Source organism: Solimonas fluminis (assembly GCF_002930645.1).
Lineage (GTDB): Bacteria > Pseudomonadota > Gammaproteobacteria > Nevskiales > Nevskiaceae > Solimonas_A > Solimonas_A fluminis.
Genome location: NZ_PSNW01000017.1, coordinates 1 through 55,854 on the forward strand (window position 1 = coordinate 1; position 55,854 = coordinate 55,854).

At 69.3% G+C, this 55,854-nt stretch carries 50 protein-coding genes and 1 tRNA gene (1 of these 51 only partly in view); 22 read left to right on the forward strand and 29 right to left on the reverse strand.

Features of this window, described 5'->3' with window-relative positions:
• The first annotated feature begins 209 nt into the window (after positions 1–209).
• Positions 210–284 (forward strand) — tRNA-Thr (locus tag C3942_RS20615).
• A gap of 47 nt (positions 285–331) precedes the next feature.
• On the opposite strand, the gene C3942_RS20620 is transcribed toward C3942_RS20615, so the two are convergent.
• Genes C3942_RS20620 through C3942_RS20635 form a run of 4 tightly spaced genes read right to left on the reverse strand, consistent with a single transcriptional unit; the run spans position 332 to position 4,434 of the window.
• A complete protein-coding gene (locus C3942_RS20620; protein WP_243393694.1) occupies positions 332–1,051 on the reverse strand; it encodes a type III pantothenate kinase in 720 nt (239 codons plus the stop codon).
• The gene (gene birA / locus C3942_RS20625; RefSeq protein WP_104232260.1) at positions 1,048–2,007 is read right to left on the reverse strand and encodes a bifunctional biotin--[acetyl-CoA-carboxylase] ligase/biotin operon repressor BirA; all 960 of its coding nucleotides are present in this window, start codon (positions 2,005–2,007) and stop codon (positions 1,048–1,050) included. Before birA ends, C3942_RS20620 begins: the two co-directional genes overlap by 4 nt.
• Positions 1,992–2,645 carry a glycerol-3-phosphate 1-O-acyltransferase PlsY gene (plsY, locus tag C3942_RS20630; RefSeq protein WP_104232261.1) on the reverse strand — a complete coding sequence of 218 codons (654 nt, stop codon included), beginning with the start codon at positions 2,643–2,645 and terminating at the stop codon, positions 1,992–1,994. Before plsY ends, birA begins: the two co-directional genes overlap by 16 nt.
• 10 nt (positions 2,646–2,655) lie before the next feature.
• Positions 2,656–4,434, reverse strand: a complete 1,779-nt coding sequence (locus C3942_RS20635; RefSeq protein ID WP_104232262.1) for a M61 family metallopeptidase — start codon at positions 4,432–4,434, stop codon at positions 2,656–2,658.
• Positions 4,435–4,454: 20 nt separating this feature from the next.
• Here C3942_RS20635 and C3942_RS20640 point away from each other — a divergent pair, with 20 nt between their 5' ends.
• Positions 4,455–6,062 carry an Aq_1262 family (lipo)protein gene (locus tag C3942_RS20640; RefSeq protein ID WP_104232263.1) on the forward strand — a complete coding sequence of 536 codons (1,608 nt, stop codon included), beginning with the start codon at positions 4,455–4,457 and terminating at the stop codon, positions 6,060–6,062.
• 164 nt (positions 6,063–6,226) lie between these two features.
• Here the strand turns inward: C3942_RS20640 and C3942_RS20645 are convergent, their stop codons facing one another.
• Positions 6,227–7,876: a CehA/McbA family metallohydrolase gene (locus C3942_RS20645; protein WP_104232264.1), complete on the reverse strand. Its 1,650-nt coding sequence runs from the start codon at positions 7,874–7,876 to the stop codon at positions 6,227–6,229.
• Between the two features lie 72 nt (positions 7,877–7,948).
• On the opposite strand from C3942_RS20645, the gene C3942_RS20650 reads away from it, so the two are divergent.
• Entirely contained in the window at positions 7,949–9,223 is a 1,275-nt protein-coding gene (locus C3942_RS20650; protein ID WP_104232265.1) for a serine hydrolase domain-containing protein, read from the forward strand.
• A 227-nt stretch (positions 9,224–9,450) separates the two neighbouring features.
• Here the strand turns inward: C3942_RS20650 and C3942_RS20655 are convergent, their stop codons facing one another.
• Positions 9,451–9,873, reverse strand: coding sequence for an SWIB/MDM2 domain-containing protein (locus C3942_RS20655; RefSeq protein WP_104232266.1), 423 nt, complete (start codon positions 9,871–9,873; stop codon positions 9,451–9,453).
• Between the two features lie 310 nt (positions 9,874–10,183).
• Here C3942_RS20655 and C3942_RS20660 point away from each other — a divergent pair, with 310 nt between their 5' ends.
• Positions 10,184–10,882: a hemerythrin domain-containing protein gene (locus C3942_RS20660; protein WP_104232267.1), complete on the forward strand. Its 699-nt coding sequence runs from the start codon at positions 10,184–10,186 to the stop codon at positions 10,880–10,882.
• 29 nt (positions 10,883–10,911) lie between these two features.
• On the opposite strand, the gene C3942_RS20665 is transcribed toward C3942_RS20660, so the two are convergent.
• Entirely contained in the window at positions 10,912–12,225 is a 1,314-nt protein-coding gene (locus tag C3942_RS20665) for a GAF domain-containing protein (RefSeq protein ID WP_104232268.1), read from the reverse strand.
• A complete protein-coding gene (locus tag C3942_RS22165) occupies positions 12,225–12,710 on the reverse strand; it encodes a hypothetical protein (RefSeq protein WP_133164383.1) in 486 nt (161 codons plus the stop codon). The genes C3942_RS20665 and C3942_RS22165 overlap by 1 nt, the downstream gene beginning before the upstream one ends.
• A 186-nt stretch (positions 12,711–12,896) precedes the next feature.
• Between C3942_RS22165 and C3942_RS20680 the strand changes: the two genes are divergently transcribed.
• From C3942_RS20680 to C3942_RS20710, 7 genes are all read left to right on the forward strand, one after another.
• Positions 12,897–13,316, forward strand: coding sequence for a hypothetical protein (locus C3942_RS20680; protein WP_104232271.1), 420 nt, complete (start codon positions 12,897–12,899; stop codon positions 13,314–13,316).
• A 115-nt stretch (positions 13,317–13,431) separates the two neighbouring features.
• Positions 13,432–14,478, forward strand: coding sequence for an AraC family transcriptional regulator (locus C3942_RS20685; RefSeq protein ID WP_104232272.1), 1,047 nt, complete (start codon positions 13,432–13,434; stop codon positions 14,476–14,478).
• A gap of 93 nt (positions 14,479–14,571) precedes the next feature.
• The gene (locus C3942_RS20690; protein ID WP_104232273.1) at positions 14,572–15,060 is read left to right on the forward strand and encodes a DUF2505 domain-containing protein; all 489 of its coding nucleotides are present in this window, start codon (positions 14,572–14,574) and stop codon (positions 15,058–15,060) included.
• 301 nt (positions 15,061–15,361) lie between these two features.
• Positions 15,362–16,033: a TetR/AcrR family transcriptional regulator gene (locus tag C3942_RS20695; RefSeq protein ID WP_104232274.1), complete on the forward strand. Its 672-nt coding sequence runs from the start codon at positions 15,362–15,364 to the stop codon at positions 16,031–16,033.
• Between the two features lie 240 nt (positions 16,034–16,273).
• Complete coding sequence (locus tag C3942_RS20700; protein ID WP_104232275.1) at positions 16,274–17,395, forward strand: ferredoxin reductase; 1,122 nt, start codon at positions 16,274–16,276, stop codon at positions 17,393–17,395.
• Between the two features lie 26 nt (positions 17,396–17,421).
• A complete protein-coding gene (locus C3942_RS20705) occupies positions 17,422–18,546 on the forward strand; it encodes a fatty acid desaturase family protein (protein WP_104232276.1) in 1,125 nt (374 codons plus the stop codon).
• A gap of 2 nt (positions 18,547–18,548) precedes the next feature.
• Entirely contained in the window at positions 18,549–18,734 is a 186-nt protein-coding gene (locus C3942_RS20710; protein WP_104232277.1) for a hypothetical protein, read from the forward strand.
• A 144-nt stretch (positions 18,735–18,878) separates the two neighbouring features.
• On the opposite strand, the gene C3942_RS20715 is transcribed toward C3942_RS20710, so the two are convergent.
• From C3942_RS20715 to C3942_RS20735, 5 genes are all read right to left on the reverse strand, one after another.
• The gene (locus tag C3942_RS20715) at positions 18,879–20,342 is read right to left on the reverse strand and encodes a TolC family protein (RefSeq protein ID WP_104232278.1); all 1,464 of its coding nucleotides are present in this window, start codon (positions 20,340–20,342) and stop codon (positions 18,879–18,881) included.
• Positions 20,335–22,476, reverse strand: coding sequence for a peptidase domain-containing ABC transporter (locus tag C3942_RS20720; protein ID WP_104232279.1), 2,142 nt, complete (start codon positions 22,474–22,476; stop codon positions 20,335–20,337). The genes C3942_RS20715 and C3942_RS20720 overlap by 8 nt, the downstream gene beginning before the upstream one ends.
• Entirely contained in the window at positions 22,476–23,531 is a 1,056-nt protein-coding gene (locus C3942_RS20725; RefSeq protein WP_104232280.1) for an HlyD family secretion protein, read from the reverse strand. The genes C3942_RS20720 and C3942_RS20725 overlap by 1 nt, the downstream gene beginning before the upstream one ends.
• Positions 23,532–23,712: 181 nt before the next feature.
• Positions 23,713–23,898, reverse strand: coding sequence for a hypothetical protein (locus C3942_RS20730; protein WP_104232281.1), 186 nt, complete (start codon positions 23,896–23,898; stop codon positions 23,713–23,715).
• 261 nt (positions 23,899–24,159) lie between these two features.
• Positions 24,160–25,107, reverse strand: coding sequence for a helix-turn-helix transcriptional regulator (locus tag C3942_RS20735; RefSeq protein WP_366516647.1), 948 nt, complete (start codon positions 25,105–25,107; stop codon positions 24,160–24,162).
• A 269-nt stretch (positions 25,108–25,376) separates the two neighbouring features.
• Between C3942_RS20735 and C3942_RS20740 the strand changes: the two genes are divergently transcribed.
• The gene (locus C3942_RS20740; RefSeq protein WP_104232282.1) at positions 25,377–26,009 is read left to right on the forward strand and encodes a glutathione S-transferase family protein; all 633 of its coding nucleotides are present in this window, start codon (positions 25,377–25,379) and stop codon (positions 26,007–26,009) included.
• Between the two features lie 76 nt (positions 26,010–26,085).
• Positions 26,086–26,493: a GFA family protein gene (locus C3942_RS20745; protein ID WP_104232283.1), complete on the forward strand. Its 408-nt coding sequence runs from the start codon at positions 26,086–26,088 to the stop codon at positions 26,491–26,493.
• A 59-nt stretch (positions 26,494–26,552) separates the two neighbouring features.
• On the opposite strand, the gene C3942_RS20750 is transcribed toward C3942_RS20745, so the two are convergent.
• Positions 26,553–27,191, reverse strand: coding sequence for a hypothetical protein (locus tag C3942_RS20750; RefSeq protein ID WP_104232284.1), 639 nt, complete (start codon positions 27,189–27,191; stop codon positions 26,553–26,555).
• A 154-nt stretch (positions 27,192–27,345) separates the two neighbouring features.
• Here C3942_RS20750 and C3942_RS20755 point away from each other — a divergent pair, with 154 nt between their 5' ends.
• The 5 genes from C3942_RS20755 to C3942_RS20775 all read left to right on the forward strand — a co-directional run bounded on the left by C3942_RS20755 (position 27,346) and on the right by C3942_RS20775 (position 33,203).
• Positions 27,346–29,739, forward strand: coding sequence for a hypothetical protein (locus C3942_RS20755; RefSeq protein WP_133164384.1), 2,394 nt, complete (start codon positions 27,346–27,348; stop codon positions 29,737–29,739).
• Positions 29,740–30,089: 350 nt separating this feature from the next.
• On the forward strand, positions 30,090–30,833 hold the full coding sequence (locus C3942_RS20760) for an SDR family NAD(P)-dependent oxidoreductase (protein WP_104232286.1): 744 nt from the start codon (positions 30,090–30,092) through the stop codon (positions 30,831–30,833).
• Positions 30,834–30,861: 28 nt separating this feature from the next.
• Positions 30,862–32,028 carry an FAS1-like dehydratase domain-containing protein gene (locus C3942_RS20765; RefSeq protein WP_104232287.1) on the forward strand — a complete coding sequence of 389 codons (1,167 nt, stop codon included), beginning with the start codon at positions 30,862–30,864 and terminating at the stop codon, positions 32,026–32,028.
• A gap of 354 nt (positions 32,029–32,382) precedes the next feature.
• Entirely contained in the window at positions 32,383–32,757 is a 375-nt protein-coding gene (locus C3942_RS20770; RefSeq protein WP_104232288.1) for a hypothetical protein, read from the forward strand.
• Positions 32,754–33,203 (forward strand): hypothetical protein, encoded by a 450-nt coding sequence (locus tag C3942_RS20775; protein WP_104232289.1) that lies wholly within the window; start codon positions 32,754–32,756, stop codon positions 33,201–33,203. The genes C3942_RS20770 and C3942_RS20775 overlap by 4 nt, the downstream gene beginning before the upstream one ends.
• On the opposite strand, the gene C3942_RS20780 is transcribed toward C3942_RS20775, so the two are convergent.
• From C3942_RS20780 to C3942_RS20810, 7 genes are all read right to left on the reverse strand, one after another.
• The gene (locus C3942_RS20780) at positions 33,186–33,425 is read right to left on the reverse strand and encodes a hypothetical protein (RefSeq protein WP_104232290.1); all 240 of its coding nucleotides are present in this window, start codon (positions 33,423–33,425) and stop codon (positions 33,186–33,188) included. The genes C3942_RS20775 and C3942_RS20780 overlap by 18 nt on opposite strands.
• A gap of 134 nt (positions 33,426–33,559) precedes the next feature.
• Positions 33,560–33,820 carry a DNA-directed RNA polymerase subunit omega gene (gene rpoZ, locus C3942_RS20785; RefSeq protein WP_104232291.1) on the reverse strand — a complete coding sequence of 87 codons (261 nt, stop codon included), beginning with the start codon at positions 33,818–33,820 and terminating at the stop codon, positions 33,560–33,562.
• Between the two features lie 109 nt (positions 33,821–33,929).
• Complete coding sequence (locus tag C3942_RS20790) at positions 33,930–34,373, reverse strand: hypothetical protein (RefSeq protein WP_133164385.1); 444 nt, start codon at positions 34,371–34,373, stop codon at positions 33,930–33,932.
• A gap of 208 nt (positions 34,374–34,581) precedes the next feature.
• Positions 34,582–34,794: a cold-shock protein gene (locus tag C3942_RS20795; protein WP_104232293.1), complete on the reverse strand. Its 213-nt coding sequence runs from the start codon at positions 34,792–34,794 to the stop codon at positions 34,582–34,584.
• 504 nt (positions 34,795–35,298) lie between these two features.
• Positions 35,299–36,771 (reverse strand): efflux transporter outer membrane subunit, encoded by a 1,473-nt coding sequence (locus C3942_RS20800; RefSeq protein WP_243393696.1) that lies wholly within the window; start codon positions 36,769–36,771, stop codon positions 35,299–35,301.
• Complete coding sequence (locus tag C3942_RS20805; RefSeq protein ID WP_104232294.1) at positions 36,768–39,968, reverse strand: efflux RND transporter permease subunit; 3,201 nt, start codon at positions 39,966–39,968, stop codon at positions 36,768–36,770. Before C3942_RS20805 ends, C3942_RS20800 begins: the two co-directional genes overlap by 4 nt.
• The gene (locus tag C3942_RS20810) at positions 39,965–41,569 is read right to left on the reverse strand and encodes an efflux RND transporter periplasmic adaptor subunit (protein WP_165797563.1); all 1,605 of its coding nucleotides are present in this window, start codon (positions 41,567–41,569) and stop codon (positions 39,965–39,967) included. Before C3942_RS20810 ends, C3942_RS20805 begins: the two co-directional genes overlap by 4 nt.
• A 181-nt stretch (positions 41,570–41,750) precedes the next feature.
• Between C3942_RS20810 and C3942_RS20815 the strand changes: the two genes are divergently transcribed.
• The 3 genes from C3942_RS20815 to C3942_RS20825 all read left to right on the forward strand — a co-directional run bounded on the left by C3942_RS20815 (position 41,751) and on the right by C3942_RS20825 (position 43,355).
• Entirely contained in the window at positions 41,751–42,368 is a 618-nt protein-coding gene (locus C3942_RS20815; protein WP_104232296.1) for a TetR/AcrR family transcriptional regulator, read from the forward strand.
• A 217-nt stretch (positions 42,369–42,585) separates the two neighbouring features.
• Positions 42,586–42,861 (forward strand): type II toxin-antitoxin system TacA family antitoxin, encoded by a 276-nt coding sequence (locus tag C3942_RS20820; protein ID WP_104232297.1) that lies wholly within the window; start codon positions 42,586–42,588, stop codon positions 42,859–42,861.
• Complete coding sequence (locus C3942_RS20825) at positions 42,858–43,355, forward strand: GNAT family N-acetyltransferase (RefSeq protein WP_243393697.1); 498 nt, start codon at positions 42,858–42,860, stop codon at positions 43,353–43,355. Before C3942_RS20820 ends, C3942_RS20825 begins: the two co-directional genes overlap by 4 nt.
• Positions 43,356–43,670: 315 nt before the next feature.
• Here C3942_RS20825 and C3942_RS20830 read toward each other — a convergent pair whose 3' ends face one another.
• The 4 genes from C3942_RS20830 to C3942_RS20845 form a co-directional block, all read right to left on the reverse strand.
• Positions 43,671–45,680, reverse strand: coding sequence for a DUF2075 domain-containing protein (locus C3942_RS20830; RefSeq protein ID WP_104232299.1), 2,010 nt, complete (start codon positions 45,678–45,680; stop codon positions 43,671–43,673).
• 692 nt (positions 45,681–46,372) lie between these two features.
• The gene (locus C3942_RS20835) at positions 46,373–47,104 is read right to left on the reverse strand and encodes a nucleotidyl transferase AbiEii/AbiGii toxin family protein (RefSeq protein ID WP_104232300.1); all 732 of its coding nucleotides are present in this window, start codon (positions 47,102–47,104) and stop codon (positions 46,373–46,375) included.
• Entirely contained in the window at positions 47,088–47,564 is a 477-nt protein-coding gene (locus C3942_RS20840; protein ID WP_133164387.1) for a LexA family transcriptional regulator, read from the reverse strand. The genes C3942_RS20835 and C3942_RS20840 overlap by 17 nt, the downstream gene beginning before the upstream one ends.
• Positions 47,565–47,713: 149 nt before the next feature.
• Complete coding sequence (locus C3942_RS20845; protein ID WP_104232302.1) at positions 47,714–49,558, reverse strand: asparagine synthase-related protein; 1,845 nt, start codon at positions 49,556–49,558, stop codon at positions 47,714–47,716.
• Between C3942_RS20845 and C3942_RS20850 the strand changes: the two genes are divergently transcribed.
• Positions 49,557–49,940 (forward strand): lasso peptide biosynthesis B2 protein, encoded by a 384-nt coding sequence (locus C3942_RS20850; protein ID WP_104232303.1) that lies wholly within the window; start codon positions 49,557–49,559, stop codon positions 49,938–49,940. The two genes, C3942_RS20845 and C3942_RS20850, sit on opposite strands and share 2 nt — an antisense overlap.
• A 204-nt stretch (positions 49,941–50,144) precedes the next feature.
• Here the strand turns inward: C3942_RS20850 and C3942_RS20855 are convergent, their stop codons facing one another.
• The 4 genes from C3942_RS20855 to C3942_RS20870 all read right to left on the reverse strand — a co-directional run.
• Positions 50,145–50,432 (reverse strand): PqqD family peptide modification chaperone, encoded by a 288-nt coding sequence (locus tag C3942_RS20855; RefSeq protein WP_104232304.1) that lies wholly within the window; start codon positions 50,430–50,432, stop codon positions 50,145–50,147.
• A 42-nt stretch (positions 50,433–50,474) separates the two neighbouring features.
• Positions 50,475–52,340, reverse strand: a complete 1,866-nt coding sequence (locus tag C3942_RS20860; protein ID WP_104232305.1) for an ABC transporter ATP-binding protein — start codon at positions 52,338–52,340, stop codon at positions 50,475–50,477.
• 472 nt (positions 52,341–52,812) lie between these two features.
• Entirely contained in the window at positions 52,813–53,436 is a 624-nt protein-coding gene (locus C3942_RS20865) for an RNA polymerase sigma factor (protein WP_104232306.1), read from the reverse strand.
• Between the two features lie 396 nt (positions 53,437–53,832).
• On the reverse strand, positions 53,833–55,854 hold the 3' portion of the coding sequence (locus tag C3942_RS20870) for a malate synthase G (RefSeq protein ID WP_104232307.1). It continues 162 nt past the right edge of the window; the window shows 2,022 of its 2,184 coding nt (coding positions 163–2,184); its start codon lies beyond the right edge, outside the window — the gene reads right to left on this strand; its stop codon occupies positions 53,833–53,835.

The following is a 55,854-nucleotide window of genomic DNA, read 5'->3' on the forward strand; positions in this document are numbered from 1 at the left end:
CACGGAAGTGAAACGACACAGCGCCGATGATAGTGTGGCAATAGCCATGTGAGAGTAGGACACTGCCAGGCTCTTAAAGAAGGACAAACCCCCGTAGCGAGAGCTGCGGGGGTTTTTTCTTGCCCGTTGCATAGCGCGCGGGAGAGGCTTGGGCTCCGGCTACGCCAGGTTTGCGGGGGCGCAGAAGACTGCCTACACTGCCCGACCCTGCCGGGTTAGCACAGCGGTAGTGCAGCGGTTTTGTAAACCGTTGGTCGGGGGTTCAAATCCCTCACTCGGCACCATTTCCAACAAAAAGCCCGCGAATCCGCGGGCTTTCTTGTTTTTCGGCTCAGGATTCGAGTTTTGCCCAGGCCAGCAGGCCTTCCAGCACCAGCTGCGGCCGCGCCGACCAGTCCGGCAGCCAGGGCTGCAGCAGGGGGCCGTCGCCGCCGCTGAGGACCTGGCGCGGCGCGGGATGGCGGCGGGCGGCATGCTCCAGTGCCCCCAGGCAGGCCAGGAAGGCGCCCTGGCGCACGCAGGCCTCGGTGTCCTGGCCCAGGCCGTCGCTGTACTGCTCGCCGAGCGGGCCGGCGCCGAAGCGCGTGGCGCCCAGCACGGCCTGCAGGTGCGCGGACAGGCCGGCGGCGATGAAGCCGCCCAGGTGCCGGCCCGAGGCATCCACCGCGTCATAGGTCAGCGCGGTGCCGGCGCCGGCGACGCCGAAGGCCTCGCGGGTTTCGCTCCACAGCGCCAGCATCATCAGCCAGCGGTCCACGCCGAGGCGTTGCGGCTGGGCATAGGCCAGTGTCAGGCCGTTGCATTCGCCCTGCGTCCGCGCGAACGAGGGAACGATGCCATGGCGCTCGCGCAGCGCCGATTCGATCTGCCGCTCGTGCGCCGCGCCGGTGACGTTGGCCACGGCGATGCGCTCCGGGCGCTCCTCGGGCAGTTGCAGCAGCGCGGCGGCGGGATCGCCGTCGTGGGCGATCGCGGTCACCGCCTCGATGCCGGAACTGCCGGCCAGCGCGGCCTTGATGCGGCTGTTGCCGATGTCGAGCAGCAGGATCATGCGAGCCGCAGGCTGATCTCGCCCGAATGCAGTGTCTGGTACTGGCCCAGGGCCTCCACGATCAGTGCGCCCTGCGCGTCCACGCCGCGGCCGATGCCTTCGTATTCGCGCTCGCCCTGCAGCACGCGCACCGGGCGGCCGTTGGCGAGATCCAGCGCCGCCCATTCCGCGGCGAAGGCGCCGAAGCCCTGGGCCTCGAAGCGCGCGATGCCCTCGGCCAGGCGCTGCAGCAGCGCGGCCGCCAGCCCGTTGCGCGAGGGCGGGGCGGCGGTGAGCTCGGCCAGCGGGATCCAGGGCTGGGCGATGCCTTCGGCCTGCTGCAGGCTCATGGACACGTTGATGCCGATGCCGATCACCACGCGGCAGTTGCCGCCGGCCTCGCCGCGATGTTCGATCAGGATGCCGCCGAGCTTGCGGCCGCGGGCATACAGGTCGTTGGGCCACTTCAGTCCGATGTCCGCGGCGCCCTGCGCCTGCAGGGCCTGCGCGCAGATCACGCCCACCGCCAGCGGCAGCGCGCTGAGCGTGGCCGGCCAGCTCGGGAAGGACCAGGCCAGCGAGAGATAGAGGTTGGCGGCGAAGGGGGAGCGCCACTCGCGCCCGCGCCGGCCGCGGCCGGCGGTCTGGTACTCCGCCAGCAGGGCCTGCGGGTCACGCGCCGGGTCGCTCTCGAGCAGGCGCGTGTTGGTGGAATCGGTCGCGGTGAGGACCTCGAAGGCCAGCTTTGCTCCGATGCGTTCCGGCCGCAGCCGTTCCAGCGGCTGCGGCAGCCGGTAGCCCAGGCCCTGGCGCGCTTCCACGTCCAGGCCCCAGTCGCGCAGCTTCTCGATGCGCTTGGCCAGCGCGGCGCGCGAGATGCCCTCGGCGGCGGCAAGGTCCTCGCCGGAATGCCACTCGCCGTCGGCCAGGGCGTCGACGAGCTTGAGGCGCTCGGCCTCGATCAGCGGCTGAGCCATCGGTGCAGGAGCCTCGCCTTCTCGAATCGGTTTTCCTGGCCGCGGGCCAGGTTGATCAGGTTGCGGCGGTGCTTCCATACCACCAGCAGCACCATCGCGCCGGTGAAGGCGCCGGCCGCGGAAAACAGGCCGCGGGCGTCGATGCAGGCGATGTAGAACAGCGCCAGCACCGCGGCGCTGACCGAGGCCAGCGCGACGTAGCCCGACAGGATGGTCACGGCGATGAAGCCGCCCAGCAGCCAGGGCAGCGCCGCCGGCAGCAGGGTGGCGAAGACGCCGGCCAGCGTCGCCACGCCCTTGCCGCCCTGGAAGCGGTACCAGGCGGGGTAGCAGTGGCCCAGGGCCACGCCTACGCCGCAGGCATAGGCCTGCCAGTCCGGCGGCCAGGGCTGGGCCTCCGCCAGCGGCCAGGGCAGCCTGGGGATCAGCAGCACCGCGAGCACGCCCTTGAGCACGTCGATCAGCAGCACGGCCAGCGCAAAGCCCTTGCCCTGCGTGCGCAGTGCGTTGGTGGCCCCGACGTTGCCGCTGCCGTGCTGGCGCAGGTCCACGCCGCCGCGCAGCTTGCCGACGATCTGCCCGCCCATGACGGTGCCGGCGAGGTAGGCGAGCAGGAACTTGGCGAGCGCTTCGATCATGTGGGGTCTCTTACAGGCCCAGCCAGGCCTGGCGGCGCGCCAGCACCTCGCCCTCGGCCGCGATCAGGGTCAGCGTCCAGGTGTCCGACGGCGGCGCGATCGGCGCCAGGCGGGTTTCCAGCAGCTCGTCGCCGCGGAAGTAGTGCAGGCTGGCATCCTGCCCCGGCGGCAGCGCCGCCAGCAGCGCGCCCCAGTTGCCGGGCGCCACGCGCAGGCCGTCGAGGGCGACGAGCTGGTCGTTGACCGACAGGCCCGCCAGCGCGGCCGGGCTGCCGGCCTGGATGTAGGCGATGCGGGTTTCGCCGCCGCGCAGCTTGAGGCCGGCCCAGGCGGGCGGCGCCTCGCCGCTGACGCGGCCGCCGGCGTCGGCATCGGACACCGCCGCGCGCTGCTTCGACTCCACGCCGAAGGCCGCCAGCAGTTCGGCCAGCGGCAGCTCCTCGGTGGATCGCAGCAGCTCGTCGAAGAACTCGCGCAGGTCCAGCCCCGACAGCTCCTGTGCCACCCGCTCCAGGCCGCCCTCCGGCACGCCGATGCCCGGCGCGCCGTAGCGCCGCCACAGCGTGCGCAGCACATCGTCCAGCGTGACCTGCGAATGCAGGCGCAGCTGCAGGTCCAGGCACAGCGACGCCAGGCCGCCCTTGATGTAGTAGCTCACGCCGGCATTGGGCGTGTTCTCGTCCGGCTGGTAGTACTTGATCCAGGTCTCGTAGCTGGAGTCCGCCAGCGTCTGCACCAGGCGCCCCGGCGTGCGCTGCAGGCGCGTGGCGTTCTCCGCCACCAGGTCCAGGTAGGCGGCGGCGTCGAGCACGCCGGCGCGCAGCAGGAACAGGTCATCGTAGTACGAGGTCAGGCCCTCGTAGTGCCAGAGGTCGCGGCTGTAGGCCTCGGCGGCGAGATCGGATTCCAGGAAGCGCGCGGCGGTGATGCGCTTGACGTTCCAGAGGTGGAAGTACTCGTGGCTGCACAGCCCGAGGAAGCCGCGGTAATCCTTGGTGAAGCGCGCGTCCCCCGGCGCCGGCAGGTCCTTGCGCGAGCAGACCAGGGCCGTGGAGCTGCGGTGCTCCAGGCCGCCATAGCCGTTGCCCATGACGTAGGTCAGGAACAGGTACTCACGCAGCGCCGGCTCCTGGCCGAACAGCTCGCGCTGCACGTGGCAGATGCGCGTCAGGTCGCGCGTCAGGCGCGCGCCGTCCACGGCATGGCGCCCCGACAGCACCACCGCATGGGGGATGCCGTCCACGTCGAAGTCCAGCCGGGTGTAGCGGCCCATCTCCACCGGGTGGTCGATCAGCTCCTCGTAGTCCGCCGCACGGTAGCGGCCGAAGCCCTCGGCGCCGACCTGCAGCGGCTCCAGCGTGGTGGCCAGCCGCCAGCCCGCGCAGGCTTCGTCCTGCGGCGCCTCGATGTCGATCTCGATGTCGCCGGCGCCCTCCGCGCGGTAGCACAGCGAGCTGGCGTTGAAGAAGCCGCGGCGCGTGTCGAGGAAGGCCTTGCGCACGGATTCGTCGAAGGCATGGACGCGGTAGTCCAGCGTCAGCGGGCCGGCGCAGGGCGCGCAGCGGAAGCTGCGCTTGTCGAGCCGTTCGATCGCCACCGGCTCGCCGCCGGCGCTGGCGTGCAGCTCCTGCACATGCTTGGCGAAGTCGCGCACCAGGTAGCTGCCGCGGATCCAGGAGGGCAGGCGGAACACCTGGCCCTGCGGATCGGGGGAGTCCAGCCGGCATTGCACGGTGAAGTAGTGCTCGCGCGGGTGGCTGGGCTGGATGCGGTAGCGGATCGTACTCATGCGCTGGGTATTATGCCGCCATGCGCCCCGCCTTACTCGCCGCCGTCCTGCTGCTCGCCGCCTGCGGCAAGGCCCCCGCGCCGCCCCCGTCCGCGGCGCCCGCCGCCTTCGACCCGCTGGCCCAGGCCCTGGCGGCCGGCAAGCGGGTGGACAACCGCGAGGCCGTGGTGCCGCCGCAGTGCTATACCAAGACCGGCGGCCTCGCCAACCCCTGCTGGACCTGCCACGTGCCCGCCAACGGCCGCAACCGCATGGACGATGCCCGCCTGCAGGAGGAATACGCCTTCAGCGCGGTGGGCGGGACCAACCACTGGACCAACCTGTTCCGCGACCGCCGCGCGCAGATCGCCGCGATCCCGGACGCCGAGATCCTGGCCTGGATCCGCCAGGACAACTACGCCGCGCTGCGTGAGCAGCTGCGGATGCGCGACAACTACCTGGGCTGGCGCCCGGACCTGGACCTCGCCGCCGGCTTCGACGCCGAGGGCTTCGCCAGGGACGGCTCCGGCTGGCGTGCGATCCGCTACCAGCCCTTTCCCGGCACCTTCTGGCCCACCAACGGCAGCAGCGACGACGTCTTCATCCGGCTGCCTCCCGAGTTCCGCCGCGACGCCGGGGGCGCCGACTCGCGCGAGGCCTATCGCCTGAACCTGGCGATCCTGGAGGCGGCGATGACGGTGGACGCGCGCGTGGCCGATGCCGCGCTGCGCCGCCGCGTCGAACCGGTGGACGAGGCGCTGGCCGGCGCCGATCTCGACGGCAACGGCCGTGTCGGCGGCCGCATCGAGCGCATCCGCGGCCTGCCCAGGCGCTATGCCGGCGCTGCGGCGGCGGTGCCGGTCGCGCGCGGGCTCTATCCCGTGGGCACCGAGTTCCTGCACAGCCTGCGCTACGTCGACCCGGATGCCGCCGATGCGCGCTCGCCGCGGCTCAAGGAACTGCGCTACTCCATCAAGCGCCTGTGGCTGGAGGATCCGGCGCTGGACCATGCCTACGCCGAGGAGAACGCCGAGAAGGCCGCCGGCGCGCTGCCCTACTACCCGGGCGATGCCGCGGTGGGCCTGATCAACCCCTTCGGCTGGCAGCTTCAGGCCTTCATCGAGGATGCGCAGGGGCGTCTGCGCCTGCAGACCTACGAGGAGCAGCTGTTCTGCATGGGCTGCCACAGCACCATCGGCGTCACCGCCGACCAGAGCTTCGCCTTCCCGCGCAAGCTGCCCGGCGCCGCCGGCTGGGCCGAGCACAGCATCGCCGGTCTGCCGGACCGCCCGCAGGCCGGCAGCCGCGAGCCGGAGACGCTGCGCTACCTGCGCCGCGTCGGCGGCGCCGACGAGTTCCGCGCCAATGACGAGATGCTGCACCGCTACTTCCCCGGGGGCGTGCTGGACGAGGCCGCCGCGCGGCGTGACGGCAAGGACCTGGGAATACTGCTGCGCCCCTCGCGCGAACGCGCGCTGGCGCTGAACAAGGCCTACCTGCTGACGGTGCGCGAGCAGAGTTTCACCAAGGGCCGCGATGCGGTGGTCGCGCCGTCGGTGAACGTGCACCGGCGCATCGACAATGGGGACACGGGGTTGAAGGCGGAGGGCCGGGTGTTCACGGATGGAAGGATTTGGGTGGAGTGGTAAGCCCCTGGGCTTCCAACCGAACCGTTCACACCGAGTAGCGCCGCGAGGCGTCGCGTATCGAGGTGCCCCGGCTGCGTGCCCCGATACGCACGCTCGCTGCGCTCATGAGGCTACTCGGCATGAGCGGCCAGGTGATCATGGGGTGGACGCCTCATGATTCGGTCCTACCGCGCCTTCAGGAACACCGGGTTCCCGATCGCGGTGCGCGCCTGCGCATCCTTCGTCTCGATGCGCCAGAACGTCCCCAGCGGCCCCTCGCTGCCCGGCTGCCGCTGCACCTCCAGCTCATGCTCGAAGGGATCGGCATTGATGTTCACGCTGCGGAACAGCCGGCCGTTGCGGAAATAGCGCAGCGTCTGCCCGCCGCCGCCGGTGACGGTCGCGCGCAGCGTCACCTTCTCGGCTTCGCCTACCCGCAGCGTGTCGCCGAAGATGCCGCGTTGGCCATCGGCCGCCTGCGCTTCGAACACCAGCGCCGGGCTGTGCGCCACGCCGCGCGTGCGTACGTAGGCATGGCCGGCCTGGATCGCGCTCTTCAGCGCCGGGCGTGACAGCTGCGTGGCGTAGACCGCGGTGGCCGAGCTGCCGTAGCCCTTGCGCTCGCGTTCGTCCTCCGCGTCCACGCCCTTGGAGTCGGAGCCGCTGACGCCGGTGATGCGGTAGCCCTCGGCGAGCTTGCGTTCCCACAGGTCGATCGCGGTCTGCATGAAGGGGTTCTCGATGCCCAGCGGCAGGGGCAGCGGCAGGCCCAGGTCGCCCAGCTCGGTGATCAGCGGCCCGTTGAGGATCTCGATGGTGTCCACCTGCGCCCAGTCGATGGCGTCCTCCAGCTCGAAGGCGCAGCCGCGGCAGAAATTGGCGAACAGCGGACCCGGGAAGGTCGTCGGGTGGTTCACCTGGAACAGCGCATCCTCCTGCTTGGCCAGGCGCTGGATCTGGCCGAGCGTCACGTCCTCGAAGCCATGGCGGTACTCCAGCACGCCCGGCGTCTCGCCATGCGTCATCGCATGGCCGTGGTAGGTGATGATCTCGCGGCCGGGCCAGATCACCAGGTCCGGGTTGGCGCGCTGCATCGCGCCCAGTCGGCGCCAGTGCTCGCCGGTGACGTACTCGGTGACCATCAGGAAGTCGAGCTTCGCGGCGCGCGCCTGGGCCACGAAATCCTCGTCCCCGGGGGCGTTGGCGTTGGAGTGGTAGCCGTGCATGTGGAAGTCGCCGTGGTACCAGCCGGCGGCGTCGCGCGCCACGTGATGGCGGTCCACCGGATCGTCGGCCGGGGTCGCGCCGGAGGCCGCCTTGCATTCCACCTTCACCACCCAGTCCGCGCCGCCGGGGCCCACCGCGGCGATGCCGAGGTCGGCGTACCAGGTGCCCGGCCGGATCGGTCCGGGGCGGTAGCCGCGCTCGGCGCTTGCCGCCTCCACGAAGACCGGCGCCTGGCCGTTGTCGAGGCGGCCCTGGCGCGAGCCCGACCAGCCGCGGAAGCCCGTCGCGCTGCGGTAGCCATGCTCGTCCCAGAGGCCCAGGTCCAGCGTGGTGGCGGTGAGCGGCGTGGAGGGCAGCGGCGAGCGCTCGGTCCAGCCGTAGGACAGCTCGATGCGCCCGGTCCCGGTGCCGACCACGAAGGGCAGCTCGCGGTAGGTCTTGGCATCGGCCGCGCCGGCGCCGCCGCGGATCTCCAGCGCCGGCAGGCCCGGCGCGCAGTTCACCTCGGGGGCGGGCCCGGGAGGCGTGGCGGCGGAATCGCTGCTGCTGCCGCAGGCCGCCAGCAGGGGCAGGACGGCGGCGGCGAGGGTGGTGCGGATCGTGAGCATGCGCCCATTCTGTGACATCGCATGACGTCCGTGTGAACATGCGATTCCCGACAACGCCGTGGGGAGCGTTCCATGATCATCAAGGCCGCACAGGACGCCGGTCTGCTGAAGAACTACAAGGTCCGCCTCCCGGAAAGGATCGAAACCGTCACCCGCATCGATCCTGCCGAAGGCTCCGCCGCCCGCGGCGGCCTGCGCCCCGGCGACGTCGAGGCGATCTGGAGCGCCGTGCAGGACCTCTACCGCAGCCGCGCCTATCCCGGCGTGGCCTTCTGCCTGCGCCGCCGCGGCGAGCTGCTGCTGCACCGCACGCTCGGCCACGCCCGCGGCAACGGCCCCTGGGACCTGGCGCACGCGCCGAAGCAGGTGCTGGAGCTGGATACCCCGATCTGCCTGTTCTCCGCCTCCAAGGCGGTGACGGCGGTGCTGGTGCACAAGCTCGCCGAGGAAGGCGGGCTGGACCTGGACCAGCGCGTCAGCCACTACATCCCCGCCTTCGGGCAGCACGGCAAGAAGGACACCACCGTGGCCGAGGTGCTGGCGCACCGCGGCGGCTTCCCGCAGATCAAGGTGCCCCGGCGCGAGCGCCAGGTGGAGGTGCTGCTGGACTGGGACGGCGTGATCGAGCGCATCTGCCGCGCGCCGCCGACCCACCCGCGGCGCATGGCCTACCACGCCATCAGCGGCGGCTTCATCCTGGCCGAGCTGATCCAGCGCGTCACCGGCGCCTCCGTGCAGTCCTACCTCGACACGCGCTTCCGCGAGCCGATGGGGCTGAAGCACTTCCGCTTCGGCGTGCCGCGCGAGCACCGCCCCGCGGCCGCGCTCAACTATGCCGCCGGACAGCCGGTGCGCTTCCCGCTGTCGGCGATCATCGAGAAGGTGCTGATCGTGCCCTTCGAGCAGGTGGTGGAGTCCGCCAATTCCGAGGCCTTCATGGAGGCCGTGATCCCGGCGGGCAACCTCTACGCCACCGCCGAGGAGCTGTCGCGCTTCTTCCAGATGCTGCTGGACGGCGGCGTCTGGCAGGGCCGCCGCCTGCTGCAGCCGGAGACGCTCAGGCGCGCCGTCAAGCCCAAGTGGCGCATCGCCCTGGACGGCTCGCTGATGATCCCCATGCGCTACAGCGAGGGCATGATGCTGGGCGCCAACCCCGCGGGCCTCTACGGCCCCATGACGCGCCACGCCTACGGCCACCTGGGCTTCATGAACATCCTCGGCTGGGCGGACCCCCAGCGCGAGATCTCCTGCGCCCTGCTGACCACCGGCAAGGCCCTGCTCGGCACCCACCTGATCACCCTGGGCCGCCTGATGGCGGCGATCTCCGAGCGTTGTCGCGGCGGCTAGGCGGAGTTCCCAACCGTTCGTGCCGAGCAGCCTCGTGAGCTTGGCGAGCGTGCGTATCGAGGCGGGGTCGCCGTCCATGGCGCGCCCTCTGCTCGCCCCTTGGCCCCGCGCCGCCTGATGGCGACGGTCCCGGAGCGCTGCAGCACGCGCTGGGCGCAGGCAAGAAAAAACCCGCCGGCAGCCTCTCGGCGCCGGCGGGTTCGGGTACAGCGGCTACGGCAACAAGCTTACTTGACGTGCTTGTTGACCAGCTTCGTCATCTCGAACATCGACACCTGGTTCTTGCCGCCGAAGATGACCTTCAGCTTGGCGTCGGCGTTGATCTGGCGACGGTTCTTCTGGTCCTGCAGACCGTTCTTCTTGATGTAGTCCCAAATGCGCTTGGTCAGCTCGCCGCGGCTCAGCGAGGTCGCGCCGACGATACCGGCGAGATCGGCGCTCAGGGCGACCGGCTGGGCAATGCCGCCGCCGGCAGCGCGGGGCTTCTTGGCCTTCGGGGCGGCCTTCTTCGCAGCAGCCTTCTTCGGGGCGGCCTTCTTGGCGGGGGCCTTCTTCGCAGCAGCCTTCTTCGCCGGAGCCTTCTTAGCCGCAGCCTTCTTGGCGGGGGCCTTCTTGGCAGCCGGTTTCTTCGCAGCCTTCTTAACAGCCATTCTCCTGCTCCTCTCTATCCTGGACTTGAGATCGCTCTGCGGCGCAGAGCGTGCGGGTGTGAGATTTACACGAAAATTGCGCGGCGCGCGAGTGTTATTTCACGCAGGGCTTTCCCTGGGCGTTCTGAGGGAACGCCCCTGGGGGCCTCCCAGGGGGCGTGACGCCGTTCACACGGGGGCTCCGCTTAAGGAATTTTGAGGGTTTTCTTAAGCAGGATTTAACAACGCGCCGAGGGTGTCCCGCGTAGTCTGCACAGCCATCGGCGAAGCCTGTTTCGCCCTCGGAAAACCTGCTCTGGAGACTGCTGCAATGGAAGCTTTCGCGCCCCGCTACAACATCTACGCCGTGATCCACAAAGGCCTGCGCGCATGGATGGCCCACACGCTGCAGGCGCTGGGCCGCGCCGACTGGCTCGACGCCGAGGACAGCGCCGCCGCGCTGGCCGAGCTGCGCAGCCTGCTGGCGGTCTGCCGCAGCCATCTTGCGCACGAGAACGACTTCATCCACCCCGCGATGGAAGCCCGCCGCCCGGGTTCCAGCGGCCAGACGCAGGGCGACCATGGCGAGCATGTCCGCGCCATCGACACCCTGCTGGCGCGCGCCGGCGCACTGGAAGCCGCCCGCGGTGCGCGCCGCGCGGAGCTGGGCTACGCCCTGTACCTGGCCCTGGCGATGTTCGTGGCCGAGAACCACGAGCACATGGACATCGAGGAGGTGCGCAACAACGCCGCGCTCTGGGCCGCCTACGGCGACGCCGAGATCCTGGCCATCGAGCAGGCCCTGGTGGCCTCGATCCCGCCGCCGGAGATGATGCTCACCCTGCGCTGGATGCTGCCCAGCGCCAGCCATGGCGAGCGCTGCGCCCTGCTGATGGGCATGCGCGCCGGCGCACCGGCCGAGGTCTTCGCCGGGGTTCTGGGCATGCTGCAGCCGCTGCTCACGCCGCGCGACTGGACGCGCCTGCAGGACGCCCTGGCGCAGCCGGCGGAGATGGCGAAGGCGGCCTGAGCCTGGGCCCTGTAGCGGGGTTGCCGGTGCTAGGCGCCGGCAACCTCCACCAGCTTCAGCGGCTGTCGCACGCAGAGGCGGAAGCGCCCGCGTCCGGTCTTCTCCAGCCCCAGCAGGCTGCTGCGCTCCTGCAGGCGCCGGTGCAGCAGCAGCAGGCGCGCCTCCAGGTTGTCGGCGATGTCCGGCAGCGGGATGCTGGGGTCCAGGCGCAGCTCGCGGTTGCTGAACTCGGTGCGGCCGTCACGCTGGTAGTCGCGCAGCAGCTTCCAGAAGATCGCCCCGGCCACGCCCTTGATCAGGTAGTCCTCGCCCAGGAAGACGCTGTCGTCCTCCGGGTAGTAGCGCACCTGCAGCGCGGCCTTGTCCGCCGGCGCCGCGTCGGCCGCCGCGGCGGGCCCGTCGGGCTCCGCGTCGCCGTCCTGCGCCAGCGCCTGCATGGCAAAGCCCAGCGTCACCGCCAGCGCCGCCAGCGCATCCTCGTGCTCGTAGCAGAAGGCCATCTCCTCCAGGCTTTCCACGTAGAGCACGCCCTGCAGGCGGCCGCCGCTGGCGATCGGCACCGCCAGCTGGCTCTGCGGCTCGCGCAGCCCCGGCCAGGGAATCTCCGCCGCCGTGCCCGAAGCCGCCGCGCCGTAGATGTAATCCATGCTGGCGTAGGACAGGCGGATCGGCGTGCGCTGCTCCGCCGACACGCCGATCACGCCATGGCCCAGCGCGATCTCCGAGCCCACGCCCGAGGCGCCGTAGCCGCGGCTGGCCACGGTATAGAGCCGGCGGCCGCCCTCGTCGAGCATCAGCAGCATCGAGTGCCGGATGCCGAACAGCTCTTCCAGCCCCGCCAGCGTACGGTCCAGCAACTCGTCCAGGCCGCCGCAGGCGGCGATCCGCTCGCCCATGCGGCGCAGCGGCGGCAGCAGGGGCGGGTGGGGGCGCTCCAGCGCCAGTACCGGCCCCGGCAGCTGCTCGATGTTCCTGACGCGGTAGACGTCGGCCCCCAGCAGCTTGAAGACACCGGCCATGCCGGTATGCGAGGCCACGCCGGCCAGCTTCGCCTTCATGCGCTCGAACAGCGGCCCCTCCGGCTCCGTGCGCAGGTATTCCACGTCCAGCCGGTACTCCACCGCCGTCTCGGCATTGGCCACGCGCACGGTGGCGCGCGGGTCGCGCAGGATGTTCTCGCGGGTCTTGTTGAAGAACTGGAAGCTCAGCGCCACGTGCTCCGGGTCCACGTAGTGGACCTGCGAGACATAGGTGAGGTTGGGCATGCCCTCCGCGTCGCAGGTGGCGATCAGGCTCGGCACGCCGCCCTCCAGGCAGTCGCGGATGTGATCGACGCTGAGCATCAGGCGCCGGGCCTCAGCCGCTCGCCGGCGCGCGGACCGGGCGTCTGCATGTAGACCGCCGCCGGCGTGAAGCGCACCCAACAGAGCTGACCGGGCTCGTGATGCAGCAGCGCCTCGGTGAACTCCGCCGTGAAGCCGGCCACCGCGATCTGCGTGGCGAACGCCGCCCGGTGCGCCGCCGCCCGCGCCTCGTCGCCGGGCAGCGCCGGCTCCACGCGGGCGTCGCGGCCCTTCACCTGCAGCGTCTCGTGCGTCGCCGGCAGGGAATAGCTCGCCGCCACCCAGCCCTCGGCGCGCAGCTCCGCCACCAGCGGCGCCGCGCGCGATGCGCAGACCAGGATCGCGATCTGGTCGCGCGCCTCGGACACGCGGCAGGCCAGGCCGCGCGCGATCGTCGTGCGCCGCGCGTCGTCGCGTGCGGCGAGCGAGATCGACACCGGGCCCTGGATGAAAGCGGCCTGTGCGCGGCTGAGTTCGGGAACCATGGCGGCATTATGCCGCCATGGTTCCCGTCGGGGCATCACCGACAAACTGTCTCGTCCGGACCATGCCGGCCGCCGCGGACACGGTATGCTGTCCGCCATGGTCCCCCTGCCGCGTCGCTGCGGTCCTCACGCCCGGCGTGATTCGTGCAGGACACTCCAAGACAACGGGACCCGGGGAGGAACACCATGAACACGATGCAGCTGATGCCGGAGCAGGCCCTGCCGGCCTACCGCGACTTCCTGCGCCAGGTCCTGAGCGAGGTGGTGGGGCAGATGAGCGGCGAGCCCAGCCTCACGCGCCTGACACGCGCCATGCAGGTCTACTGGGACGCCTGCTTCGCCCGCCGCGACCAGCGCACCGCCGCAGTGCAGGCCGCCGAGGGCACCCGCTATGCCGAGGAGTTCGAGCCACTGGGCCAGCCCTTCCTCAAGCTGCTGCGCGCCGAACTGGCGCGCATCGGCTGCCCGCAGGCCGACGAACTGAGCCGCGACGTCTACCTCTGCGCGCGCAACATCACCGTGGAAGAGGCCCGCACCGGCCGCCGCGAAGTGCAGAACCGCCAGAGCCTGCTGTTCATGCTGAGGCAGTCCGCCCTCGAGCATTGAGCGGGCGGTCCCCGCGCGGAGCCGTCGGGGTCGGGGACCGGAGCCTGTCGCCGCCGCGGCGGCAGCCTGGGCCGGCCCTACGAGCCCGCATCCGGGTTGTGGCATCGTATCCGCCATGACCCAGGCCCCCGCCGCCAGCACGCCCAGCCCCGCCGAAGATCCGCGCTACGAAGCCGCCATCTTCCCGGTGTTCCTGCTGCAGACCCTGGCGCAGGTCGCCGGCCAGCGCGGCGTCGAGCCGCAGGCCCTGTGCCGCGGCCTGGGCTTCGGTCCCGAGGACCTCGACGATCCCGGCTTCCGCGTCTCCTACCGCCAGGCCAGCCTGATGATCCGCCGCGCCCTGCAGATGGTGCCGGGCGACGCCCTGGGCCTGGCCGTGGGCAACCGCAACGTGCTGGGCACCCTGGGCCTGCTGGGCCACGCCGTCTCGCTGTGCCGCACCCTGGGCGATGCCTTCGACATCGGCCTGCGCTACCAGGTCACCGCCGGCGGCATCACCCAGACCAGCCTGCGCCTGTCCGGCCCGGAGCTGTGGGTGGAGGCCGGCTTCCGCTTTCCCGATGCCGAGATCCAGGTCTTCGTCGTGGAGGAGCTGTTCGCCAGCCTGCTGGTCTACGGCCGCAGCCTGGTGGGTGCGCACTTCGCGCCGCTGCGCGTGGAACTGGCCTATCCGGCGCCTTCCTGGGCCGCGCAGTACCAGGCCCTGTTCGGCGCCCCGGTGAGCTTCGGCGCCGCGCAGAACCGCTGCGTCATCGAAGCGCGCTGGCTGCTGCACGAGTTGCCCAACCACAACCCCCTCGCGTTGAAGCAGGCCCTGGCGCTGCTGGAGGCCGAGAACGCCCAGGTGCGCCAGAAGATGGACCTGGCCGCGACCATCGAACGCGCCATCGAGAAGACCCTCACCCAGGGCCCCAGCCTGGAGAGCATCGCCGGCGAGCTCAACATGAGCGGCCGCACCCTGCGCCGCCGCCTGGGCGACCAGGGCCTGAGCTTCGAGACCCTGCTCAACAACGTGCGCCGCACCCGCGTGATGAGCCTGCTGGCCAACCCCGAGCTGCCGATCGAACGCGTCGCCGAGCAGTCCGGCTACGCCGACGTGCGCAGCTTCCGCCGGGCCTTCAAGCGCTGGACCGGCATCAGCCCCAGCGAATTCCGCCACTAGGGTAGTCTTCCGGAGTGAGGACAGCCCCGGCGCGCTGACGCACAGTGCGCCCGCGACAAACGCCATACAGACCAGAAACAGAGGAGAGCCCGCATGCAGTTCTCGTACAAGCAGACCTTCCCCAAGGACGCCGCCACCGTACTGAAGATGTTCTGCGACCCGGCCTACCACAAGGCCCTGCAGGAAGCCCTGGGCGCCACCGGCTACCGCCAGGTCGAGCACAGCGACGACGGCACCCGCTTCATGATCAAGATCAGCTACGAGGTGAAGTCCTCCGCGCCGCTGCCGGGCTTCGCCAAGAAGGTGCTGGGCGAGACCACCGCCGTCACCCAGACCGAGCGTTGGGACCGTTCCACCAGGAAGGGCGAGGTCATCGTCGAGCCCAAGGGCCTGCCGGGCAAGATCCGCTGCGCCACCTCGCTGGCCGAATCCGGCGGCAGCGCCACCAAGACCTTCGACTGGGACGTCTCGGTCAAGATCCCGCTGGTGGGCGGCAAGCTCGAAGAACTGGTGGTGAGCGACATCAAGGGCAAGGACCCGGTCGACGCCGCGGCGAGCCGCAAGCTGCTGGAAAAGTACTGAGGGAACGGCAGCCACGGGGCGGGGGCGGCGCAGGCCGCTCCCGCCCTTTTCCGTTGGCCCTGCGCAAAGAAGCGGGCGGCCGGTGAAGGCCGCCGGATCCCTCGAACCCAGGCAGGGTGGAATCACGCCGGCGGCGGCATCGCCGCCGAGCACCGCAGACAGGACCGGCCGCGGCTTGTGCACTGGGAGGCTGCGGCTCCCCGCCGTGCGGAAGTGCCCCAGGGGCACTGCCTGCCGGCGGAATTCGGTGGGTCCTGATTTGGAGACGCAAGCGTCTCCTGATGAAATTTATAATACGCGCATGTCCTCAAAGCGCAAGCCCCCCTTCAGCGGCGCCCCCCTGCCGCGAGGCCGGCACGGCCTCTCCAGCGAATTCGTGCGCGCCTCGCAGCGCGAGCGCGTGGTCAAGGCCATGCTGGCGCTGGTGGCGGAGCAGGGCTATGCCGCCACCACGGTGCCGGCGGTGGTGGCGGCCGCGCGCGTCTCCCGCAACGCCTTCTACGCATTCTTCCAGGACAAGCAGGAGTGCTTCCTCGCCGCCGCCGAGGAAGCCGCCGCCGACGTCTTCACCACCATGGAGACCTTCGGCCTGGAACAGGACTGGATCGAGGGCATCCGCCGCGGCCTCACCGCCTGGCTGCGCTGGTGGGAGGAGCGTCCCGGGCTGGCGCGCGCCTGGCTGCTGGAACTGCCGCTGGCCGGCGGCGACGCCGCCCTGCAGCACCAGCGCGCCGCGCAGCCCTACATCCAGCTGTTCCGGCGCATCGCCGAGCGCATCCGCCGCGAGCAGCCCGGCCTGCCGCCGCTGCCGGAATTCGTGCCCGTGTTCCTCGTCGCCGGCCTGCTCGCGCGCCTCACCGACGAGCTGCGCAACAACGGCGCCGGCCAGCTCACGCGGCTGGTGGAGCCCGGCGTCTACGTCGCCGTGAAGCTGCTGGCGGACGACCGGACCGCGGCGCGCCTGCTGAAGTAGCGCCCGCTCCCGCAAGCGGACGCGCAAAGCCGCCTGGCGCCGGCGGAAATGTTCATCCAGAGCGCCCCGGAATCGCGGCAGCCAAGGACATATCCTTGGCGTTGTGCTAAAATGTTCACTGAAATATTTTACTTAATTCCTTTAAAAAACATTTAATTACGCAAATTCAGTGAACAACTGTTGACACGGCGTGTCTTAGGGAACAAGATGGTACACACTTGTTCACCAACAGGGCTGCCGATGAACACCGCCAACAACAGCAACAGCTTCCTGAAGTCCGGCCTGCGCCGCGTACTCAGCTCGCGCCTGGCCGAGACGCTGACCACGCCGCACGGCGTGGACCGCTACCTGGAGCTGTTCAATCCCACCTGGTCCGTGCACGAGGTGCGTGCCGAGGTGGTCGCCGTGAAGCACGGCACCGCCGACAGCGTCACCCTGACACTGCGTCCCAACGGCAACTGGCAGGGCTTCCGCGCCGGCCAGTTCCTGCGCCTCACGGTCGAGATCAACGGCGTGCGCCGCATGCGCTGCTACTCGCCGGCCAACTCCGTGCACGCCGCCGACGGCCTGATCGAGCTCACCGCCAAGGCTCACGCCACCGGCTTCGTCTCGAAGCACCTGAAGCAGGGCCTGCAGCCCGGCACCGTGGTGACCCTGTCGCAGGCCGACGGCGTCTTCGCGCTGCCGGACCAGCGTCCGGATCGCGTGCTGCTGATCAGCGGCGGCTCGGGCATCACCCCGGTGATGTCCATGCTGCGCACCCTGCTCGACGAGAAGCACCAGGGCCGCATCACCTTCCTGCACTACTGCAACACCGCGCTGGACATGATCTACGCCAGCGAGCTGGCGCTGATCGCCGCGCAGCACGCCAACGTCGAGCTGATCCGCTGCTACGCGCAGCCGGAGCAGGGCGGCGAACTGCAGGGCTTCTTCAGCCGCGAGCAGCTGCGGGCCGCCGTGCCGGACTATGCCGAGGCCACCGCCTTCCTCTGCGGTCCGCCCGCGATGATGGCCGCCGTCGAGAAGGTCTGGGCCGAGGACGGCCTGGGCGACCGCCTGCACCTGGAGCGCTTCACCGCCGCCCCGCTGGTGATCGACGGCGGCAGCGCCGAGGGCGAGGTGCGCTTCGCCCGCAGCGAGCGCCTGGCCGTGAACAGCGGCGCCACCCTGCTGGACCAGGCCGAGGCCGCCGGCCTGCGTCCCGAGTCCGGCTGCCGCATGGGCATCTGCAAGGCCTGCACCTGCCGCAAGACCCACGGCGTCGTGCGCGACGCGCGCACCGGCGAGCTGAGCGAAGCCGGCGAACAGGACATCCAGATCTGCGTGAGCGTGCCCGTGGGCACCGTCACCCTGGATATTTGAGAACGAACACGAGAAGGACAGACACCATGGGCATCTTTCAGAAGCTGACTCCGGAACAGTTCGAAGCCATCGGCACCGAGCTGGACGCCATCCGCAACCGCGTGCTCGCCGACCTGGGCGAGCGCGACGCCCGCTACATCCGCGGCCTGGTCAAGCGCCAGCGCCAGCTGGAAGTCGCCGGCCGCGTGATGCTGATGATCCCGCCGGCCTGGCCGCTGGGCGTCGCCGCGCTGGGCGCGTCCAAGATCCTGGACAACATGGAGATCGGCCACAACGTCATGCACGGCCAGTACGACTTCATGGGCGATCCCGCGCTGAACTCGCAGAAGTTCGACTGGGACACCAGCGACACCGCCCGGAACTGGAAGCACACGCACAACTACGAGCACCACACCTACACCAACGTGCTCAACCGCGACCACGACGTGGGCTACGGCCTGCTGCGCATGTCCGAGGACCAGGCCTGGGAGCCGCGCTTCCTCGCCAACCTGCCGCTGACGGTGATCCTGCACACCTTCTTCCAGCACTTCGTCGCCGTGCAGAACCTCAAGCTGGAGAACTACCTGGTCTACAAGACCAAGACCGGCGCGCAGCTGCGCGAGGAGTTCAAGCCGGTGTGGAAGAAGATGCGCAAGCAGCTGGCCAAGGACTACGTGTTCTTCCCGCTGCTGGCCGGCCCGCTGGCGCCGCTGGTGTTCGTCGGCAACGTCGCCGCCAACCTCACCCGCAACGTCTGGGCCTGCGCGGTGATCTTCAACGGCCACTTCCCGGAAGACGTCGAGCAGTTCCCCGAGTCGGTGATCGAGAACGAGACCCGCGGCCAGTGGTACGTGCGCCAGCTGCTCGGCTCGGCCAACTTCAGCGGCGGCAAGCTCATGCACATCATGAGCGGCAACCTCAGCTTCCAGATCGAGCACCACCTGTTCCCGGACCTGCCGGCGCACCGCTACCAGGAAATCTCGCCGGAGGTGCAGGCCATCTGCCGCAAGTACGGCCTGCCGTACAACACCGGTTCGTTCCTCCGGCAGACCCTCAGCACCTGGAAGCGCATCGCCAGGCTGTCGCTGCCCGGACGCCGCAAGCCGGCCACGGGCGCCGCCGTGCCGGCCAACGACGCCGAGTCGCCGCGCGAACTGCCGCTGGCGGCCTGAGCATGGCTCGCCAGCAGGCTCCAGGGCTGGACGAGGCCGCCGAGGCCGAGCTGGAATCCAGCGCCGCCCGCATCGCCCAGATCATCGCCGCCGCGGCGTACGAGGTCAGCATCGAGGTAGCGCGCTGGCCGGAAGAACTGCGCGAGCAGGCGGCGGCGGGATTCAAGATGCGGCCGCGCACGCAATAGCGCGCGGGCTGTTCTCCGCGCGCCCTGCGGGAGCGGGGCGGGGAAGAAGGGCGGGTGCAAGCATGGATGGCGTGCCGCTCGTGCCCGCTCTCCCGCAAGCGGAGAGGGAAGGCCCGCGATGACGCCATCCCCGGCGGGCGGCCTTCAGTCATCGCCCGGGCGCGCCGGATCGCGCTCCCGCAGCATCCAGAAGTCGATCTGCCCGAGACTGGCCGCCAGTTCCAGCCGGGCCAGCCGCCAGCGCGTGCGCGCCAGCACCTCCTGCTGCTGCGCGGTCGCCAGGTCGGACTGCGCCCGCAGCAGCTCCAGGATGTTGCCCACGCCCGCCTGGTAGCGTCCCGACGCCAGCTCGTAGGACTGGCGCGCGCTGTCCAGCAGGCGGCGGCTGGCGCGGCGCGCTTCGGCGCCGCCGCGCACGGCGACGTAGCTGTCCCACACGGCCTGCGCCACGTCCTGGCGCGCGGCCAGCAGCGCCGCCTCGCGTCCCTCCCGCAGCGCCTCCGCCTGGCGGATGCGGTAGGTCCGGCCAAAGCCCTCGAACAGCGGCGCGCTCAGGCGCAGCCCCAGGCTGGACGACTCGATCTGCTGCCGGCTCGACACGCGGTCGATCGGCGTATCGCTGCGCTCGGTGAAGGCCGACAACGCCAGGCTGGGGCGCCCGCCCGCCCGTGCCGCGGTGACCGCGTCCTGCGCCGCCTGCAGCTGCGCCCGCGCCGCCGCGATCCGCGGGTGCAACTGCTGGGCGCGTTCCATCAGCCCGTCGATCTGCGCCGCGGCCTCGGGGCCATCGGCCATCGCGCTGCCGGCCTCCGGCAGCAGGATCGGCGTGCCGGGCCGCAGCCCCATCGCCGAGGCGACCGTACCCATCGCGCTGTCGAGCCTTTCCTGTGCGCGGATGCGGTTCAGGCTGGCCTGCGCATGGGCGGTCTGCGCCTGCAGCCGGTCCGCCTCCAGTCCCACGCCCGCCGCGACCTTGGCCTGCGCCACCTCGGCGCTGCGCCGCGCCGCCTCCTCGGCCTGCGTCTCCGTGGCCAGCGAGGCCTGCGCCTGCTCCGCGGCAAAGTAGGCCCGCGCGGTGTCCAGGAACACGGCGAGGATCGTCTCGTTCTGCGAGGCGCAGGCGGCCACGAACAGCGCGCGCTCGCGGCGCAGGTTGGCCGCGCGCAGGCCGAAGTCGTAGAGCACCCACTCCAGGCCCAGCGACTGACCGCTGCTGCGGCCGTCGAAGGAGGAATCCAGCTCCGGCTGGTCCGGGTACTCGCTCTCCACCCGCACCCGGCTGAAGCTGGCCGTGGCGCTGAGGCCCGGCCAGTATGCGGACTGGCCCAGGCCTACCGCCGCCGCCTGCGCCTCCACCGCCGCCCAGGCCTGGCGGGTCTGGGGATGGCGGCAGAGCGCCTGGCGCACCGCATCCAGCGGCGTCAGGGGCTGCGGCAGCGCGTCGGCGCAGGGCAGTTCCAGGCTGGCCAGGCGCTCGCTCACCGGCAGCGGCAGCCGGCGCGCGGTGGACAGCGGGTCCTCGCCCAGGTCGGCTGCGGCGGTGCCCTGCAGCGCCCCGACGCAGAGCACCGCCAGCGCGATCCATCGCCTGCGGCGCCGCTCAGCCATGCGCCGCCATCCGCGGCTCGCCGGGCGGCGGCATTGCCGCGTCCTGCAACAGCCGCCCCTGCGCCAGCGCGATCACCCGGCCGGCCGAGGCGATGGTCTGCGGCCGGTGCGCCACGATGATGCGCGTGATGCGCAACGCGCGCACCGCCTCGTTCACCTGCCGCTCCCGGTCCACGTCGAGATGGCTGGTCGCCTCGTCCAGCACCAGGATCTTCGGGCGCTTGTACAGCGCGCGGGCCAGCAGCACCCGCTGCTTCTGCCCGCCGGAGAGCGCCGCGCCCATGTCGCCGATCATGCTGTTGTAGCCCATGGGCATGGCCTGGATGTCCTCGTCGATCGCGGCGATCCGCGCGCATTCCTCCATCCAGGCGCGATCCGGCCGCGTGTCGAAGAAGCAGATGTTGTCGGCGATGGAGCCGGCGAACAGCACGTCGTCCTGCAGCACCGAGCCGGTGATGCGGCGCAGCTCGTCCAGCCCCGCCTGCTCCAGGCTGCGGCCGCCGACCAGCACCTGCCCTTCCGAGGGCGGCATCAGCCCCAGCAGCACGTGCAGCAGCGAAGTCTTGCCGCTGCCCGAGGGCCCCACGATGGCCACGCATTCCCCGGGCGCGATGCGGAACGACACATCATCCAGCACCCAGGGCTCCTGATCGGCATAGCGCAGCCGCAGGTTCCGTACCTCCAGCGACGGCTCCAGCTCCGGCGTGCTTCCGGGCGCCAGGCCGCGGGTGGTCTCCGCCGCCGACAGCAGGATGTCGGCCAGGCGCTCGCCCTGCAGGCGCAGCATGCGCAGCTCGATCAGCTTGTCGATCAGCGCGCTGACGCGGGTGTCGAATTGCGCCTTGTAGGCGATGAACGCCAGCAGCATGCCGATGGTGAAGTCCTGCTCCATCACCAGCCGCGCTCCCAGCCAGATCACCAGGATGTGCTCGATGCCGAACAGCAGCCCGTTCAGCGCCTGCACCAGCAGCGTGATCCTGCTGGAGCGCAGCTCCGCGTTGACCTGCTCCACCATCAGTCCCAGCCAGCGCGAGCGGCGCTCCTCCTGGCGCTGGAAAAGCTTGATCGCCTTGATGCCGCGCATCGTCTCCAGGAAGTGGCCCTGCTGCTTCGCCGCGTGGACGATCTGCTCCTCCGTCGCGCGGCGCAGCGGCGAGAACCACAGCCAGCGGCCCAGCGCATAGAGCGCCATCGCCGCCGCCGCCACCGCGCAGAGCTTCAGGCTGTAGAGCGCCATCAGCAGCAGCGTCACCGCCGCCATCAGGCCGTCGAGGATCGCCTCCAGGAAGGACGTGGTCAGCGTCCGCTGGATCGTCTCGATCGAACCGAAGCGCGATACCACGTCGCCCAGGTGGCGCTTCTCGAAATACGCCGCCGGCAGGCGCAGCAGGTGCGTGAAGGCGTTGGCGTTCCACTGCACCTTCAGGCGGGTGCCCAGGAACATCAGCACCCAGCCGCGCACCAGCGTCGTCACCTGCTGCATCAGCAGCATCAGCCCGAAGCCCAGCGCCAGGACGTTCAGCAGGTCGCGGTCGGAGGACACCAGCACCTCGTCCGCCACCCACTGCAGCAGGAAGGGGCTGGCGATGAAGAACAGCTCCAGCACCAGCGCCAGCAGCAGCGCCTGTCCCAGCGCCGGATAGAGGCCCGCGATGTCGCCGGTGAGCCGGCGCAGGCTGATCTTCTGCCGCGCCTCGGCGCGCACGAAGTCCGCCCCCGGCCACAGCTCCAGCGCCACGCCGGTGAAGGCCTCCGACAGCTCGTCCATCGGCAGGCGCCGGATGCCGACGGCCGGGTCGAAGATCGTCACGTGGCGCCCGCGGACCTTCTGCAGCACCACGAAGTGGTTGAAGTTCCAGTGCAGGATGCAGGGCAGCCGCAGCTGCGGCACATCCTCCAGGTCCAGCTTCACCGCGCGGCTCGACAGGCCCAGCCCGCCGGCCGCCTGCATCATGTCCGCCAGCCGCGCGCCCTTGAGCGACACGGAGTAGCGCTGCCGCAGCGTCTGCAGGTCCGTGCGCAGGCCGTGATAGCCCGCCACCATGCCCAGGCAGGCCAGCCCGCATTCGGCCGCCTCCGTCTGCAGGATCAGCGGCAGCCGCCGCCCGAAGCCGAAGGAGAGGCCGTCGAGCATCAGACCTTTCCGGACAGCGTGAACAGCGGGTCCAGCACCCACTCGTAGAGGCGCCGGCGCTCCTGCAGGATGTCCGCCTCCACCACCATGCCCGACTGCAGCGGCTGGCGGCGGCCATAGGCCGTCACCGTCTGCCCGTCGAGCTTCACGCGGATCTCGTACAACGGCTCGCCGCCCTGCGGAGCCGGATTCAGCGCCGCGATCTCCGCGGGCGACACCGCCGTCCGCGAGATCCAGGACACCACGCCGCCGTAGTGGCCGAACTTCTGGTACGGATAGGCCTGGTAGCGCAGCAGCACACGGTCGCCCGCGCGCACGAAGCCCACCGCGCGGCTCGGCGCGAACAGGTGGGCCTCCAGCAGCGAGTGGTCCGGCACGATGGACAGCAGCGGCCGCTGCCCGTCGATGCCCTGGCCCACGTCCGCGTTCAGCGCCGTGGCCGTGCCCGACTGGGTCGCGGTGATCACCAGGTATTGCGCGCCCAGCTCATGCGTCAGCGCCACGCGTTCGCGCTCCAGCGCCTGCAGCCGCGCCTGCTGGTCCAGCAGGTCTTCCTGCTTCTGCTGCAACTGCTCGGCGGAGATGTAACGCCGCGCCAGCAGGTCCTGGTAGGAGCGCAGCGTCCGGCGGCTGAGCTCCAGACGGCTCTGTTGGTTGCCGATCTGCTCGCCGAGGATATCGAGCTGGCGGCGCAGCTCCTCCGCCTTGGATACCAGCAGCCGGCGCTCGCCACCCAGGCCGCCGGGCCGGTCGCCCGACACCACGAACAGCACATCGCCGGCCCTGACCCGCTGGTTCTCGCGTACCCGCCGCTCCAGCACCACGCCGGGGCGAGGCGAATACAGCTTGATGAGGCCCGCGTCGGGCAGCAGCTGTCCCGTCACGGTACTGTGCCGCGTGTAGCTGCCGAGGAGGAAGAACGCCAGCACGATGCCGGCGAAGGCCGCGCACATCGCCGTCAGCAGGCGATACGAAGGCGGCTGCACCAGGATGATCTTGCCCAGCGGCGTGACCGCCTGCGCATCCAGCGCCGCCTTGCGATAGAGGGAAGACATCGCACACCTTTGGCCGCAGGCCGTCGCCCTTCATCGGCATCCCGGAGGACGCGGCGGGAGTTTTCGCATCACATGGAAGAAGGCCGCGGCCGGACCCGGCACGCGCCCCGCGACAAGGGCAGGAATGTCGCTCGGGAAGGTCGGGTCACCTCAGCCCGCCTTCCCTCTGCGCCACTCGCCGCTACCGCTTCAGTGCGCCCAGAAGGCCGCCGGTCAGCTTCGTCAGCGTGCTGAGGAGGTTGGTCACCAGCGGCGTCGTCAGCAGTTTCCCGACCACCGTCAGCACCCCACCCAACAGACCGCTCACCAGATCGGCACCGCCCGAAACCATGGAAACCTCTTCGCGGCTCAGTTCCTGAATTGCCATGTCACGACTCCATTCGCAGGTTGATTACGCTCTTGAACGACAGGGAGTTGCCGAGCGTGAAGGCAACGGTGAAGAGAGTCCCCCGATCGACTCTGCACGCCTACGGCGCGATGCGGGATTTATTTAGCAACCCATGTGCCACGTTTATGGCGATTGGCCCCGCGGGAGAGCGGCAGGCGCCGCCGCCGGTCGGCCCGTTGATACCGCTGATTCCTGACGGAAGTGTGGCCGGCCCATCGCGCGGTGGGCTGCACCATAAAGCTACACGGTCACTCGCTTGCCGAGCACCGCAATGGCCTCCTGCAGCTGCGGCAGCCAGGCCGGCCGCTCCACCAGCTCGAAGTCGCCGGCGAACATCAGCTGCGCCGCCATCGCCTCCACGCTGTCCGCGCCGGTGGACAGGATGCAGCTCGCCGGGCCCTCGTGCTCCAGCATGCCCGCCCAGGGCGGCAGCTTCTTCGACAGCTCCTGCATCGAGCCGCGCAGGCGGATGCGCAGCTGGTACTCGAAGGGAGAGAACGAGATGGCCTGCTTCACGTACTCCGCCAGGTCCATCGGCGGCGTGCGCGGCGTGAAGCGCGGCCCCGCCTGCAGCGGCCCGCTCATGCGGTCGCTGCGGAAGGTGCGCCAGTCGCCGCGCTGCAGGTCCCAGGCCACCAGGTACCAGCGCCGCCCGGCGTTGGCCAGGCGCATCGGCTCCACGCGGCGCTGCGTCACGCGCCCGCCGCGGTCGCGGTAGCCAAAGCGCAGGCACTGCTGGTCGCGGCAGGCCGCCGCGCTGCGCGTCAGCAGGTCGGCATCCGCCATCGGCTCGCCGCTGCGCAGCGAGATCGTCACCGCATGCAGCGCGCTGGCGCGCCGCCGCAGCCGCGCCGGCAGCAGCTGGTCCATCTTCGCCAGCAGCCGCATCGCCGTCTCCTCGATGCCGCCCACGCTGGCCGCCGCCGCGCGCAGCGACACCGCCACGGCCACCGCCTCGTCGTCGTCCAGCAGCATCGGCGGCAACTCCGCGCCGCCTCCCATCTGGTAGCCGCCGCCCACGCCGGCCGAGGCCTGCACCGGGTAGCCCAGTTCGCGCAGCCGCTCCACGTCGCGCCGCAGCGTGCGCGGGTCGATCTCCAGGCGCTCGCTCAGTTCGCGCCCGGACCAGTAGCGGCGGCTCTGCAGCAGGGCGATCAGGCGCAGCAGGCGGGAAGACGCAGTCAACACGCGAGGCCCTTGCTGCTCACAGGGCCGCCGACTTCGTCGGCCGAATCGGCGCCGGCTGGTTCGTATCGCGCCCGACTTGCGCTTCGATCGCCCGATGGTTCCGGCCATCGGGCCCTCTCCAGCCCGCCCAGCACGATCCGCCCTGCGCCATCGCCCGATCCCCCTGCGAGAAAGAAGGGGCCAGCCTATCGAGGGCCGAATCTGTCCGCAATTGGCATTAGGCTTCCGTCCGTGGTCCAAACACGGCAGTCACGCCAAGGAGGCTTCACATGAGCAATCGCAAGATCACGTTCTTCCACGCCACCCAGTCCCGCTCCGGCTCCACCCTCGCGCTCCTGGAAGAGCTGGGCGCCGACTACGAGCTGAAGGTGCTGGACCTGAAGAAGAACGAGCAGCGCGGCCCGCAGTACCTCGCCGTCAATCCCATGGGCAAGGTCCCCGCCATCGTCCACGACGGCGTCCTGGTCACCGAGCGCGTCGCCATCACCGTCTACATGGCCGATCTCTACCCGGAAAAGGGCCTGGCGCCCGCCATCGGCGACCCGCTGCGCGGCCCCTACCTGCGCTGGCTGGCCTTCTACGCCGGCTGCTTCGAGCCGGCCATCGCGGACCGGATCAACGGCAACACCCCGCCTTCGGCCAGCTCCTCGCCCTATGGCGACTACGACACCGTGATCGATACCCTGGCCGCGCAGTTGGAGAGAGGCCCCTGGCTGCTGGGCGAGCGCTTCACCGCCGCCGACGTGCTCTGGGGCACCGCGCTGCGCTGGACCATGATGTTCGGCGCCGTTCCCAGGCTTCCGGTCTTCGAGACCTACGCCGCCCGCGTCTGCGAGCGTCCCGCGCTGAAGCGCGCCGCCGAGTTCGACGCCCGCCTGCTCGCCCAGCAGCAGGCCGCTTGAATCATCTCCCAGGCCTTCCCGCCGTTCGTGCCGAGCCTGTCGAAGCATGAACGGCCCCCACCGGAACCCACACGCCATGCCCACCACCACCTACCACGGCTCCTGCCACTGCGGGGCCGTCCGCTACGAGGCCGACATCGACCTTGCCGCCGGCACCAGCAAGTGCAACTGCTCCATCTGCAGCAAGGCCCGCCACTGGGGCACCTCGGTCAAGCCCGAGGCCTTCCGCCTGCTCTCGGGTGAAGACGCCCTGCGCGACTACCAGTTCAACAGCCGCAGCATGCATCACCTGTTCTGCGGCAGCTGCGGCATGCGGCCCTTCGGCCGCGGCGACATACCGGAGCTGGGCGGCGCCTTCGTCTCCATCAATCTCGCCTGCCTGGACGATCTCGATCCGGCCGTGCTGGCGGAATCACCGGTGACCTATTGCAATGGCCGTGACAATGACTGGTGGCACGCACCGAAGGAAGTGCGGCACCTGTAGCAGACGGCCAAGGCGCTCTCGCCTACGGAAGCGCGCCGGGCCAGGGAGGCGGCCCGCCCCTACCACTCCGGGATCACCTCCGGGCAGGGCGAGGCCTTCGCGTCCAGCATCTTCAGGATCTCCGCCGCCTTGCGCGCGTAGCGGTCCGCCGCTTCCTCCGGCCGGTGCGCGCGCTCGAAGGCCACGGCCGCGCAGGCGGTCCAGGCCTGCGCGTTGACGGGTTCGCTTTGCGAACGGCGCTGGTACTCCTCCGCCAGCGCCGCGTAGCGGCGCTGCTCCTCGTCCTGCGCCACCGGGTTCACCGGCGGCGGGCCCAGCACCGTCTTCGGCGGCACCGCGAGCGGCGCCGGCTCCGGGCTCGCTTCGGCCGGCGCATCCTCCGGCCCCGGCTCGCGCTTCAGGTAGGTCGGCGGATCGCTGCTGTCCGGCTTGCTGGCCTTCAGCGTGTACGCGTCCACGACCTCCATGGCATAGCGGATGTTGCGGTTGTTCTCGTTGACGAAGACGTAGTAGCCCGGACGCTCCTCGCGGTAGACCGAGGTCTTGTAGATCTCGCGCAGCGTCAGCTGCCCCGGCGTGAACTCCGCGTCCACCGCGTAATGGCTGCCCGCGAGCACATAGCGCCCGTTCACGCCGGAGGCGGCAAGCGCCGCGCCGGAGAAGAACAGGGTGAGCAGGCAGAGAAGGCGGGCGATCATGGCGCGGGCTCGTGCAGTTCGCCCGGATGCTAGCGCCGGCTGAAGCGTCCGTCAGCTTTGCGCCGCAGGCCAAAAATTCCGATCATTCCGCGGTCCGCGACAGGGAAGGGGTTCCCGCGCGGAAGATTCGCCCTTCATCCTTTCCGGGGAAGCCATGAGCCTTGTTCCATCCCGCACGCGCCGCGCCGGCGTGTTCGCCGCACTGCTGCTGTCCGCCGTTGCCGGCGCCCGCGCGCAAGAGCCGGAGGTCCGGACGCCGCCCGCCGCCGAGGCCGCCGCGCCGGTCGACGCCGCCACCTGGGGCGTCTACGCCACGCTGGCCGACAGCACCGTCAAGACTGTGGAAGAAGACCGCTATGCCATCTCCGTGCGCTGGAAGGAGCGCGGCAAGTCGATCATCGAGGAATGGAAGCACCCGCAGACCGGCGTCGTCGCCTCCAGCGCCACCATCGTGCCCGGCGACACTCCCGGCAGCCTGGTCTACACCAACGCCATGGGCTCCTGGTACGGCGGCGTCGAGCCCGACGGCTCGGTGAAGCTGGCCCGGAAGGGGCTGATGAAGTTCCCCATGCAGGTCGCCATGGTGTCACCCGGCAAGGCCGAGTACCGCGGCCAGACCCTGGGCATCTCCACCACCACCACCGTGCGCCTCCTCAGCGCCGCAGAAGCCGAGGCGGAGCGCAAGGCCAACATCGTCTGGCCGGCCTTCCCGGCGATGCCGGACATTGCGTCCATCCCGCAGTTCGCCGCCGCCCGCGCGCTGTACCAGGAGCTCACCGCCGAAGGCTGGGCGCCCGCCGCCTCGCTCGCCGGCATCCAGGGCGCCGTGCAGCTCGCCGACGGCCGCGGCATCGACGAGATTCCCGGCAAGCTGTTCTGCGAAGACCACGCCGGCCCGGTCGAGGTCAGCTACATCCACTGGAAGGAAGCCACCCAGTGGCTCGCCGCCTTCCGCGGCAAGGGCGCGGACTGCGCCGCACAGAAGAGCGGCAGCATGCGCGGCATCTACAAGATCGCCACGCCCAAGGGCTACGCCATCATGATCGGCAACATCGCCGTCGCACGCCGCAACCTGCGCGTGCGCGCCGCCGGCGAGGCCGTGCGCATCGAGCCCGACGGTTCCGTGTTCCTCGGCGACGTGCGCGCCGACCTGGGCAACCAGTTCATCGCGCGCGCCGTCTGGCGTCCCAACTACGCCCTGGTCATCAACACCTTCGACAAGTCGCTCTACCAGCAGGGCCCCATCCCCGGCCAGTGGAGCTGGCCCGGCATCGGCCACATCCAGGCGCAGATGACCGGCGGCTTCCCCGTGGCCGACCAGGAGGCCAGCTTCGTCGCGCAGGACGGCAGCTACCGTGTCACCGGCAAGCTCCTCCACGGCGACAAGCCGGCCGGCACGCTGATGCGCCCCCGTGCCACGGAGTCCTATCTCTATCTCGGCGGCACGCTGCGCATCGAAACCCGCGCGGAAACCGCGCTCGGCCCTGCCGGCAAGTACCTCTGGGCCGGCATCCTGCAGCCCGGTGCCCTGCCGCCGCTGGCGCAGCCGGAGCCCGGCACGCTCGCCCAGCACGCCGGCCGCTTCGCCGCCTGCCCCTACCAGGCGCCGGTGCCGCAGGGCTGGCTCGCCTTCTCTCCGGGCTGCGAGAGCCAGCCCACGCGCCTGCAGGCCTGGTCCGTGGACGGCCGCTATCGCATGACCTTCTCGGAGGGCGAGAAGACCCTGCTGGAGCAGTTCAACCCCATGCTGCCCGGCACCGTCGCGCAGTCCTGGCGCGCCAGCGCCTTCACGCGTGACCGCGTCCCCGCCGTGGAAGGCCCGGGCGAACTGCTGCGCGGCGGGCACGTCGTCTTCTCCGGCGGATTCTCCGGCCTGTCGCCGGACGGCGAGGGCAGTTGCCGGGACACCGGCGCCGAATTCGCCGAGCCCTGCAGCTGGGCCGCCGGCGAACGCGTGGACGCGATCTGGCTCGCGCGCCAGGAGCAGGCCAAGCTCGACGGCCGCCGCCATGCGGACGCCATGGCCAAGCTCCAGGCGGAAGCCGAAGCCAAGGCCCGCGCCGAGGCCGCCGCCGCGGCCGAGCGCCAGCGCCAGGAACAGCTGCGCGCCCAGCAGGCCGCCGCGCAGAAGAGCGACAGCGGCTTCCAGTGGGGCAAGCTCGCCGCCATGGGCGTGGGGGCCCTGGCCGCCGGCATCGCCGACGTGGACGCCGCCACCCAGCTCGACGTGATGACCCGCATGGTCGCCGACAGCGCCCCCGGCGCCCAGGGCATGAGCAACCTGCAGGGCATGAGCGCCAGCCGCGCGCCGGGCGCCAGCGGCGGCGCCGGCACCGCCTCCGCCAAGCCCGCGCTGCAGCAGTACCAGATGAGCGGCAGCTGCCCCAGCGGCACCGCCATCAACATCTCCATTCCCTACCGCACCCAGGGCTGCCTCGCCGCCAAGAAGGAATTCACCCGCATCTACGCCTGCAACGAGGTGGACGACTTCGCCCGCGCCCACCAACAGTGCAGCAGCGCCTGCGGCCATCCCAACTGCGACGAGTAGCGCACGGCGGTACGTGGTTCGCCCGATTCGTCCGGCGGCGAAACTCCCTCGCCCCGCCCGCGGGGCGAGGGCAGGGAGAGGGGCCGCATCCCCGCGTCGAGCGCCGCTGCGCTTCGCGGGGCAGCCCTGCTCGCAGAGTTCCGTTCACACCGACGCCTGGGCTCGTCCAAGGGTCGGACAGCGAACGCAACCGGGGCGGTGGCGCAAGGCGCCGTCCCTGGCTTCCTGCCCGCCCAGTCCCTCCCGCACTGCCGCCCCAATCAAAAATCAACAACACTGTTGACGATAAATCCCTCGCTGGGGTAGCTTCTGCGCGCTGACAGAACCAGAACGCGGAGGAGCGGGTCGCCATGTCACTTGCAGGCAAAGTCGCCATCGTCACCGGCGCGGCATCGGGCATCGGCCTGGCCGCCGCCCGCCGCCTGGCCCAGGCCGGCGCCGCCGTCGCCATCTGGGACCTCAACGAGGCCGGCGCCCAGGCCGCCGCCGCCGACCTGGTGAAGCAGGGCCACCGCGCCATCGCCTCGCGCGTGGACGTGTCCAGGCGCGCCGACGTGGACGCCGCGACCCAGCTCGCGCGCGAGCAGCTCGGCCCCATCGGCATCCTGGTCAACAACGCCGGCATGTCCGCGTTCACGCCGTTCATGGACATCACCGAGGAACTCTGGGACCGCATCATGACGGTCAACCTCAAGAGCGTGCTGCTCTGCACCCAGGCCGTGCTGCCCGACATGCTCGCCGCCAAGTGGGGCCGCATCGTCAACGTGTCCTCGTCCAGCGCGCAGTCCGGCGCCGCCACCATGGTCCACTACTCCGCCTCCAAGGGCGGCGTCATCGCCTTCACCAAGTCGCTGGCGCAGGAGCTGGCGCCCACCGGCATCACCGTCAACAACGTCCCGCCCGGCTTCGTCGACACGCCGATGCTGCGCGAAAGCCTCAAGGACAAGGTCGACATGATCGCCGCCGCCTCGCCGATGAAGCGCGCCGGCAAGCCGGAGGACATGGCCGCCGCCATCGCCTTCCTCGCCTCCGACGAGGCCGGCTACATCACCGGCCACACGCTCAGCGTCAACGGCGGCCGCTACTCCAACTAAGACACCGGAACGCGCGAGCGCGCAGCCCATGACCGACAAGACCCTCGACTGTTCCGATATCGACCGCTACCTCGGCAAGCCGATGCAGCCGGGCCGCACGCGCGATCCCGTCGCCCCCAACGACATCCGCCGCTGGGCGCAGGGCATGCATTACCCCAACCGCCTGCACTACGACGACGACTTCGCCCTGGAGAGCCGCTACGGCCGCCTCGTCGCGCCGCAGTCCTTCCCCGTGGCCACGGACGACGGCCACGGCGCCGCGCCCTGCTGCGTCGGCACCATCCCCGACTCCCACCTGATCTTCGGCGGCGACGAGTGGTGGTTCCACGGCCCGCGCATCTTCGCCGGCGACCTCGTCCGCAACGAGCGCGTGCCGCTGGACTACGTCGTCAAGGAAACCAAGTTCGCCGGCCCCACCTGCTTCCAGCGCGGCGACAACGTCTACTACAACGACCGCGGCGACAAGATCGCCACTCAGCGCTCCACCAGCATCCGCTACCGTGCCGACCTGGCCCGCGAGATGGGCTCGCTGCAGGCCACCGACGACCCCGTCTGGACGCGCGAGCAGATCGAGGAACTGGAGGCCAGGAAGTTCGAATACGTGCAGACCCTGCACGATCTCGGCCACGGCAAGCGTTGGTGGGACGACGTCAGCGTCGGCGACGCCCTGCCGGTGCGCATCTTCGGCCCGCACAGCATCGCCAGCTTCACCACCGAGTGGCGCGCCTACCTCTTCACCATCTGGGGCAGCATGCACCGCCGCACCGACCTGGACCTGGAAGCCCTGGGCTTCACCAAGGACATGGCCGGCCACGAGAACGACCCGGTGATGGAGCGCCAGAATCCGGAACTGACCGACGGCGCCTACTACGGCCCCTCGCGCGGCCACCTGTTCCCCGAATGGGCCCGCACCATCGGCATGCCGCGCGCCTACGGCTACGGCGCCTCCATGGGTGCCTGGATCATCGACTACTTCGCCGGCTGGGCCGGCGAGTGGGGCCGCGTGCTCCACTCCAACGCCGCCTACCGCGGCCCCGCCTTCAGCGGCGACATCACCATCATGACCGCCAGCATCATCGACAAGCGCCTGGACGAGCAGAACCGTCCCATCGTGCAGGTGGACTGCAAGATGGCCAACCAGCTCGGCACGGTGCTGGCCACCGCCAAGGCCGAGATCGAGCTGCCGAAGAAGTAGGCGGAGCCTCGGCTGCAAGAAGGGCGGCCTCATGGCTGCCTTTTTGTTGGTTCTCCCCGAGCATCGGGGGCCACGCTCCTCTCTCTCCCTCGAGGAGACAGCTTGGGGGTGAGGGACACGAGTGGAGTTCGGCGGCGCCTCGATGTCGTCCCCTGCCGAATCCCAAGGGAAACAAGCCTCCACGCGCCCCGTCGGGCATTGCGCCCGCCATTCGGGCCAAATGCCCGCGCCGCCGCGACCCCCGAGGCGTATAGTGGTCCCTTGCGAGCTTGCGGGAGCTTCCCCTTCGCAACCGGCCGGCGAAAGCTTCGCGGCCGCGCCGCATGAGAGGGCAGGGCCCTCCGAGGTAAACCTGTGACCACGCAGACAGGACTGATCGGCGGCGCCGCCGTCTCCCGCTCGGATGAATCGATCAAGCGCGAACTCTCCCTCCATGGAACGCGACACCCCGGATGCAGCCTGCGCCTGGGCATCCGCAACGAAGCGGGCATCGTCTACCGCTGGGCGCGCACCTTCGGCATCCAGCATTTCACGGAAGTGCTCATCGCCATGGCTGGGCTGGGTTTCGTCGACGAGCTTGCCGACGCGGCGATCCCCTGCGAAGGCTTCGACGCCATCCTGGCGCCGGATGCCAACCGGTTCATCAGCGATCCCGAAATCCAGGGGCGGCATTTCCTGCAAGAACAGGCCTGGCGGCCGCAGGGCTGGCCGGCCAGGCTTGCCGCATGAGCCCGAGCCCGCCCCCGAGCACCAGCGCCAGCAAAACCAGGAACAGCTACATCCCGGACCTGTTCACCATCGCCATGGGCGGCGGCACGATCCGCCGCTTCGGCACCATGGCGATTCTCACGCTGCCCGGCGTCGCCCTGGTTACCTCCCGGGACGAGATGCAGCAGCTGCAGCGCTGGGGCCGCGCCCGCAACAGCAGCGGCAACGAGCAGCAGGATCGTGACGAACTGCTCAAGCAGCTGCACACCCTGATCGCGCGCGCCGACGGCAGCGCCGCCACGCGCGGCGCCCCGGACGCCCTGTCGCGCCTGGCCCGGCAGATGCAGGACAGCGGCATGGACATCGCCGCCTGGCTCATCCCCAAGTCCGTGCGGGACCATCTGCCGCCGCCCCGCGTGCAGGAGTCCCCGCCGCCGCTTCCGGTCGCCCTAGCCGTCGGCGTCTAGGCGCTCCACGCGCTCCACGTCCACCTGCAGGCCCGGATGCTTGCGGCGCGCCGCCGCGATCGCCTGCTCCGGGCCCGGCGCCGGCAAGCGCAGCTCAAAGCCCAGTTCCGCCGCCTGCAGCGGCTTGCCGTCGGCCCCCGATCGGCGGCCGCGCCGCGAGAAGTCGAAATAGTCCTTCTCGCGGCCACGGTGGATCAGCCACACGCGATAGATGTCGCTCACGATTGCTCGTCCTTGGATGGGTTCGGCGCAGGCAGGGCTGCGCGGGCGCGGCCCCTGAGTGAGGGTGCCGCCGCCCTGTTCACGGCGCGGCATGCCCGCCCTGGCGAGGCCTGCCAGGGCGCTGCCCGGCGCCCTCAGTGGCCGTGGTCGTCCAGCGGCATGAACTCCGGCGCTTCCTTGCGCAGCGGCGGCAGTTCCGCCTCCTGCAGCACCGCTTCGGAGATGTGCCCGGCGGCGATTTCCTGCAGCGCCACCACGGTGGACTTGTGGTCGCTCCAGGACACCCGCGCATCGGCGCCGCGCGCCAACTGGCGGGCCCGCTTCGCGGCCACCTGGATCAGGAGAAAGGGATTGGGAATCTGCTCGAGGCAGTCCTCGACGGTGACGCGTGCCATGGGCAAACCCGGTGATCGCCGCAAGAGCACGGTGACCCACTATACGCCCTATTCGACGCAGGCGTTTCCCGTGCGCCTGCCCATGCGCCAGGCATGCAAGGGCGGAAACTCAAGGCGGGTCCGCCGGCTCGCTGTCGGCGGCACCAGCATCGGCTTCGGTGCGCGGCGCATCGGCAGGATCCACCTTCCGCGGGCGGCGCTTCACCTCCATGCTCTCGTGGATGTCGTGCGGCACCGACCATTCCCCCGGCTGCATCCCCGCCTGCGACAGGCCGGCGAGCAGGCGGGCCAGTACGGGGCGTGAACCCCGCGTGGCGATGCCGCTGCCGCTGCGGGCCAGCACGGTCTGGAACCGGCCGACGAAAGCCTCGCGGTCGCGGTGGGAGTTGCCGAGAGAGGCTCGCGCCCGCGCCCAGGTCTGCACCTGCTGGAATTCCTGCGCCGTGGTCGCGAAGGCCGACGCCGGCATCGTCACCACGATCAGATCGCCATGACGTGTGGTACGCCCACCGCCGCTGAGGGCGCTGAGCAGAAGATTGAGCTGGAGAGCCACGGAGTGCTCCGGAACGATGCGAGGGCGGCGATAAGCGGCCAGGTCGCAAGGCTGGGAGCGGTCGGAAGCGTGCGGCGCCTGTGCGCCGGACGTGAAGCCAGTGTGCGCTTTTCCGGGCAGGTCTGCCATGCGCGGCCGCAACCTGCGGCGCGGGCATAAAAAAACCGCGCCAGGGGCGCGGTTCTTTGTGCCAACCCGGAAGACCGGATCAGAGCGGGCGAATACGCGTCGCCTGCATGCCCTTGGGGCCGCGGGCCGCGACGTACTCGACCTGCTGGCCTTCGGTCAGCGTCTTGAAACCCGTGCCCTGGATTTCCTTGAAGTGGGCAAAGAGGTCTTCGCCGCCGCCCGCAGGCGTGATGAAGCCGAAGCCCTTGGCTTCATTGAACCACTTGACGGTGCCGGTGGAGGTGTTGCTCATGGATACATTCCTTTAGGTGAAAACGGGCTGGCCGCCCGCGAGGCTGCAACAACAAGGAACGCATCGAGAATTTCAAACCGCGCGAAACGCGGAGGAACTGCTGATAACACTGCTTGAAGCTTGCCCACACAGCATACGGGAACGCGCCTGCTTTGGCCACGCCGCCGGTCGGATGCCCGTATCCCGGCGGGCCCGGCGCCGCTCCAAGCTGTTGTAATGGAGGAAAATGCAGCTGCCGGCCATCAGCTTCGTCCCCTCCCGTTGCGCGAGGGAGGGCGGAGAGGGTGATCCCGAGCCAGGCAACGCAAGAGCCGTCGCCGCGAAGAGGCTCCTGGCCAGAGTTGCCGCTCGTGCTGAGCCTGTCGAAGGACGGGCGGCAACCGGGTAGCCAAGCCCGGGAGCCGTTCACCCTTGCGCAGGCCCGGGGGCGAACGGCAAGGCGGATCTCTCTCTCCATCCCGGATGATCCGGGGTCTTCTCCCGCCACCTTCAGGGGCAAACCCCTCAGCGCGCCGCCACCGCCTGCCCCTGATCCCAGCCGCCGCCCAGGGACTTGTACACCGCCACCGCCGCGGTGTTCACCGACGTCTCCGCCCGCGCCACCGCATCCTCCGCCGCCAGCAGCGTGCGTTCCGCGTCCAGCAGCACCAGGAAGTCCGTGGACCCCGCCTTGTACTGGATGCGCGCCAGCTCCGCCGCGCGCCGCGCCGCCGCCGCCTGCGCCAGGGTGTGCTCCAGCCGCTGGCGCGAGCGGCCCACGCCCACGAAGGCGTTCTCCACCTCTTCCAGCGCCACCAGCACCGCCTGCTCGTAGGCCGCCGCCGCCGCGCGCGTGGCCGCATCCGCCGCGTCCACCCGCGCCGCCACGCTGCCCAGGTCGAAGGCCGCCCAGGAAATCTGCGGGCTCAGCGTCCAGGCGCGATGCGCGCTCTCGCCCAGGTCGCTGAAGCTGCCCACCACGATGCCGGCAAAGCCGTTCACCGACAGCCGCGGGAAATAGTCCGCCTTGGCCACGCCGATGCGCGCCGTCGCCGCATGCAGGGCCGCCTCGGCGCGCGCGACATCCGGCCGGCGCTGCAGCAGCAGGCCCGCGTCGCCCACCGGCAGCGCCCGCGTGATGGCCTCGGTCCGCGTCAGCGCCGGCGGCTGCCAGGCGCCCGGGCGCTGGCCCAGCAGCACCGCCAGGCGGTGCTCCGCGCGCTTCTGCAGGATCTCCAGGTCCGCGATCGCCGCCTGCGTCACCTCCAGGCGCGCCGTCGCGCTGGCGCTCTCCAGCTCCGTGCCGCGGCCCAGCCGGCGGCGCACCTCGGTCAGGCGCAGCGTCTCCGCCTGCGTGTCGCGGTTGCGCCGCGCCACGTCCAGCTGCTCAGCCGCGCCGCGCCATTCGAAGTAGCGCAGCGCCACCTCGGAGGCCACCACCACCTGCGCCTCGCGCAGCCCGGCCGCCGCGCCGTCCGCATCCGCCCGCGCCGCTTCCACGCCGCGGCGCACGCGCCCGAACAGGTCCAGCTCCCAGGCGGCGTTGAAGCCGAAGCGCGCGTTCTCCACGTCGGTGCGCGGGCCGGTGTAGCCCGGCTGCGCCGCCGGCGTCAGCGGCTCGCGGCCGTGGTTGAGCTGGCCGTTGGCCGTCACCACCGGGAACTGGTCCAGCTTCTGGTCGCGGAACAGCGCACGGGCCTGCTGCACGCGGGCCACCGCCACCTCGATGTCGCGGTTGGCCGCCAGCGCCTGCTCCACCAGCGCGCTCAGCGTCTCGTCGCCCAGCAGCTTCCACCAGCGCGCCTCGTAGCCCTCGCCCGTCACCACCGCCGCATCGGCGTTGTGGAACGCGGCCGGCGCCGTCTCCGGGGCCCGGTAGTCCGGCCCCACCGCGCAGCCCGCCAGGGCCACTGCCGCCAGCATCGGCACCAGCAGCTTCATCCAGGCCTCCCAGGCCGATCCGCGCCCGCCCACGGCGATCGAAGTTTCCAGGTTCATGACACCACTCCATGATCCAGGCGCGCGCCCAGGTCGGGCGGCGCCGGCAAGGCCATCGGCCGGTTGCTGCGCGCATGCACGAAGCGCCGCACCAGCCAGTAGAACACCGGCGTCATCGCCAGGCCGAACAGCGTCACGCCGATCATGCCCGCGAACACCGCCACGCCCATCGCCTGGCGCATCTCGGCGCCGGCGCCGCTGCTGAACACCAGCGGCACCACGCCCATGATGAAGGCCAGCGAGGTCATCAGGATCGGCCGCAGGCGCAGGCGGCAGGCCTCCAGGATCGCGTCCATCAGCGGCAGGCCGCGCTCCTCCGCCTCCTTGGCGAACTCCACGATCAGGATCGCGTTCTTGCAGGCCAGGCCCACCAGCACGATCAGGCCGATCTGCGTGAACACGTTGTTGTCGCCGCCCCACAGCCAGACGCCGGCAATGGCGCTGAACAGCACCATCGGCAGGATCAGGATCACCACGAAGGGCAGGCTCCAGCTCTCGTACTGCGCCGCCAGCACCAGGAAGGCCAGCAGCACGCACAGCGGGAAGATCAGCAGCGCCGTGTTGCCCGCGATCAGCTCCTGGTAGGCCAGCTCCGTCCACTCGTAGGCCATGCCGTTGGGCAGCTCCTCCTGCACGATCTTCTCGATCAGCTTCTGCGCCTGCCCGCTGGAGGTGCCCGCCGCCGGGCCGCCGTTGATCTCGGCGGTGACGTAGCCGTTGTAGTGCATCACCCGGTCCGGCCCCGCCGTCTGGCGCAGCGTGATGAAGGTGGACAGCGGCACCATCTCGCCGCGGCTGTTGCGGATCTTCAGCCGCGCCACGTCCTCCGGCTGCAGGCGGAAATCCATGTCCGCCTGCGCGTTCACCTGGTAGGTGCGCCCGAAGCGGTTGAAGTCGTTCACGTACAGCGAGCCCAGGTAGATCTGCAGCGTCTCGTTGATCGCCTGCACGCTCACGCCCTGCGCCTTGGCCTTGTCGCGGTCGATGTCGGCAAAGAGCTGAGGCACGTTGATCTGGTAGCTGCTGAACAGGTTCGCCAGCCCCGGCTCCTGCCGCGCCCGCTCCAGGATCTTGTTCGTGACCGCGGACAGCTCCTCGAAGCCGAGCCCGCCGCGGTCCTCCAGCTGGATCTTGAAGCCGCCGATGGTGCCCAGGCCCGGCACCGGCGGCGGCGGGAACACCGCGATGAACGCCTCCGGGATGCCCTTGAACTGCTCGTTGAGCTGGTCCGCGATCGCGTTGCCGCTGAGCTCCGGGCTCTTGCGCTCGCTGAAGTCGGTGAGCGTGGCGAACACGATGCCGGCATTGGGCGCATTGGTGAAGCCGTTGATCGACAGGCCCGGGAAGCCCACCGCGGACTGGATGCCCGGCTGCTTCATCATGATCTCGCCCATGCGGCGCATCACCTCCTCGCTGCGGTCCAGCGTCGCCGCCTCGGGCAGGTTGGCAAAGGCCACCAGGTACTGCTTGTCCTGCTGCGGCACGAAGCCCTCCGGCACCGCCTTGAAGCCCAGCGCCGTCAGCCCCAGCAGCCCCGCGTACACCGCGAGCACGATCGCCGAGCCCCGCGTCAGCCGCCGCACGCCGCCCACATAGCGCTCCGAGGCCGCGCCGAAGAAGCGGTTGAACGGCCGGAACAGCCAGCCCAGCGCGGCGTCGATGCCGCGCTGCAGCCGGTCCTTGGGCGCGCCATGCTCCTGCAGCAGCACCGCCGACAGGGCAGGGGACAGCGTCAGGGAGTTGAAGGCCGAGATCAGCGTGCTGATCACCACCGTCAGGGCGAACTGCTTGTAGAACTGCCCCGTCAGGCCGCTGATGAAGGCCGTGGGCACGAACACCGCGCTCAGCACCAGGGCCGTGGAAATGATCGGCCCCGTCACCTCGCGCATCGCCTGGCGCGTCGCCTCCAGCGGCGACTTGCCCTGCTCGATGTTGCGCTCCACGTTCTCCACCACCACGATCGCGTCATCCACCACGATGCCGATCGCCAGCACGAAGCCGAACAGCGTCAGCGTGTTCAGCGAGAAGCCGATGGCATGCATCACCGCGAAGGTGCCCACCAGGGACACCGGCACCGCCGCCAGCGGGATCAGGCTGGCGCGCCAGTTCTGCAGGAACAGGATCACCACCAGCACCACCAGCAGCATCGCCTCGAACAGCGTGTGCACCACCGCCTTGATCGAGCCGCGCACGAACACCGTCGGGTCGTAGACGATCTGGTAGTCGAGGCCCTGCGGGAAATCCTTCTTCAGCCGCTCCATGGTCGCGCGGACGTCGTCCGAAATCTGGATGGCATTGGAGCCCGGCCGCTGGAAGATCGGGATGGCCACCGCTGGCTTGTTGTCCAGCAGCGAGCGCAGCGCATAGCTGCTGCTGCCCAGTTCCACCCGCGCCACGTCGCGCAGGCGCGTCACCGCGCCGTCTTCCGCCACGCGCACGATGATGTTGCCGAACTCCTCCTCCGTCACCAGGCGCCCGGCGGAGTCGATGCTGAGCTGGAACTCCGCCGCGTTCGGCGCCGGCGGCGCGGCGAGGGTACCCGCCGCCACCTGCTGGTTCTGCTCGCGGATCGCCGTCACGATCTCGCTGGCCGTGAGCCCGCGGCTGGCCACCTTCTCCGGGTCCAGCCACACGCGCATGGAATAGGGCCCGGCACCGAAAATCTGCACGTCGCCCACGCCGTCCAGGCGCGCCAGCTCGTCCTTCACGCGCAGGCGGCCGTAGTTGGAGATGTAGAGCGCGTCATAGCGGTTGTCCGGCGAGAGCAGGTGCACCACCATCGTCAGGTCCGGGCTGGACTTGTTGGTGGTCACGCCCAGGCGCTGCACCTCCGGCGGCAGCTGCGGCAGCGCCTGCGCCACCCGGTTCTGCACCAGCACCTGCGCCTTGTCCACGTCCGTGCCCAGCGCAAAGGTGATGGTCAGCGTGATGGCGCCGTCGGCCGTGGACTGGCTGAACATGTACTGCATGCCTTCCACGCCGTTGATGCTCTGCTCCAGCGGGCTCGCCACCGTCTCCGCGATCACCTTCGGGTTGGCGCCCGGATAGCTGGCGCGCACCACCACCGTGGGCGGCGTCACTTCCGGGTACTCACTGATCGGCAGCCGCCCCAGCGAAAGGGCGCCCGCGATCACGATCAGCGCCGACAGCACCGCCGCGAAGATCGGCCGGCTGATGAAGAATTGCGCGAAGTTCACTTGCCGCTCCGCTCATCGGTATTGGAGCCCCTCTCCCCCCGGGAGAGGGGTTGGGGCGAGGGACCCCGGGTCGCGGAATCCGCCACGCCTGCAACCGGCGAGACGGTCTTCGGCAAACGCCCCAGCGGAGTGGAAAGCTCCTCGAGATCCGCCTGGGCCACCTGCAATGCCACCGCCTCCGGCCGAGCCTGCGGCGCACGGACGCTCAACTGCCGCCGGTCCTGCCTGGCCGAACCCTCGGAATCCGTCCGCTCCTTACCGGTAGAGCTGCGCTCCGCAGAATCCGTTCGCACTGAGCCTGTCCCACGGGGATTTCCTTCGGTCATCGACGTGTTCACGGATTTCCCCGCAGACCCATCGACCTCCCCCCGTTCGCCCGAAGTCCCAAGCGTGTCGAGGGATCGAAGGGTGGACGGCCCAGGCCCCTCGGTCCCAACCGAACCCACCAACTCCGCCGACGCCGCACCCTCGCCACCCATCGCCACCAGGGTCGGCGCCACCGCGCTCCCCGGCTTCACATGCTGCAGCCCGTTCACCACGATCACGTCACCCGCCTTCAGCCCGGAGCGGATCACCCGCAGGCCGTCCAGCCGCGAGCCGATCTCCACGCCGCGGTACTCCGCGACATTGGCCGGCGTCACCACCAGCACGAACTTCTTGTTCAGGTCCGTGCCGATCGCCTTGTCATCCACCAGCGCCGCCTCGTAGCGCTGCCCGGCCACCAGCCGCACCCGCGCGAACAGCCCCGGCGTGAAATTGCCCGTGGAGTTGTCCAGCGTCGCCCGCAGCCGCACCACGCCGTCCCGCGAGACGTTGTCCACGAAATCCAGCTTCGCCTCGTGCGGCGTGCCCTCGTCCGTCATGCGGCCGGCGAACACCCGCGCGCCATCGCCCTGGCCCAGCGCATCCAGGTAGGTCGCCTCGTCCACGTCAAAGCTCACGTACACCGGGTCCACGCTCACCAGCGTCGTCAGCACCTTGCCGCCGTCCACCAGGTTGCCCGCCGTGATCAGCGCGCGCGACACGCGCCCGTCGATCGGCGCCGTCACCCGCGTCCAGGAGAGATCCAGCTCCGCCGCCTTCAGCGCCGCGCGGGCGGACGCCAGCGCCGCGGACGAGCCCGCCGCCGACGCCACCAACTGGTCCGCCTCCTCCTGCGAGATCGCGTTCTCCGCCAGCAGGGCCACCGCGCGCTGCTTGCGCGAGGCCGCCAGCGCCGCGTCCGCCTGCGCCCGTTCCAGGTCCGCCCGCAGGCGCTCCACCTGGGCCGCGAACGGGCTGGGGTCGATCTGGAAGAGGAGCTGTCCCTTCTTCACCAGCGCGCCCTCGGAGAAGGCCACCTGCTGGATATAGCCCGAGACGCGCGGGCGCACGTCCACGCGCTCCTGCGCCTCGATCTCGCCGGTGAAATCGCGCCAGTCGCTGATCGTGCGCACCGGCACCGCCGCCACCTGCACCGGCGTGGCCGGCGCCGCGGCCGCCTGCTCCTGCGCCTCGGAGATGCCGCAGGCGTTCAACAGCACCGCGGCGGAGGCCAGGCCCAGCGTCAGCACCGCGCGGCGGGCAAAAGCGCCGCGAAAGAGGGGGATTGTTGTAGTCATGAACGGCTCCCAAAATGGTCTAGCGGGGGGTGAGCCCGTGGAGCCGTCCATCTGTCGGGTTCGCCTTGACTCTGGGGGAGGCGCCCTCAACAATGATGTTACGAGACCGTTCGGTATCACCGTGAAGCCATGGTAGTGACCGGTCGGTCTCATTTCAAGCGTATTGTACCTGGAGCGGACCATGTCCACTGCAAGTGTTTCAAAGGAAAAGGAATGTCATGCGCCGGCGGCCCCCCGCCCGAGCGCGCGAGACCGCATCTTCAACGCCGCCCGGCAGCTTTTCTACAAGAACGGCATCCGCGCCGTGGGCGTGGAGAGCATCGCCAGCGAGGCCCAGACCACCAAGATGAGCCTCTACCGCTCGTTCTCCTGCAAGGACGAGCTGGTCACCGAATACCTGCGTGAATCCGTCCGTGAATACTGGGACTGGTTTGACGAGATCGTCGCCAGGCACCCCGGCGACCCCCGCGCCGCCCTGCAGACCCTCTTCGACAGCCAGGCCAACAAGGCCTGCACCTGCGACACCCGCGGCTGCGCCATCGGCAACGCCAGCGTGGAACTCACCGAGCCGGACCACCCCGCCCGCCAGGTCGTCACCGAGTTCAACAAAGAGAAGCTGGCCCGCATCACCGCCCTCTGCGCCCAGGCCGGCTACAAGAATCCGGATGCCTTGGCGCGAGGGCTGTTCCTGCTGATGGACGGCGCCTACATGAGCCTGCTCAGCCTGGGCTCAACCGGCCCCACGTCGGCGCTGCCGCAGGCGGCCAAAGCCATGCTGGACGCACATCCACGCGATTGAGCCGATCTCTAATTCCCCTCTCCCACCGGGAGAGGGGCTAGGGGTGAGGGACGCTGGCCAATGTGCTCAACCCCGCTGCCTCCTTCACCTGCAGTTCTGATCCTGTCGAAGGATTTCAGGGTGATTGACGCCCTGGTTGGCCTCTCCACCCCCGGTGCAAAACTCTTCCTCCAGGGTGTATAGTGTGTATACACACTGTATACACGAGGCCTCCCCCATGGCCGCCAACACCGCCCGCGGAACCACCATCAACCTGCGCGCTCCCGCCGCGCGCCGCGCCCTGATCGACCAAGCCGCCGAAGCCTTGGGCAAGAGCCGCACGGATTTCATGCTGGACGCCGCTTCCGAAAAAGCCCAACAGGTATTGCTGGACCGCACCGTGTTCGCGCTCGACGCCGAGCGCTTCGCCGAATTCACCCGCCTGCTGGAGGCCCCTCTCGCCCAACCCAAGGCAGTCAAGAAGCTGCTGCAGCGCAAGGCCCCCTGGGAGTGAGCCTGTCGGCGCCCGCGCCGCTGGATGAAAGCCACGTCCTCGACGCCTTCCGCTGTGCTGAGCCCGAACTGGAAAGCTGGCTGGAGCAGCGCGCGCGCCGCAATCACGCGGAGGGTGCGTCTCGCTGCTTCGTGGTCTGTGATGGCTCGACTGTGGTCGGCTACTACGCCCTAGCCGCCGGCGCCGTTTTGCACACCCAAGTGCCAGGCAACATCCGCCGCAACATGCCGGAGCCCATTCCCGTGGTGGCGCTAGGACGCTTGGCCGTGCATGCGGATTGGGCGGGCAGGGGTATCGGGGCTGGTTTGCTAAAAGACGCCGTCCTGCGTTCAAAGCGCCTGTCCGAGGAAGTTGGCGTGCGTGCCTTGCTATGTCACGCCATCAACGATAGTGCACGAGAGTTCTATCTGCACCATGGCTTCGTGGAATCGCCCATTGAGCCGATGACGCTCATGCTGAACCTTGCCAAGCTTGGCAAGGTGAGCGGCCGCTGAGAGGTCCGAGCACCTCTCCCCGCGTGCGGGGGGAGGGTCAGGGTGGCACCGTTCTCCTGATATCCTGTCGAAGGATCCAAAGGTGAATGGCTCAAGCCAAGGTACAGTGACGTGCGCCTTGATCACGGAGTTCTATTAGATGTGCTCCTCTAGCATGTGGAATGCGAAGCTAAATGCTTCTGCGAAGGCCACCTCACCTGAATCAGGTGGCGCTCTGGGTATTGGCTGCGTTGAGGCCTCTACTGAAGGAGCGTCGAGGAACGACCAGATCAGAGAGGAGATATTTCTTCTTGTTTAAGCCCTAGCACGGCGTACCTACGGCGTGGCCGCAGGTATGCCCAAGTCGACAAGGTACTCAAAGGTTGGGTCATAGAAAGCAGGAGATCGAGTGGCGTCCTCTGGATCCCCCGGGGGGACAAAAATCACCATTCCCTGGCGGGCGCGGGTTAGCAAGACTCTGTATGCGTTTCGTAGGTAGAGGCGGCTTTCTCGTTGATGGATGTTGCACCACTGGCTTCCACGGAAGTCGTGATGTCCCCAGCCCTCTCCGTTGAATCGGAGATCACCGTCCCAGGTAACGCAGGTCCAGTCTAGCTCCAGGCCTTGCACTTGGAACTCTGTTGCTGCGTCCTCTAGATAGTAGCTCGACCGCGTGTCGTTACTTTCATTCAGAAACCAATGGACAGGGTCGATCTCAACGCGGATGTCGATAGCATGAGGTTTGAGGCGCTGAGCCTTCGAGGAGGCAAGGAGGCCATATCGCTCAGACCCGCGGGCGCGCTTGCGTATCCATTGCTTAGCTACAGATAGATCGCGGGTTACCGCGATGGGGTAGCGCGTAATGAGTTCGGCCAGCGATTTGCGTGCCCCCTCCCGCTCGCAGTCGAGAAGGGCTTTCACGAAGCCTGAGACATTCTCCGCTCGGAAGGAGCGCATTGATACGCCCAGGTGCAGACATGCGTCGAAGTGAGTGAAAGGTCGTTGGCGGCACTGCTCCAGGGCCATGCCTGCAGCATATTCGCTGTCGTCCAGTTTGGACGATACGTACATATGCCAGCCGGGGAATTTGGAGTTGATTGCTTCGATCCATGCGTCAATTCCGGCCTCTCCGGTGTTTATTTCCTGGCCGCCACCCACCAAGCAGACGATAACCGCCCAATCTTTATGGCGATCCATACAGGAGATGAGGAACTCCGGTTCTGACTGCGAGAAGTCAGGGCGTCCCTTCTTCCTGCTCATGAAGCTAGCTGTCTGCTTGAGGTTCCATGCTCGTTGGGCTTCATCAAAGATGACGACGTGCTCGACGGGGGCCCCGGTATCGTCCAGACAGTCATCCCGAAAATGATGAACGTTCTGGATGAAGGCTTTGATGCTTTCTCTGATCACTCCCTTTCGAGCCTTGCTGTTGTCGCTTTTCTGGCGAGCGAACTCGTCTCTTGTGAGGGCTTCCCTGAGGACTGCCACGAGAGGGCCATTACCGGATAGGAAAACAGCATGAGTCGGAAGGTCTTTGTCGCGATGCTGTGTGGCGACATTAAGGCCCACCAAGGTTTTCCCGGCGCCAGGGACGCCCGTCACAAAGCAAATAATCTTGTAGTTGTTCGCCCTCGCTTCTTCCACGAGGTCGTCAATTTTTTTGGAGGTGAATTGAAGATTCTTCGCGCCCGCATCATTTCGCGCAATGTTCTCAACCGAGTGCCGGGCGTATAGGGAGCGTGCCGCTTCGATGATCGTCGGCGTCGGCAGATAGGAGCCCGAAGCCCAAGATTTGGCGTTCATGCTCTCGGCGGAAATGGCAGCGAGGGCGGCTTCCAAGGCCGCCTTGAACCCATTCGGGTGTACTGCAATGGGTCGGTAGACCGAGTCGTGATCGGCCGTCAATGCGACTGCTTTGGAAGTGGTGGCGCCCGAGGCGATGAGCATCGGGACAAGGGTTGCCCGATGACTGGTCGCGTGAAAGTTCTTTAGGTCTAAGGCGTAGTCCCAGACCTGATTGAGAGCCGTTTGGTCGAACTGGCTGGCGCCGACCTTAAATTCAACGACGAAAATAGCGGGGCCGATGAGTAGAATCACATCGACTCTTCGGCCCATGCGCGGAATGCTGAACTCAAAGTAGACATGGCCAGCGAAACCGCGCAACTCGGACTGGAGGAAGTGAATTTGGTATGACCAAGAGACCAATTGCGCGTCATCCACTCCCCGACCGCCAATGGTGAGCTGACCTACGATGATGTTCTGGGGTGTCTGCAGGAACTCAGATATAGGCGCTCCATACCAAGCACGAGATGGAGAGGTGGCTGTCAGAGGCTGGTTCGGCGAATCCATTGCTGAGATGGTCCTCACAGATTTTCTATCATTCTGGGTCAAGGAGGCTGTGGACACCACAGGGGGCCTGGTCGACTAGTTGAGTATTGGACTAAAGAAAAACGGAACTCCGTTATGACTTCCGCTCCCTCCGGCGTAACCTATTCCCATCGAGCCAGGCCTCACGCTGGAACCCCCAACGACCGAGGCCCAGCGCATACCGGGATCGATCTCACCCACCCGGCCCATGCCCTCACGGCTCCACAACTTCCCGCAGTAGAACGATTGCCGGGCTAACCCAGTAGGGCTCTGCTAGCGCATCCGCGAACGAGTCCCGGGTCCGCCTGCTGTCGGTGCTCATTAACAACACGGTATTGCTGCCCGCCGGGCCGTCTCCACCAGGGGAGCCCGCGCAGCGCGACGGGCGTGCCTGGACGAGGCGCCCGCGGAGACAACGGCTGGCCGCAAGGTCAGGGCAAAGCCACGAACAGCGTGGAGGGCCCCCAGCGCACAGGCGCTGGGGATCCTTAGCGTCGTGAGTTGGCGGTTGGAACTCCCAGAGGGTCGAGAGCGCCATCTCTCCGGAGTCGGCCCGGCGGAGCAGGTTTTTGACGGGGCAGGGGCCTTGCGCTTCCTGCCTCCCGGATTCTAGCGGGTGGCGTCAGCCGGGCCCGCGGGTCCATCCATTCCAGAGGGAACGCTCGTGGACAGATTTATTTGCCAGCCGCTCGCCGTGCCAGTTCCCGCTCGTGCTCATTGAACATCTCCGTGAGCCACGCCCTGCAGGACTCGAAGTCCGAGGGGATATCCAGCAGGGATGTGACCGGCGGATCATCGGCCCGGCGCCGGCCATACAGGATCCGCTGCTTGATCAACTCGCCGCCCGCGCCCATCGTCTCGGCGGCCTGCAGCAATTCGGGAATCCCGCGCTGGTCTCGCAGCAGCACGCGCAGGTCAAAGAAGTCCCGCGCCGCGATGCGCTCCTCTGGCAACTGCGCCTTCAACAGGAAGATGCTGTCTTCGGATGCCACGCGGATATGCCCGGAGTCCAGGTCTTTCACAGGTGCTGCGCTCACCAGTGTCGCGGCATCCAGCAGCTTGCCATCCGGATAGACTCGCTTCGTAAAGAAGTCGAGCTTCACTCCATCCACTGTCCAGCGCAGGCTGTAGAGTTCGGGGTCTGGGTCGCCGGGGCCGCGTTCCAACGCCGCCTCCATGTCCACGCGCCGGCTCACCTTCAAGCCCTGGTCTCGTAGCTGTGCCAGCATCGCGAAGATCTGGTGCTTGTCGATCGTGCCGGCTGCCAGAAAGTCCAGGTCTTCGCTTAGCCGGTGTTCCAGGCGCATCGCCAGTGCGGTGCCGCCCACCAGCACGTAGTCAGCCATCGCAGGAAAGACGCGCAGCCGCTCGAACAGACCCCGGGTCTTGTCAGGCAGCCCGCGCAAGGCCGATCTCCACGTTCGCCAACGTCCGGGCAGATTCCTTCAGGCTCCAATCCTGCAGGTCGCCGGCGCTCGCCATCGCCTGGAAGACCTTGCGCACCTTCGGCAGGCCATAGTGCAGCACCAGACGCAGCACATCCTCGAAGGAAGGCTGCGCCAGCACGCTGGCAATCAGGGTGGTTTCCGGCAGTGCTTCCGGAGCGGCGCTCCAGATGCGGTTGAAGGACAACTCCGGCGCGCCTGCGGTTGTGGCGGCCAAGGCGATGCCCGTCTTCCGTCGCCCGCCTTGCTCGCCTGGGCTCAGAGTCAGGTAGCCCTCCGCCGCCAGCTTTTTCACTTGGTCAAACACCCGCCGATACGGTCGCCCAAGCTTCGCCGCCAGGTCATAGACGCTATCCACCCGGCCGCCCTCGGCCTTGAGGCAATCGATCAGCGCCTGCTGGGTGGCGGTCAGCAATGTCATATATGACATTTTGATGCAATCTCACGGCTCTGTCTACCTGCTTTCCGGACTAAGGGGCTAGCGGTCAGCCGACGGAGCGGCCTCGGCATCTCGTAGGCAGACGTAAACGGCGGTCTCCACCTCTCCTAGCGGGGTGGGCATCGGCGGCGTCAGCCGGGCCCGCGGGTCCATCCATTCCAGGGCAGGCGCTCCAGCGCCGCCCATTCCCCGGCGGCGTGGCGCAGGAAGGCCCGCTGCCAGCTCAGGTATCCCATCAGCGCCACCACGGACCGCGTGGACGCATTCATCAGGCCAAACTGCAGCGCTTCGATCTCGGCGCGCACGCTCGGCGCGTGTATCCATCCCGCCGGGCAGTCGTCCACCAGGGCGTGGAAGTACTCCCGCGCCTGGTTGAAGTAGCGCAGCTGGAAGGAGTTGAACACGAAGGTGTCGTTGGCCCGGGCGCGCAGGCTCTCCGGCACCACGCCCTTCTGGGCCTCGCGCAGCAGCTCCTTGTAGCGGCCGTTGAAGTCGTGCACCAGCAGCGCGCTGACGTGGTCGTACACGTAGTCGATCAGCCGCAGGTCGCAGAACGGCGAGGCATCCTTGAGGCCGCGGCGCGCAAAGTGCGGCGCGGTCACGGCGCGCGTGGCGGCAAAGTAGCCCCAGTTGTCGCAGATGATGCCGTCGCCCAGCAGCTCGCGCTCGCGCTGCCGCCGCTGGTCCTCGTACTCCGCGCGCCGGTCGTTGGCCCGCAGCCAGGTCACCGGCGCGTGCAGCAGGCGGTCCTGGTTCACGTCGCAGACGTCCAGCGGGTCCCACTTCCACTTCGCCGTGTGCCGCGCCATGCGGTAGTACAGCTCTCGCGGTATCTGCGAGACCAGGCTCTGCACGGCCAGACTCACCGGGCTGCGGCTCATCAGCCGCGCCGCCGGCCGCAGCGCGTTGAGGAACGCGCCCCACTGCCGCCGCTGCAGCAGGTAGGGCAGCATGGCCGGAGACCGCAGGAAGAGCTGGTCCGCGCCAAAGCCGGTGAACACCAGCCCGCCCGGCCGCGTCATGCGCGCCACCGCCTCGGAGAACAGCTCGCCAAACCAGAAGAAGTCGCTGGGCTCGTCGCTGTAGGCCGGCTCCATCTGCGGCACCGCCGGCAGCTCGTCCGGCGGGATCACCCGCAGGTCTATCCCGTAGCGCTCCGCCACCTCCCGCGCGTAGCCCTCGCTGACGTGGTGGGAGGGCACGTTGGGCTGCGAGAACATCACCCCCTTGGCCCCGGTGGTCACCTCGCCCACCAGGCAGGCCACGAAGGACGAATCCAGCCCGCCGGAGATCTCGATGCACACGTCCGCGCCCGGCGCCGCATGCAGGTGGTCCTGCACGGACTCGCGCAGCAGCCGCAGGATCTCCGGCGCCACGTCCTCGCGGCGCTGCTGCGGGTCCAGCTGGTACTGGTAGCTGCGCGTCACCAGCGCGCGCCTGGCCACGCGGCGCCCCAGCGTCACCAGCTCACCCGGCAACACGCGCCGCACGCCCGCCAGCGGCGTGCACTCGGCGTGGAACTGCGAGCCGGGCACGATCAGCGTGTGCCGGCCAAAGTATTCCTCGTCCCACTGCGCGCCGGGCGGTCCGGCGTGGAAGGGGAACAGCCGGTTGCCGAACAGCGCCGGCTCCTCGCGGTAGTAGAGCTGGTGCTGGCCGGTCAGGCTCTTGAAGCCATGCACCGCCTCCTGCGTGACGTAGCAGGCCACGAAGTCGCCCGTCACCTCGGTGAAGGCCTCCGGCCCCCGCTCGCGCAGGCGCGCCAGCAGCGCCTGCACCGGCGCCGCCACGCGCTGCCCGTCGATGCGGAAGATCGCTCCCTCCACCAGCAACGCGCCCTGCGCGTCGGCCGCCCGCCGGGTGCCGGGGCCCGCGCGCCAGCGCGGCTCCGCACTGCCCTGCACCAGGAAGACCTCGCCGGTTTCGGCCTGACATTCCGCGCCCTGCTGCGACTGTTGAGGAAACCCCATCTGCATGTTCGTCATATCCATGAACGCCGTGTTGCTCGTCCTGTCCTTCCTCGGCACCAAGTTCCTCGGCCTGGACCGCACCGTCCGCCTGGTCTCCGGCCTCGGCCGGCGCTTCCGCCCCCTGTTCCGCGCCAAGCCGGCGGCGGACATCGCCGCCGGCGTCCAGCGCGGCCTGCGCTTCCTGCCGTTCCCCATCGAGTGCCTGGATCAGGCCATCGTCACCTGGTACCTGCTCAACCTGCGCGGCCATGCCGCCGCGCTGCGCGTGGGCATGAAGCTCTCCCCGGTCAGCGGCCACGCCTGGGTGGTCAACGGCCCCCAGGTCTTCGTGACCACGCCGGGGCTCGAGGACTTCACGGTGGTGGCGGAGTATCCGGGGTGGGTTTGATCTGAACCCTGAAGAGGCGAAGGATCTCGGATGGAGTTTCCGTTCGCCCTGAAGTCCTGAGCTTGTCGAAGGATCGAAGGGTGGGCGGAAACCGACTAACCTCGGCTGGCGGAAGTCCGCCCGTACTTCGATCCTTCGACAGGCTCAGGACTTCAGCACGAACGGACTTCTTCAAGTGCCTGGGCGAACCCGCTCAGCGTTGAGCTACTTCCTCACCTCCACCAGCTTCAACCCCGCCAACTCCCCCACCAGCTCCGCCAGGTCCTGGTGGATTTCCGCCTCCGGCGCGTTGTACTCCGCGCCGATCTGCTTCGCGGCCTGCAGCGAGTCCGCGGCAAACAGCTTGGCCAGCATCTCCGCGCCGATATCGTTGAGGCCATAGGACTCCCCCGTGCGCGTGGAAAACAGCACGGACTTGCCCTCGATGCGGGTCAGGGTCACGCCCTTGGCCAGGCTGGCCTTGAAGGCGGGTGTCTGCGGGGATGCGTTCATCGTCGTTCCTGGATGCTTGAGTCAGTGATGCAGGGCGACGCCTCAGGCGACCGCCTGTTCGGGTTCCTGGCGGAAGAGGGAATGCCCCGGCTCCAGCGCGTCCGCCTGGTGGCGCCAGAGGCTGGCGTAGAGGCCGCCGCGCTCCAGCAGTTCCCGATGCGTGCCTTGCTCGGCCAGCCGACCGCCGTCCAGTACCAGGATGCGGTCCATGCGCATCAGTGTGGAGAGGCGGTGCGCAATCGTGATCATCGTGCGGCCGCGGCCCAGCGCCTGCAGTTCCGCCTGTATGGCCTGCTCCGCCTCGCTGTCCAGCGCCGCGGTGGGCTCGTCCATGATCATGATGGGCGCGTCCTTCAGGATCGCGCGCGCCATCGCGATGCGCTGCCTCTGCCCGCCGGACAGCTTCACGCCGCGCTCGCCCACGATCGCCGCATAGCCCTCGCGCCCGTCCTCGTCGCGCAACGCACGGATGAAGCCGTCCGCCTGTGCCTGCCGCGCGGCACAAGCCACGTCCGCCGGCGGCGCGCCGGGCTGGCCGTAGCGGATGTTGTCCAGGATGGACCGGTTCATCAGCGCCACGTCCTGCGTCACCACGCCGATCGCGGCGCGCAGGCTCTCCTGCGTCACCTCGCGGATGTCCTGTCCGTCCACCAGGATGCGACCCTCGCGGGCGTCGAACAGCCGCAGCAGCAAGTACACCAGCGTGGACTTGCCCGCGCCGCTGCGCCCCACGATGCCCACCTGCTCGCCGGGCCGTATCGTCAGGTTGAAGCCGCTGAACACCTCCGGCCGTCCCTCGTAGCCGAAGCGCACGTCCTCGAAGCGGATCTCGCCGCGCGTCACCGCCAGCAGCTTCGCCTGCGGCAGGTCGGTGAGCGTACTGGGCGCGGCGATGGACTGCATGCCGTCCTTCACTCCCGCCACGTTCTCGAAGATGCCGGCGATTTCCCAGGCCACCCAGCCGGCGGTGCTCGCCATCTGCCAGCACAGCGGCAGGGCCATCGCCAGCGCGCCCGCGCCCACCAGTCCCTGCAGCCACAGATGGATGCCGATGCCCGCCGTGCCCGCCAGCAGCGCGGTGTTGAGCAGCGCCAGGCCGAAGATGAAGCTCGTGATCATGCGCATGTGCCGGCGCTGCGCCAGGTCATGCGCCTCCAGCGCCTCGCGCGCGTAGGCGTCCTCGCTGTCCTGCCGGGCGAAGAGCTTCACCATCAGGATGTTGCTGTAGCTGTCCACGATGCGGCCCATCAGCGCGGAGTAGGCCTGCGCGTTGGCGCCGGCCAGCACGCGCAGCCGCGGCACGTAGCGGCGCAGCAGCAGCCCGTAGCCCAGGAACCAGGCCAGCACCGGCAGCGCCAGCCGCCAGTCTGCCTGGCACAGCAGCAGCAGCGAGGTGCCGCCGTAGATCGCGATGTACCACACCGCGCGGATGCCGGCCTCCACGCTTTCGCGCAGCGCGCCCGGCAGGTGCATCACCCGGCTGGCGATGCGCCCCGCCTGGTCGTTCTGGAAGAAGGCCCAGGGCTTGCGGATCAGGTGCCAGTGGCTCACCCAGCGGATGCGCGAGGTCACGCGCGGCACCAGCAGGCTGTTGCGCAGCATCAGGTCCAGCAGCAGCAGCGCCGGCCGCAGCAGCAGGAACACCGCCGCCATCAGGCCCAGCGTCGGCAGCGCGGCGGTGAATGCGGCCTGGCGGTCGGTGGCGCCCACCAGCGTGACGATCCAGCCGATGAAGACCGGCACCATCGCGTCGGCGATCGCCACGCCGCTGCCGATGAGCATCAGCGCCAGGAACAGGCGCCTGTGCTCGGAGAGAAAGTATCGGTAGAGCGCGCGTAGCGACTGCGGCGGCTGCTCCCGCGGAGGCGGGGCCGTCACGTCCACCAGCTTCTCGAAGCGCTCGAACATTCTGGAATCAGGAAAGGGCGGGTCGGTTGAGGTCTTGCCCGCCGTGTTGTCCGGCCATGGGGGAGACGCCAGGCCGTGTCATGCAGTCAAGGACTGCCCCGGGGTTGCCGGGGCAGTCCCTTGCTGCTTCTTACTTGAAGAAGCCGGCGTACTGCTTGCCGTCGGAGCTCGGGCCCGTCGAGTTGGACTTGATCAGGGCCAGGGTGCCGAGCTTCACCAGAACGGGCTTCACGTAGGTCTTCATAGATACTCCACTTGGGTTGGAACAACACAGGATCGGTACCGGCTTAGGCCGATACCCGAGGGCCGATGGATCTTTTGGGGAGCCCACCCGCCTTCAGACGGAATGACGCGGAACAGTCCCGCGCCAGAAAATCTGTTCAAGCCCCTCTCCCTCCGGGAGAGGGGTTGGGGGTGAGGGACGCGCGTCCGGGAACCGGCCGCGCCGCCATCCTCATCCCCGCCACCCGCTTCACGCCGCCTCCAGGCAAGGCTGGAAATACACCCGCGCCTTCTTGCGGCACTGCGAGACGTACTCGCGCGTCGCGCCCACGCTGCGTCCGAGGGCGACCGCGATGTCGCTCATGCTCATGTCGCCGCGGCTGGCCCAGGCGAGCCCGCGGGCCCGGTCGGGGAAGTCGCGGCGGAAGGCCGCGAACTGCCGGCTCACCAGGGCCCGGTGCTGCTGGCTCTCCAGCTCCTCCTCGGGCCCCGCCGCGCCGCAGGCCACCGTCTCGCGCAGCGACAGGCCGCTGTCGTCGGCCTCGTCCAGCGAAGCCATCTGGCTGTCCCTGCGCCGCCGCGCGTCGATCATCACGTTGCGGGCAATCGCCCACATCCAGCCGGCAAAGGCCGCATCCGCTTCCAGCGAGCCCACGCCGCGCATCACGCGCAGGAAGGTGTCCTGCACCCAATCGTCCGCCATCGCCCGATCCGCGCCCTGGCTCTGGTACCAGGCCGCCAGCCGCGGGGCGGCGCTGCGGTACAACAGGGCCAGCGCTTCGCGCTGCCGCTCGCCATTCGCCTTCAGGTCCGCGAGCAATGCCGCGGTGGCTGTCGCCGGAAGGCTGCGGGTTTCTGCTCTGCGGGCGTCCATGATTGAAGCGAAGCACTCACGAAATGCGGCGGAATTCGCGCGTCCGGATACAGCACTTGTCCTGGAGTCGAGTATTCGTTTTCCATCCCGCCACGCGAAACCCCTCCGTGGGGGGGATGCCCTGCGCGCGGTGACGGCTTGCCGTCGCCGGAGCGCATTCGCCGCAGGACGAAGCCTCCTCTTTCAACGACAGTTCCTTGACTCCGCGGGCAGAGGCGGTTCGAGCTTGGCCCCTGCAGGCGTTGCGCCTGCATCCCGCGTTTCAGGGGGCTGTCTCTTTGCGCACAGGGCTTTGTGCCCGGCCTCACTCCGCGCGCGGTCAGCCCCCATCCGCCGCAGGAAATGAAAAACCCCGCCGGATCACTCCGGCGGGGTTTGCGGTATCGCGGGCTACGCTCAGCCCGCCTTGAACTTCTGGCGCCAGCTGTGCAGCAGCGGCTCGGTGTAGCCGCTCGGCTGCTCCTTGCCCTTGAACACCAGGTCCAGCGCGGCCTGGAAGGCGCAGCCGTTGGGGTTGGAGACCATCGGCAGGTACAGGCGGTCGGCGGCGTTCTGCTTGTCCACCACCGCGGCCATGCGCGTGAAGGTCTCGCGCACCTGCGCCTCGGTCACCACGCCGTGGTGCAGCCAGTTGGCCACGTGCTGGCTGGAGATGCGCAGCGTCGCGCGGTCTTCCATCAGGCCCACGTTGTGGATGTCCGGCACCTTGGAGCAGCCCACGCCCTGGTCCACCCAGCGCACCACGTAGCCGAGGATGCCCTGGATGTTGTTGTCCAGCTCCTGCTGCTTCTCGGCCTCGGACCAGTTGGCCTGCTCCACCGCGGGGATGGTCAGCAGCTTGTCCATCAGCGAGCCGGCGTCCTCGCCGGACTTCTCGATCTCGGCCTGCACGGCGGGCACGCTGACCTGGTGGTAGTGCAGCGCGTGCAGCGTCGCCGCGGTCGGCGAGGGAACCCAGGCGGTGTTGGCGCCGGCCTTCGGGTGGGCGATCTTCTGTTCCATCATCGCGGCCATCAGGTCCGGCATGGCCCACATGCCCTTGCCGATCTGCGCGCGGCCCTTGAGGCCGCACTGCAGGCCGATCAGCACGTTGCGGCGCTCGTAGGCGGCGATCCAGGCGCTGCCCTTGATGTCGCCCTTGCGCATCATCGGGCCGGCCAGCATCGCGGTGTGCATCTCGTCGCCGGTGCGGTCGAGGAAGCCGGTGTTGATGAAGGCCACGCGGCTGCTGGCGGCCGCGATGCAGGCGGTGAGGTTCACCGAGGTGCGGCGCTCCTCGTCCATGATGCCCAGCTTCACGGTGCTGTCCGGCAGGCCCAGCAGCTGCTCCACGCGGCTGAACAGCTCGGCGGCGAAGGCGACCTCGGCCGGGCCGTGCATCTTCGGCTTCACGATGTACACGCTGCCGCTGCGCGAGTTGACGATGCCGTTCTGGCCGTGGCGCTGCAGGTCGTGCAGGGCGATGGTGGTGGTGACCACCGCATCCATGATGCCCTCGGGGATCTCCTTGCCCTCGGCGCCCCAGAGGATCGCCGGGTTGGTCATCAGGTGGCCCACGTTGCGCACGAACATCAGCGAGCGGCCGTGCAGCTTCACGCTGCCGCCGTTGGCGCCGGTGTAGACGCGGTCGCCGTTCAGCGTGCGGGTGAAGGTCTTGCTGCCCTTGGCCACTTCCTCGGCCAGCGTGCCAAGCTGGATGCCCAGCCAGTTGCTGTAGCCCAGCACCTTGTCCTCGGCATCCACCGCGGCCACGGAGTCCTCGAGGTCGAGGATCGTCGACAGCGCGGACTCCAGGATCACGTCGGCCACCCCGGCGGCGTCGGTCTTGCCGATCGGCGTCGCGCGGTCGATCTGGATGTCGATGTGCAGGCCGTTGTTGATCAGCAGCACGCTCGACGGCGCGGCGGCGTCACCCTGGAAGCCGACGAACTGCGCCGGGTTCTTCAGGCCCGCGGCCTTGCCGCCGGCCAGGGCCACCACCAGCTTGCCGCCTTCCACGCGGTAGGCGCTGGCGTCCTTGTGCGAGCCGCCGTCCAGCGGCGCGGACTGGTCCAGGAAGTTGCGGGCGAAGGCGATCACCTTGTTGCCGCGGATCTCGTTGTAGCCCGGGCCCTTCACGGCGCCGTCGGTTTCCGGGATCGCGTCGGTGCCGTAGAGCGCGTCATACAGCGAGCCCCAGCGCGCGTTGGCGGCGTTCAGCGCGTAGCGGGCGTTCAGGATCGGCACCACCAGCTGCGGGCCGGCCTGCGTCGCCAGCTCCGCGTCCACGTTGGCGGTGGTGGTCTGCACGCTGGCCGGCACCGGCACCAGGTAGCCGATCTTCTCCAGGTGCGCGCGGTAGGCGGCCATGTCCTTGATCGGGCCCGGGTTGGCGCTGTGCCAGCGGTCCATCTCGGCCTGGATGCGGTCGCGCTCGGC

Excerpts from the sequence above, each read along its gene's own strand:
- C3942_RS20620 (WP_243393694.1), bottom strand. The coding sequence starts at position 1,051 with ATGATCCTGCTGCTCGACATCGGCAACAGCCGCATCAAGGCCGCGCTG.
- birA (WP_104232260.1), bottom strand. The coding sequence starts at position 2,007 with ATGGCTCAGCCGCTGATCGAGGCCGAGCGCCTCAAGCTCGTCGACGCC.
- plsY (WP_104232261.1), bottom strand. The coding sequence starts at position 2,645 with ATGATCGAAGCGCTCGCCAAGTTCCTGCTCGCCTACCTCGCCGGCACC.
- C3942_RS20635 (WP_104232262.1), bottom strand. The coding sequence starts at position 4,434 with ATGAGTACGATCCGCTACCGCATCCAGCCCAGCCACCCGCGCGAGCAC.
- C3942_RS20640 (WP_104232263.1), top strand. The coding sequence starts at position 4,455 with ATGCGCCCCGCCTTACTCGCCGCCGTCCTGCTGCTCGCCGCCTGCGGC.
- C3942_RS20645 (WP_104232264.1), bottom strand. The coding sequence starts at position 7,876 with ATGCTCACGATCCGCACCACCCTCGCCGCCGCCGTCCTGCCCCTGCTG.
- C3942_RS20650 (WP_104232265.1), top strand. The coding sequence starts at position 7,949 with ATGATCATCAAGGCCGCACAGGACGCCGGTCTGCTGAAGAACTACAAG.
- C3942_RS20655 (WP_104232266.1), bottom strand. The coding sequence starts at position 9,873 with ATGGCTGTTAAGAAGGCTGCGAAGAAACCGGCTGCCAAGAAGGCCCCC.
- C3942_RS20660 (WP_104232267.1), top strand. The coding sequence starts at position 10,184 with ATGGAAGCTTTCGCGCCCCGCTACAACATCTACGCCGTGATCCACAAA.
- C3942_RS20665 (WP_104232268.1), bottom strand. The coding sequence starts at position 12,225 with ATGCTCAGCGTCGATCACATCCGCGACTGCCTGGAGGGCGGCGTGCCG.
- C3942_RS22165 (WP_133164383.1), bottom strand. The coding sequence starts at position 12,710 with ATGGTTCCCGAACTCAGCCGCGCACAGGCCGCTTTCATCCAGGGCCCG.
- C3942_RS20680 (WP_104232271.1), top strand. The coding sequence starts at position 12,897 with ATGAACACGATGCAGCTGATGCCGGAGCAGGCCCTGCCGGCCTACCGC.
- C3942_RS20685 (WP_104232272.1), top strand. The coding sequence starts at position 13,432 with ATGACCCAGGCCCCCGCCGCCAGCACGCCCAGCCCCGCCGAAGATCCG.
- C3942_RS20690 (WP_104232273.1), top strand. The coding sequence starts at position 14,572 with ATGCAGTTCTCGTACAAGCAGACCTTCCCCAAGGACGCCGCCACCGTA.
- C3942_RS20695 (WP_104232274.1), top strand. The coding sequence starts at position 15,362 with ATGTCCTCAAAGCGCAAGCCCCCCTTCAGCGGCGCCCCCCTGCCGCGA.
- C3942_RS20700 (WP_104232275.1), top strand. The coding sequence starts at position 16,274 with ATGAACACCGCCAACAACAGCAACAGCTTCCTGAAGTCCGGCCTGCGC.
- C3942_RS20705 (WP_104232276.1), top strand. The coding sequence starts at position 17,422 with ATGGGCATCTTTCAGAAGCTGACTCCGGAACAGTTCGAAGCCATCGGC.
- C3942_RS20710 (WP_104232277.1), top strand. The coding sequence starts at position 18,549 with ATGGCTCGCCAGCAGGCTCCAGGGCTGGACGAGGCCGCCGAGGCCGAG.
- C3942_RS20715 (WP_104232278.1), bottom strand. The coding sequence starts at position 20,342 with ATGGCTGAGCGGCGCCGCAGGCGATGGATCGCGCTGGCGGTGCTCTGC.
- C3942_RS20720 (WP_104232279.1), bottom strand. The coding sequence starts at position 22,476 with ATGCTCGACGGCCTCTCCTTCGGCTTCGGGCGGCGGCTGCCGCTGATC.
- C3942_RS20725 (WP_104232280.1), bottom strand. The coding sequence starts at position 23,531 with ATGTCTTCCCTCTATCGCAAGGCGGCGCTGGATGCGCAGGCGGTCACG.
- C3942_RS20730 (WP_104232281.1), bottom strand. The coding sequence starts at position 23,898 with ATGGCAATTCAGGAACTGAGCCGCGAAGAGGTTTCCATGGTTTCGGGC.
- C3942_RS20740 (WP_104232282.1), top strand. The coding sequence starts at position 25,377 with ATGAGCAATCGCAAGATCACGTTCTTCCACGCCACCCAGTCCCGCTCC.
- C3942_RS20745 (WP_104232283.1), top strand. The coding sequence starts at position 26,086 with ATGCCCACCACCACCTACCACGGCTCCTGCCACTGCGGGGCCGTCCGC.
- C3942_RS20750 (WP_104232284.1), bottom strand. The coding sequence starts at position 27,191 with ATGATCGCCCGCCTTCTCTGCCTGCTCACCCTGTTCTTCTCCGGCGCG.
- C3942_RS20755 (WP_133164384.1), top strand. The coding sequence starts at position 27,346 with ATGAGCCTTGTTCCATCCCGCACGCGCCGCGCCGGCGTGTTCGCCGCA.
- C3942_RS20760 (WP_104232286.1), top strand. The coding sequence starts at position 30,090 with ATGTCACTTGCAGGCAAAGTCGCCATCGTCACCGGCGCGGCATCGGGC.
- C3942_RS20765 (WP_104232287.1), top strand. The coding sequence starts at position 30,862 with ATGACCGACAAGACCCTCGACTGTTCCGATATCGACCGCTACCTCGGC.
- C3942_RS20775 (WP_104232289.1), top strand. The coding sequence starts at position 32,754 with ATGAGCCCGAGCCCGCCCCCGAGCACCAGCGCCAGCAAAACCAGGAAC.
- rpoZ (WP_104232291.1), bottom strand. The coding sequence starts at position 33,820 with ATGGCACGCGTCACCGTCGAGGACTGCCTCGAGCAGATTCCCAATCCC.
- C3942_RS20795 (WP_104232293.1), bottom strand. The coding sequence starts at position 34,794 with ATGAGCAACACCTCCACCGGCACCGTCAAGTGGTTCAATGAAGCCAAG.
- C3942_RS20800 (WP_243393696.1), bottom strand. The coding sequence starts at position 36,771 with ATGAACCTGGAAACTTCGATCGCCGTGGGCGGGCGCGGATCGGCCTGG.
- C3942_RS20810 (WP_165797563.1), bottom strand. The coding sequence starts at position 41,569 with ATGACTACAACAATCCCCCTCTTTCGCGGCGCTTTTGCCCGCCGCGCG.
- C3942_RS20815 (WP_104232296.1), top strand. The coding sequence starts at position 41,751 with ATGTCCACTGCAAGTGTTTCAAAGGAAAAGGAATGTCATGCGCCGGCG.
- C3942_RS20820 (WP_104232297.1), top strand. The coding sequence starts at position 42,586 with ATGGCCGCCAACACCGCCCGCGGAACCACCATCAACCTGCGCGCTCCC.
- C3942_RS20830 (WP_104232299.1), bottom strand. The coding sequence starts at position 45,680 with ATGGATTCGCCGAACCAGCCTCTGACAGCCACCTCTCCATCTCGTGCT.
- C3942_RS20840 (WP_133164387.1), bottom strand. The coding sequence starts at position 47,564 with ATGACATTGCTGACCGCCACCCAGCAGGCGCTGATCGATTGCCTCAAG.
- C3942_RS20850 (WP_104232303.1), top strand. The coding sequence starts at position 49,557 with ATGTTCGTCATATCCATGAACGCCGTGTTGCTCGTCCTGTCCTTCCTC.
- C3942_RS20845 (WP_104232302.1), bottom strand. The coding sequence starts at position 49,558 with ATGCAGATGGGGTTTCCTCAACAGTCGCAGCAGGGCGCGGAATGTCAG.
- C3942_RS20855 (WP_104232304.1), bottom strand. The coding sequence starts at position 50,432 with ATGAACGCATCCCCGCAGACACCCGCCTTCAAGGCCAGCCTGGCCAAG.
- C3942_RS20860 (WP_104232305.1), bottom strand. The coding sequence starts at position 52,340 with ATGTTCGAGCGCTTCGAGAAGCTGGTGGACGTGACGGCCCCGCCTCCG.
- C3942_RS20865 (WP_104232306.1), bottom strand. The coding sequence starts at position 53,436 with ATGGACGCCCGCAGAGCAGAAACCCGCAGCCTTCCGGCGACAGCCACC.